30 protein-coding genes and 1 tRNA gene are annotated in these 42,436 nt (G+C 39.9%); 6 read left to right on the top strand and 25 right to left on the bottom strand.

Going from position 1 to position 42,436, the window contains the following annotated elements; all coding sequences use genetic code 11:
* Positions 1-306: 306 nt before the first annotated feature.
* Genes ACYQ2C_RS16290 through rfbB form a run of 7 tightly spaced genes read right to left on the bottom strand, consistent with a single transcriptional unit; the run spans position 307 to position 7,984 of the window.
* Entirely contained in the window at positions 307-1,452 is a 1,146-nt protein-coding gene (locus ACYQ2C_RS16290) for a glycosyltransferase family 4 protein (protein WP_460104171.1), read from the bottom strand.
* A gap of 28 nt (positions 1,453-1,480) precedes the next feature.
* A complete protein-coding gene (locus tag ACYQ2C_RS16285; protein WP_460104169.1) occupies positions 1,481-2,464 on the bottom strand; it encodes a glycosyltransferase family 2 protein in 984 nt (327 codons plus the stop codon).
* Positions 2,433-3,251, bottom strand: a complete 819-nt coding sequence (locus ACYQ2C_RS16280; RefSeq protein WP_460104167.1) for a polysaccharide pyruvyl transferase family protein — start codon at positions 3,249-3,251, stop codon at positions 2,433-2,435. The genes ACYQ2C_RS16285 and ACYQ2C_RS16280 overlap by 32 nt, the downstream gene beginning before the upstream one ends.
* A gap of 33 nt (positions 3,252-3,284) precedes the next feature.
* Positions 3,285-5,075, bottom strand: a complete 1,791-nt coding sequence (locus ACYQ2C_RS16275; RefSeq protein WP_460104165.1) for a polysaccharide pyruvyl transferase family protein — start codon at positions 5,073-5,075, stop codon at positions 3,285-3,287.
* A gap of 44 nt (positions 5,076-5,119) precedes the next feature.
* Complete coding sequence (locus ACYQ2C_RS16270) at positions 5,120-5,959, bottom strand: hypothetical protein (protein ID WP_460104163.1); 840 nt, start codon at positions 5,957-5,959, stop codon at positions 5,120-5,122.
* Between the two features lie 56 nt (positions 5,960-6,015).
* The gene (gene rfbA, locus ACYQ2C_RS16265; protein ID WP_460104161.1) at positions 6,016-6,897 is read right to left on the bottom strand and encodes a glucose-1-phosphate thymidylyltransferase RfbA; all 882 of its coding nucleotides are present in this window, start codon (positions 6,895-6,897) and stop codon (positions 6,016-6,018) included.
* Between the two features lie 34 nt (positions 6,898-6,931).
* Positions 6,932-7,984 carry a dTDP-glucose 4,6-dehydratase gene (gene rfbB / locus ACYQ2C_RS16260; RefSeq protein WP_460104159.1) on the bottom strand — a complete coding sequence of 351 codons (1,053 nt, stop codon included), beginning with the start codon at positions 7,982-7,984 and terminating at the stop codon, positions 6,932-6,934.
* Between the two features lie 256 nt (positions 7,985-8,240).
* Here rfbB and ACYQ2C_RS16255 point away from each other — a divergent pair, with 256 nt between their 5' ends.
* A complete protein-coding gene (locus tag ACYQ2C_RS16255) occupies positions 8,241-10,241 on the top strand; it encodes a polysaccharide biosynthesis protein (RefSeq protein WP_460104156.1) in 2,001 nt (666 codons plus the stop codon).
* A 27-nt stretch (positions 10,242-10,268) separates the two neighbouring features.
* On the opposite strand, the gene ihfB is transcribed toward ACYQ2C_RS16255, so the two are convergent.
* The 8 genes from ihfB to ACYQ2C_RS16215 all read right to left on the bottom strand — a co-directional run bounded on the left by ihfB (position 10,269) and on the right by ACYQ2C_RS16215 (position 17,989).
* Complete coding sequence (gene ihfB / locus ACYQ2C_RS16250; RefSeq protein ID WP_460052387.1) at positions 10,269-10,553, bottom strand: integration host factor subunit beta; 285 nt, start codon at positions 10,551-10,553, stop codon at positions 10,269-10,271.
* A 194-nt stretch (positions 10,554-10,747) separates the two neighbouring features.
* Positions 10,748-12,427 carry a 30S ribosomal protein S1 gene (gene rpsA / locus ACYQ2C_RS16245; RefSeq protein ID WP_460052385.1) on the bottom strand — a complete coding sequence of 560 codons (1,680 nt, stop codon included), beginning with the start codon at positions 12,425-12,427 and terminating at the stop codon, positions 10,748-10,750.
* A gap of 471 nt (positions 12,428-12,898) precedes the next feature.
* Positions 12,899-12,973: transfer RNA gene (locus tag ACYQ2C_RS16240), tRNA-Asn, on the bottom strand.
* Positions 12,974-13,119: 146 nt separating this feature from the next.
* Complete coding sequence (gene lapB, locus ACYQ2C_RS16235; RefSeq protein ID WP_460104154.1) at positions 13,120-14,331, bottom strand: lipopolysaccharide assembly protein LapB; 1,212 nt, start codon at positions 14,329-14,331, stop codon at positions 13,120-13,122.
* Positions 14,332-14,445: 114 nt separating this feature from the next.
* Positions 14,446-15,120, bottom strand: a complete 675-nt coding sequence (gene cmk, locus ACYQ2C_RS16230; protein ID WP_460052382.1) for a (d)CMP kinase — start codon at positions 15,118-15,120, stop codon at positions 14,446-14,448.
* A 48-nt stretch (positions 15,121-15,168) separates the two neighbouring features.
* Entirely contained in the window at positions 15,169-15,903 is a 735-nt protein-coding gene (gene pyrF, locus ACYQ2C_RS16225; RefSeq protein WP_460104152.1) for an orotidine-5'-phosphate decarboxylase, read from the bottom strand.
* A 647-nt stretch (positions 15,904-16,550) separates the two neighbouring features.
* Positions 16,551-16,874 carry a ComEA family DNA-binding protein gene (locus ACYQ2C_RS16220; protein WP_460104150.1) on the bottom strand — a complete coding sequence of 108 codons (324 nt, stop codon included), beginning with the start codon at positions 16,872-16,874 and terminating at the stop codon, positions 16,551-16,553.
* A 449-nt stretch (positions 16,875-17,323) separates the two neighbouring features.
* Positions 17,324-17,989 carry an OmpA family protein gene (locus ACYQ2C_RS16215; RefSeq protein ID WP_460052378.1) on the bottom strand — a complete coding sequence of 222 codons (666 nt, stop codon included), beginning with the start codon at positions 17,987-17,989 and terminating at the stop codon, positions 17,324-17,326.
* A 482-nt stretch (positions 17,990-18,471) separates the two neighbouring features.
* Here ACYQ2C_RS16215 and ACYQ2C_RS16210 point away from each other — a divergent pair, with 482 nt between their 5' ends.
* The 3 genes from ACYQ2C_RS16210 to ACYQ2C_RS16200 all read left to right on the top strand — a co-directional run bounded on the left by ACYQ2C_RS16210 (position 18,472) and on the right by ACYQ2C_RS16200 (position 25,146).
* Positions 18,472-20,028 carry a cryptochrome/photolyase family protein gene (locus ACYQ2C_RS16210; protein ID WP_460104147.1) on the top strand — a complete coding sequence of 519 codons (1,557 nt, stop codon included), beginning with the start codon at positions 18,472-18,474 and terminating at the stop codon, positions 20,026-20,028.
* A 531-nt stretch (positions 20,029-20,559) separates the two neighbouring features.
* Entirely contained in the window at positions 20,560-21,063 is a 504-nt protein-coding gene (locus ACYQ2C_RS16205) for a DUF302 domain-containing protein (RefSeq protein WP_460104145.1), read from the top strand.
* 873 nt (positions 21,064-21,936) lie between these two features.
* Positions 21,937-25,146: an extracellular metalloproteinase gene (locus ACYQ2C_RS16200; protein WP_460052374.1), complete on the top strand. Its 3,210-nt coding sequence runs from the start codon at positions 21,937-21,939 to the stop codon at positions 25,144-25,146.
* Positions 25,147-25,603: 457 nt separating this feature from the next.
* Here the strand turns inward: ACYQ2C_RS16200 and ACYQ2C_RS16195 are convergent, their stop codons facing one another.
* Positions 25,604-26,056, bottom strand: coding sequence for a response regulator (locus tag ACYQ2C_RS16195; RefSeq protein ID WP_460052372.1), 453 nt, complete (start codon positions 26,054-26,056; stop codon positions 25,604-25,606).
* Between the two features lie 800 nt (positions 26,057-26,856).
* Here ACYQ2C_RS16195 and ACYQ2C_RS16190 point away from each other — a divergent pair.
* Positions 26,857-28,554 carry a PAS domain-containing sensor histidine kinase gene (locus ACYQ2C_RS16190; protein WP_460104142.1) on the top strand — a complete coding sequence of 566 codons (1,698 nt, stop codon included), beginning with the start codon at positions 26,857-26,859 and terminating at the stop codon, positions 28,552-28,554.
* Here the strand turns inward: ACYQ2C_RS16190 and ACYQ2C_RS16185 are convergent.
* Positions 28,551-31,601, bottom strand: a complete 3,051-nt coding sequence (locus tag ACYQ2C_RS16185; RefSeq protein WP_460104140.1) for a CheR family methyltransferase — start codon at positions 31,599-31,601, stop codon at positions 28,551-28,553. The genes ACYQ2C_RS16190 and ACYQ2C_RS16185 overlap by 4 nt on opposite strands.
* A gap of 277 nt (positions 31,602-31,878) precedes the next feature.
* Positions 31,879-34,491 carry a sensor domain-containing protein gene (locus ACYQ2C_RS16180; RefSeq protein WP_460104137.1) on the bottom strand — a complete coding sequence of 871 codons (2,613 nt, stop codon included), beginning with the start codon at positions 34,489-34,491 and terminating at the stop codon, positions 31,879-31,881.
* A 631-nt stretch (positions 34,492-35,122) separates the two neighbouring features.
* Between ACYQ2C_RS16180 and ACYQ2C_RS16175 the strand changes: the two genes are divergently transcribed.
* Positions 35,123-35,632: a serine acetyltransferase gene (locus ACYQ2C_RS16175; protein ID WP_460104136.1), complete on the top strand. Its 510-nt coding sequence runs from the start codon at positions 35,123-35,125 to the stop codon at positions 35,630-35,632.
* Positions 35,633-36,303: 671 nt separating this feature from the next.
* On the opposite strand, the gene ACYQ2C_RS16170 is transcribed toward ACYQ2C_RS16175, so the two are convergent.
* From ACYQ2C_RS16170 to ccmA, 7 genes are all read right to left on the bottom strand, one after another.
* Entirely contained in the window at positions 36,304-36,837 is a 534-nt protein-coding gene (locus tag ACYQ2C_RS16170; RefSeq protein WP_460104135.1) for a DsbE family thiol:disulfide interchange protein, read from the bottom strand.
* Between the two features lie 62 nt (positions 36,838-36,899).
* A complete protein-coding gene (locus ACYQ2C_RS16165; RefSeq protein WP_460104133.1) occupies positions 36,900-38,915 on the bottom strand; it encodes a heme lyase CcmF/NrfE family subunit in 2,016 nt (671 codons plus the stop codon).
* The gene (gene ccmE / locus ACYQ2C_RS16160) at positions 38,905-39,369 is read right to left on the bottom strand and encodes a cytochrome c maturation protein CcmE (RefSeq protein ID WP_460104132.1); all 465 of its coding nucleotides are present in this window, start codon (positions 39,367-39,369) and stop codon (positions 38,905-38,907) included. Before ccmE ends, ACYQ2C_RS16165 begins: the two co-directional genes overlap by 11 nt.
* Positions 39,370-39,396: 27 nt before the next feature.
* A complete protein-coding gene (gene ccmD / locus ACYQ2C_RS16155; RefSeq protein ID WP_460104131.1) occupies positions 39,397-39,624 on the bottom strand; it encodes a heme exporter protein CcmD in 228 nt (75 codons plus the stop codon).
* A 76-nt stretch (positions 39,625-39,700) separates the two neighbouring features.
* Positions 39,701-40,441, bottom strand: coding sequence for a heme ABC transporter permease (locus tag ACYQ2C_RS16150; protein WP_460052359.1), 741 nt, complete (start codon positions 40,439-40,441; stop codon positions 39,701-39,703).
* Positions 40,442-40,689: 248 nt separating this feature from the next.
* Positions 40,690-41,412 carry a heme exporter protein CcmB gene (gene ccmB / locus ACYQ2C_RS16145; protein WP_460104130.1) on the bottom strand — a complete coding sequence of 241 codons (723 nt, stop codon included), beginning with the start codon at positions 41,410-41,412 and terminating at the stop codon, positions 40,690-40,692.
* Positions 41,409-42,065 carry a cytochrome c biogenesis heme-transporting ATPase CcmA gene (gene ccmA, locus ACYQ2C_RS16140; RefSeq protein WP_460104128.1) on the bottom strand — a complete coding sequence of 219 codons (657 nt, stop codon included), beginning with the start codon at positions 42,063-42,065 and terminating at the stop codon, positions 41,409-41,411. Before ccmA ends, ccmB begins: the two co-directional genes overlap by 4 nt.
* Between the last annotated feature and the right edge of the window lie 371 nt (positions 42,066-42,436).

Genomic DNA, 42,436 nt, shown 5'->3' with positions numbered 1-42,436 from the left:
ACCGAATGAATTATTTTTAGGGCAGCGAGTAGATTTACTTGCTGCATAATTGATTGCAGTTATTACTTGAAACCAAGGTTTAAAAACAGAATGGATTTCTAAAAAAGGCTATAAAACTTTCGAAAAGAAGAAGATAAGCAACATATTATTCGTTATCTAACGGGTAATTATACTCAACACAGACCACATTCAAAAAACGGTAGTATGACGCTCGACAAAGCAGAACAGGCTTACTAGAATTCTTATTAACGTGCGGTCAAAATTATTGACTACCACAGAGGGAGCTTATATGAAGAAAGGTAAATACTACCTAACAAAAGCTATTGAGTCATAAATATCAAGTAAGGCACCTATCACAATATCATTCCTATATTCTGACTCAACAATTTCTCTACCCCGCAGTCCCATATTGTTAACTAATTTGCGATTATTACATAATATCACCAAAGAATTATACAAGGCTTGCACATCACCTTTTTTTATCAAAAACCCATTTTCATTGTTTCTCACGAAGTCTTTACAGCCAGAAACGTCATATGTAACAACTGCTCGACCACAAGAAGCACCTTCTATTAACGCCCGAGGAATACCTTCTCCATAGTAAGTAGGTAAACACACAACATCTGAATCCCAAATTATTTCTTCTATATTCTTAGCATTTAAAAATAATTTCTGTATGCTTCCTTGTTCGCACAAACTTAACAACCTATCATTTGATATCGAGCCTTCACCTTCTATATCCACAACTCCTGCAACCCATAATTCAACAGGAAAGTCATTAGCGCGCATTAGATCAACAACTCTAACTAAGTCGTAAAGCCCTTTAGCTTTCAACAATCTACCAGAAAAAAGTACTATAAGGTTTTTACTAAAAATTTTTTCCAAATAGCAAAAGCGCTCAGTGTTTACACCCGCCCCAGGTAACACTTTAGCTCGATTAAGTAAATGACCACATTTACCCAAAAGTAAAGCTCTATCATCATTATTTTCAAACGTCGTAGAGCTACGAAAGAACCGGAAAACTATACGAAAAAAAAGCTTAACTAAATTTCGAAATACACCTAGAAGAACTCCTCCTTTCGTAGAAAAAAGTCTGCCCAGACCAGGGAATGAATAAACTACTAGCTTAGTCCGTAATAAAAATGAAAGTAAAGCAACACTAAAACATGCCTTTATGGTAATAGCATGACAAATATCCAACTGGGAAGAATCAATAACACGAGCCAATGATTTTAATAATAGCAATTCTCGAAACCATCCAAACTTCCTAGAGAATGGAACATCATATACTCTCAACCCCATTTTCTTGAACTTTTCTTCGAGGTCAGTATTTGTGATTTTTACGGCTACCGACACCTTATAACCCTTCTTGATAGACGCCCTTACTCTATCCATCCAATGCAGATCAAAATACCAATCGACATTAACTACATATAAAATACTTTTATGCATAATATTATTTGGGAACCATAAACTTAGTCTATATTTTTCTTAAACACCTAATGCATCTTAAAATGAAATTCGCAAACCTGACCCTAAGAAAATTCGGTAAAATACTTAAACTCCAGTACAACCAAAATAAGATAGTAGTAGGACTCAAACAGAAATCAATTCGCAACTCCATAAGTTTATCAAACTCCCGACGCTTAGAAGAAAGAGCAGCCCCCAAACAGGCTCTCACATATGTTTTTACTAGGAAAGAATTGTATGAACTTAATTCTTTATCTGTGCGTAGAGAACTCACATCAAAAGAGCATCTAAAGTAATCAAGAAAAGAAACAATATCAGCATAGGAGCTACGTCTCACCTGAGAGGAGTTGGCATCCAATGAATAACACACCAGAGGTTCTTTTATCAAAAATATACCGCCAAATTGCCACGCTGACGACCACAGTATAATATCCTCTCCCAAAGATATTTCTTTTTTAAACCCACCCAAAAATTTAAATAAATCTTGCCTCATACAAACTGAAGATGTCACAAAAGGTAGTCTGATTGATGAAAAACTAGCAAAAAAATCATCGATAAAACCATTTTCAGTAACATCAGTTTTCGACAAAAACCTCTCATCCCCATAACAGTAGAAATAACTCGTCGCACAAAAACTAGCATTTTCATGCTTAAGATTTAAAACTACTTCCTCTAAAAAATTTGGCAACCAATAATCATCAGCGTCTAAAAAAGCAATATATTCAGCGCTAACACTATTGACACCTATATTTCTGGCTATCGACGGACCTACATTCTCCGAGTTTTCTATAAACAACACAGGAATGTCAATCTTTAACGATTTCGCTATTTTAAGACCATTGTCTGTCGACTTATCATCTACTATAACTAATATATCCGGTTTAAGCGATTGAATAGCAACACTATAAATACACCGAGAAATCTCAAGCTCTTTATTATACAACGTTACTATAACAGCTATTTTATAGGTATGATCTGCACTGCTCAAAATCATCAAGGATTGCTTCCAAAAAAGCGGTCTTTATATTAGATGAACGTATATGAGAATAGAAAAATTCAGGGTCATAATATATTCCATTATTTAGAATCAAAGGAGCTCTATCTGTTAATCCGAGTGACAAGTAATAATCTTGATATTTGAACTGCTCGTTAAAATTGTTTTCGAAGGCTATCCAAACATTAGGAATAGAATATGCGTCAGAAATAATCAGACCATGAAGAGAAGACGAGATTACATATTCACACTCTTGAAGCTGATCAATAAAATGCTCAACATTCTTCGTGCTGACATTTATAATTTTAAATTTGGAATCCTCAAACAGATATTTTTTATCTTGATGGTGATAATGAAGTACAACACCAATCACTCCACGCTGAGCAATGAGTTCACTCTGAAAAAATAATGGCATTACCAATGCTGGATCACCAAATCGACTAGGGCAATTAATCCCCTGTTTGGATAACAATGTTCTAGTTAGTGGGCCCCTTACAGAAGATATAAATTTAGGTTTTGACAGCACTTTGCTTCCTGGAAACTTAAACCCACTTCCCCATATGATCGAATTATAGTTAGCTTCCGAAACTATACTCCCGACCGAGACAAGATGATTGGTTAACCCCATAAAACTTTTAACAACAGGTCGACCTGTTAACTTATTAACTAGATATGGACCAATTTCATCACCAACATTAGGAATTAGTGAAAAATAAAATATAGGAATCGGATCGAGCTTACTCAATCTTAATGTAATTTCTCTAATTTTCTCATAAGGAAAACTCAATAAATCTCTTGGGAAAAATCTAATCAAAAAAAACTACTCACAGCTAAAGGCGCTTTCCAGCTCATGCTTAACTCGAGCAACTATTGTCTGTGAAATTGCTTCTTGTGTTAATAAAGAGTGTAGATTTACAGTTGTTAAATTTCTTGATAAAACTACAGGATTCACAGGGTTCAGCCCGACACCTAAAAAATAGTCTTTATATTTCATTCCGTCACCATGCACAGCATCTTCCATTCCCTCAAAAGTAACCAATGCGCAGGGAAGTTGATACGCCTGACTTACAATAAATCCGTGCATAGCACTGCTTACTATACCATCATACTGATGTAAAGTAGTTATAAGCTCTTCAATTTCTTCAGGGGAGGATTTCAGTATACATAGTTCATCAACATAGTCAGGTAAAGCAAGTGGTATATTTGCATGAGTAAAATGCCTGATTAATGCTATTCTACCACTCTTAGACTGGCGAGCTGGTGGCGTATACAAAAGCGGTAAAACGATAGCAGGATCACCATAAACTTCGGGACACACACCCCCAGCATCAAGAATATGTTGACGAGATAGAGGACCTCTCACGAATCTATAATCAGCCTCGATATTCACCTCATTTAGTTTGCTACTGTAACCACTACCTAACACAATTGCTTTTTTATTAGCGAATTTAGCTATAGATCCAACTGACAAATATTTTGATTCTGTCGTATTATGCGGGCTAATATATTTAACTGGCCTCCCAGTAATTTTTGTTATTATATAAGGGCTTAGCCAGTCTCCAAAATTTCCTGGTGCAGGATTTATCCACCAACATAACGGAATAAAACCTTTATCGTTAGAGCTTTCTACTGTTACATATGAAAGCAAAGATCTTGATTGAGCCATCAAATCAATTCGAGCTTTACCAATTCTCGTATTTTTTGCCTGATGCTCGAACTCTTTAATTGTGGAGAAATTTCCCGCATTTGCTGCACTAAGTAACTTTATACGCAAAGCTTTTAAAGGTAAGGCCTTTACAGCTAGAGATGAATTGACATGAGATTTATTTTTTTTTTGAATTTGTATTGAGTTAAACTTTGATAAAAATCTGGATACGATAGAATAACAACCGGATTTTATCTTCTGAAAAAAGACTCCTTGATTACTATTAAGGGGCTTATCCACCTTATCTTTAATATCAACTGTCGAACTTACTCCAGAAGTAACATGCTGCACGACTTTACCTTTGAACTTTGCAACATTTCCACTAGCTCCAAAACCAAAAAACGCATCATATGGCTTATTTTCAATATTTGTAAATTTATATTTAGACGGAATTATCTGATAGCTGAGATCAGAGCAGTTTTGCCTCCAAGACTCTTCAAAAAAATAATCGTCTGTTGCCTTAAGAGAGCTATTTTGTTCGATTATAAATGCGTCTTCAAGAAAGCGTTTCGCACTTGGCGTACTGTTGATTCCTAACAAACAAGGCTCCCAAAACCTAGCTTTATTGTGATAACCGATTTTCAACGGAGATCCAAACCCTCTCTGAAAACCAATAATATCGGAACTGAAATTTCCAACAAAATCTGGAAAGTCAGTAAGCATGCAGTCGACATCAATCCAAAAAACTTTTTTTCCAGGATTTTGAATATAAAAATTATACAACATCCCTATTTTCTTGCGACATAAGTCCGGCCATGTCAGGCCCGGAGGAATTTTGAAACTATCTATCTGAAAATCAAGATTTAAATCCGATAAGTTTTTCTTTAGCAGCTCTGATTTAGCAGTGTAATAATCATCTTCTGTATGAAACGAGTAAATTATTACCGAATCAATTTTTTTTTTCATCAAAATACCATACTTCTATATTTAACTATTTTTATATGTGATTTTTAGCCGACGAGTTTTAACAACTGCCTTATTTGGCTCTCAGAGTATACATATCCACGAACAAGCCTCATGACGCTACTAGCTTGAGATGTAAAAGTAATACCTGTGTACCTAATCAACAATATCATCATAAGCCCGTCTATTCCGTGCATCTCATCTAAATGGCCAAGAAAAAACACAAGAATAATCCAAATCATTACAATACAATTAACAAAAAGAGCGACTGTCTCGGAGGCCCTAACTCTTGATTTAATTTGTATATCACCTTTTTTGTTCTTTCTAAGAATTTTATTATATCTTAGTTTTTTCTGTATCAAATACTCTTTAGCTGAAACTACTCCCACGAAAGCCAGCCCGACCAAAACCATTAATAGTGCTAAAAAACCAAAATTCTTATTCAAATAAAACGAGAAAACCAGCACGGCAAAAATCTGTATCAATGTAATGACAACGAATACCAACTCTAAAAATACAGCCCTCAACCACCCAGTAATTAATGTTTTATTTTCCGAATCGACCAGCTCTTGCGCAATTTGATATATTTTGTTAACAAGCTCGATACGCCCAATTTTGGAGAAATATCTAATAGAATAAAGTAAAATACTTACTAAAATTAAATAAAGTATCTCCACATAATCAACAACTATCGTTTCCGGCTCAATTAGTAGCAACTCAACAACGAATCTATATAAAGTAGCCTCCAATAAAGGATAAGCAGTAAACGCTACTATACCGAGAACTACTAAAAGTTTATTTCTTACGGACAGATATAACATCAATGATATCAAAACTGCTAAAGGCTCTGATATAACCTTACCCCTCCCCTTAAATAAATAAAGCATCTACAAACAAAACCCAAGAACAACTATCAAAAAAATATAAAACGCCACGGGATAAATCATAAACTGAGCATTAAGTTGTTTAAATATTTACCATAACCAGTCTTCATATATTTCGCTGTAATCGCCAAAAGTTGCTGGGTATTAATCCATTTATTTTTATAAGCAATCTCTTCCGGGCAGCAAACTGCAAGACCTTGTCTTTTCACTAATGTTTCTATGTAGTTTCCAGCTTCTAGTAAGGAGTCATGTGTACCTGTATCCAGCCACGCACTACCTCGACCTAAGTTTTCCATTTTGAGAGTTTCTTTTTCTAAATAGATTTTATTAAGGTCGGTGATTTCTAGTTCGCCTCGGTGCGATGGTTTTAGGGATTTTGCGTATTCCACGACTTTGTTGTCGTAGAAATACAATCCCGTTACCGCATAATTAGATTTTGGTTTTTCTGGTTTTTCTTCGATGGAAATAACTTTTCCGTTTTCATCAAATTCAGCTACACCATAACGTTCTGGATCACTAACCCAATAACCAAAGACTGTAGCGCCATCACTCTGAGCGTTTGCTGATTTTAGTTTGTCGACTAAACCATGACCATGAAATATATTGTCACCAAGGATTAAACATGCAGGTGATCCCGCCAAAAATTCTTCACCCAAAATAAATGCTTGCGCCAAGCCATCTGGCGAAGGTTGTATGATATAGGTGAACTCAACTCCCCATTGTGAGCCATCGCCCAAAAGCTTTTGGAACTGTGGTTGGTCGTCGGGAGTGGTAATAATTAATATTTCTTTAATTCCAGCCATCATAAGCACTGATATTGGATAGTAAATCATCGGTTTGTCATAAACCGGCATCAGTTGCTTACTAACTGCTAATGTTAGCGGATGTAAACGAGTACCGGACCCGCCAGCAAGTACAATCCCTTTTCTCGAATTTTCCATGATATGAACCTGTAATGTAGAAAGTTGGAATGAGTTACACTTTTAACCCAATACGCTCTCGGTCGTATTTATTTTTAGTAACCGCCCCGCACCATTGATGATTTTCAAGATACCATTGTACCGTTTTACGCAGTCCTGTTTCGAAGGTCTCTTCTGGAGTCCAACCTAGTTCATCACTAATTTTTGATGCATCAATTGCATATCGAAGATCATGGCCAGGTCGGTCAGACACAAAGACGATTTGCTCTTCATAATTTCCAGTAGATTTTGGGCTCAATTCATCAAGAATGGCACAAATCGATTTCACCACATCAATGTTTTTCTGTTCATTGTGGCCGCCGATATTATAGGTCGAGCCAATTTCACCTTCGAAAACAACTTTCAATAATGCTCGTGCATGGTCTTCTACGTATAACCAATCTCGTATTTGCAAACCATTGCCGTAAATAGGTAAAGGCTTGCCTTCTAACGCATTTAAAATTACTAGCGGTATTAATTTTTCCGGAAAGTGATAAGGTCCATAATTATTCGAGCAATTAGTTTGCAGCGTAGGTAAGCCGTAGGTTTCATACCACGCTCGAACAAGATGATCAGAAGATGCCTTGGATGCGCTGTATGGCGAGTTTGGAGCATAAGGTGTAGTTTCGGTAAAAAAGCCGGTTTCACCTAGGGTACCAAAGACCTCGTCTGTGGAGATGTGATGGAATCGAAATCTTGATTTTTGGTCGGAATCCAATCCGTTAAAATACTCTCTGGCCACTTCTAGCATGGTGAATGTGCCCATGATATTGGTCTGCATAAATTCAGCCGGGCCATCAATTGATCGGTCTACATGAGATTCAGCCGCTAAGTTCATCACGATGTCAGGTGCAAATTCGGAAAACGCCTGCTGAACCGCAGCTCGATCGGCAATATCACCCTTGAAAAAGGTATATCGATCAGAATCAGAAACGGAAACTAAAGATTCTAAGTTACCCGCATAAGTAAGTTTGTCAAAGTTACATACACTATGCTCGGTATGATTAATAATCTCCCGCACCACGGCAGACCCAATAAAACCTGCACCACCAGTAACCAGTATTTTCACACACCCTCCCCGAGCAGATTCTATTCAAACAAGTCTAAATTAGGACCAAACCAGAACTTTATCATTAGCGCATTCACAAGAACAGAATGATTGCACACCCTGATCAAAACCGGGCGTATGATAATGTAAAAATGATGTAGAATCATCGATCATCGTTGGTAATGCGATCTAATCAATTGAAAACGCAAGAAAAATCGACAAACTACAGCTTAAAGTCAACTCTGAGCGCGTTCGCCTAATTATCGAGATCTAGACAGTGTTAATAAGATTACTTTCATCATCAAGAGCGATAAAAAGAGCCCTATCGGTTTTGTACGACGCTTTGATGATTCCTTTCGCCATTTATGTCTCGGTATATTTTAGAGTCGGGCAATTGTTTGATATTTGGCAAAAACAATTGCTTGTTGTAATTGCGGTTACAATTGCAATCACAATATTTGCTTTTATTAAACTGGGATTATACCGCGCCATTCTAAGATTTATGGCACATCAAGCCGTGTTAACTGTGGTTGCTTGTACCGTAATTTCTGCTTGCACTCTCGTTGTGAGTGCCTATTTTGTTCAGCTACAAATCAAGCTTCCAGATCAAAAAATAATCGAATTGCCTCGATCAACACCATTCATATACAGCTGTATACTACTTGTAGCCCTAGGTGTACCGCGCATGTTCTTTCGAAGCTTGGTACATCTGTTTTTAGCCAATAGAAATCTGAGCCGAAAACACAATCGTCAGCCAATCATTATTTATGGCGCCGGGCATTCGGGTTATCAAATCGCAGGCAGCCTTCAAGAAGTTGGAGACTATAACGTTGTTGCGTTCATAGATGACAACCCAAAACTCATTAACAACACTGTCCGCGGCATTACAGTTCATCCCGCCAGCGCCATCGAACATATTATTAACATGTACGATGCAAAAGTTGTCTTATTGGCTTTGGGAGCAGCGAGCAAGTCTTCTACCTCTAAAATTGTTGAACAACTTAGCCAGTACCCTCTGCGAATTCAAACGGTTCCGACCCTTGAAGACTTATTGTTCAACCATCCTAAGCATCAAAGGATTCGTGATATACAAATTGAGGATTTACTCGGTAGAGATCCAATTCCGCCGCGGAAAGATTTATTAGATAAATGCACTTGTCAAAAATCAGTAATGGTCACCGGTGCTGGTGGATCCATTGGTTCGGAATTATGCCGACAAATCATTTATCAAAATCCATCGTATCTAATCCTTGTCGAGCAAAACGAATTCGCCTTATATTCGATACAACAAGAACTCTTAAAGCTAACCTCGCAAGCCGGCAGTCCAATATCCGGTTCAAAAATAATCCCGGTCCTAATTAATTGTTTAAATCAAAAAGAAATAACGGCAACCTTAAAAAAATATTCTGTAGACACCATATTTCATGCAGCAGCCCACAAACACGTCCCATTAGTTGAAGCGAATATAATAGAGGGTGTTCGTAACAATGTACTCGGTACGTGGAGTTGCGCTCAATCTGCCATTGAAGCCAGAGTTACAAATTTTGTGCTTATATCAACGGACAAAGCCGTGAGACCTACCAACGTCATGGGTGCCTCTAAACGCGTTGCCGAATTAGCCCTCCAGGGACTTTCTCAAAAAACTGCAAATACTATTTTCTCAATGGTCCGTTTTGGAAATGTCTTAGGCTCATCAGGCTCCGTAGTGCCGTTGTTTAAGCAACAAATAAAAGATGGTGGCCCGATCACGGTTACCCACAAAAATATTACCCGTTATTTTATGACCATACCGGAAGCGGCTCAGCTGGTTATTCAAGCGTCAGCCATGGCGCAAAAAGGCGATGTCTTTGTTCTGGATATGGGCGAGCCAGTACTTATTTGGGAACTTGCAGAAAGGATGATTAGAATGTCGGGCCTGTCAGTTAAAACTCCAACATCTCCAAATGGAGACATCGAAATTGCTCAAGTTGGACTAAGACCTGGAGAAAAACTGTACGAAGAACTACTCATTGGAGAAAACGTAAGTGGTACTGATCACCCTTTAATCATGAGAGCCGGTGAACATCATCTTAATTACGAAGACACTTTGAAACTGATTCAAAAAATCGACGGTTTTTGCCAAGACGGCAACGAAGAACAACTACTTAAAATAATTGCCGAAGCGCCAACACATTACGAAGCAAGTTTTCGAGTTGAGCGTAAACAGAATCAAACACAGAAAAACAATATCGTTAAACTGCCATCAGCTCGCGACGGGAAAAAAGAAGAAAAAAGTTAACGAAGCATCATCAATAAAAGTAATTATCTAGATACTTTCATTCACTCTGTCTCTCATTTCTTTGCCGGGCTTAAAATGCGGGACGTATTTACCTTCAAGCTCAACAGGATCACCAGTTTTAGGATTTCGTCCAACTCTTGGTTCTCTATAGTGAAGAGAGAAGCTGCCAAAACCACGCACTTCGATACGATCACCGGACGCAAGCATCTTGGACATATATTCCAAAATCAGCTTCACTGCTAATTCAACATCTTTTGACGACAGCTGATCCTGTCTTTCAGATATTCTTTCTATTAACTCAGATTTGGTCATTCTCACACTCCATTAGCGCTGGGTGAAACGGGTAATTTGCAATAAGCCAAACTGAATAAGCAGACAATCTGCTAAGTTGCTGATTTATATACTATTAAAATCCTAGCTTCAAGCACACTTTAGCAATAGAGGGTAAAAACTGAACTTACAGGCATAAAAAAAGCGGCTTGCGCCGCTTTTTCAACGAAAAACCATTAATCTTGGCTTTCCATTTGAGCTTTGATGAGGTCACCCAATGTTGCTGGCTGAGCTGTATCAGAAGTTTTTGAAGAATGCTCTTTAATAGCAGCTTTCTCTTCATCTTGATCTTTGGCTTTAATTGAAAGATTGATAACGCGATTTTTACGGTCAACACTCACAATCTTAGCTTCTACAGAATCACCTTCTGATAGAACATTGCGTGCATCTTCAACTTTTTCGCGACTGATTTCAGAGGCTTTCAATGTAGCTTCAACATCATCGGCTAGAACAATGATAGCACCTTTGGCATCAACTTCCTTAACGGTACCGGTAACAATTGCACCTTTATCGTTCTCGGTAACAAAACCTGTGAACGGATCAGTTTCAAGTTGCTTAATACCTAAAGAAATACGCTCACGCTCTGGATCGATTGCCAAAATAACGGTTTCGATTTCATCGCCTTTCTTGTATGCACGAACAGCTTCTTCGCCGGTTTCGTTCCAAGAAATGTCAGACAAGTGAACCAAACCATCAATACCACCTTCAAGACCGATGAAGATACCGAAGTCAGTGATTGATTTGATCTTGCCGGAAATCTTGTCGCCTTTAGCAAATTGACGACCGAAAGCATCCCATGGGTTTTCTTGACAATGTTTGATACCAAGAGAAATACGACGACGCTCTTCGTCGATATCCAATACCATCACTTCAACTTCATCACCAAGTTGAACTACTTTTGATGGGTGGATGTTCTTGTTAGTCCAATCCATTTCAGAAACGTGAACAAGGCCTTCTACACCCTCTTCCAACTCAGCGAAACAGCCGTAGTCGGTCAAGTTAGTAACCTTAGCCTTAACACGTGCACCTTCTGGGTAACGTTGAGTGATTGAAATCCATGGATCTTCACCCAATTGCTTAAGACCAAGAGAAACACGGTTGCGATCGCGGTCGAACTTAAGAACTTTAACTTCAATCTCGTCACCAACACCAACGATTTCACTTGGGTGTTTGATACGTTTCCACGCCATATCGGTGATATGAAGAAGACCATCAACACCACCCAAATCAACGAATGCACCATAGTCGGTAAGGTTCTTAACAGCACCTTTAACAACCGCACCTTCTTGAAGGTTAGCTAATAACTCATCACGCTCTGCAGAGTTTGCTTGCTCTAGAACAGCACGACGAGAAACAACTACGTTGTTACGCTTTTGATCAAGTTTAATAACTTTGAATTCTAAATCTTTGCCTTCCAAGTGCGCAGTTTCGCGAACAGGACGAACATCAACTAAAGAGCCTGGTAGGAACGCACGGATACCAGAAACGTCAACAGTGAAGCCACCTTTAACTTTACCGTTGATAACACCCTTAACAACTTCTTCAGCAGCGTGAGCGGCTTCAAGCACTTTCCAAGACTCAGCACGTTTAGCTTTTTCACGTGATAAACGAGTTTCACCGAAACCATCTTCAACGGTTTCTAGTGCAACTTGAACTTCATCGCCTACATTTAGAGTAAGTTCCCCGTTCTCATTTAAGAATTGAGACGCTGGAATCACACCCTCAGATTTAAGGCCTGCGTGAACAGTAACCCAATCTTTGTCAACGTCGATCACAACACCAGTTACGATCGATCCTGGAACCATATCGACGTTCTTTAAACTTTCTTCAAACAGCTCTGCAAAGCTTTCGCTCATTACGTTACCTATAAATTAAGTGGTCATCCAACCATACAGTTTCTGTGGAGGTCAGAATACACACATCCATGTCGCCAGAAACATGGGGTAGTTAGAAAATCGAGCGCTAAATTCCTTGCCTGGCGGAATAGTAGGCTCTAGTTTGCTGCTTGCAATATACACAACAGCTGAAAAATAGCGCCGAAGACTAGCAGAGCAGCCAGCTTTTAGCAATCGAAATTTAAGCGAAGGGTCGCCTGTTCAAAACGGTTACATATCGGGAATTTCGACGCATAGAAAAACAATTCGACCAAAGCGATTGTTTACGCCGAGAACACTCTAAATACAGAAACAAAGAGAAGAAAAAGGGGAATTTTTTAGAACAAGTAAAAGGATTTTTATCTTTGAGAAATGACAAAATTAAACTTAGGAAACGAAAAACCTTAGTGCTGTAAACAAAAAAGCCATGACCTAGATCATGGCTTTGAAATTTGGCTCCGGCACCTGGGATCGAACCAGGGACCAATAGATTAACAGTCTACTGCTCTACCGCTGAGCTATGCCGGATTTATTCTCTCAGAGCAGCTGACTGCTCGTTGATGGCGCGTATATTATAGAGCACCCCTAGGGCTGTCAACACATGTGCGAAAAAAAATTAAGTATTTGTTTTTTAACAGTATTTTTGTTTAAAAGACAGTCAAGTTAAGCTTTTTTTACTCACCCTCTATGCCCTTCACCGCTTTGGTTGTGCCCCAGGATTTACAACTTGGGCATAACCAATGCAGATGATTTCCAGAAAATCCACATGAGCCGCACAAATAATAGGATCGATGAATAACCAACAACTCCAATAGTTCTCTTACTAATTGTTGTGCTCGCTGGTTTTCATCATTTTTTTCTTTTCTTGAAAATTGGAAATCCAAGAATTTACCAATCACTCGTAATGAAGGCCTAGTTTTCAATTTTTGATCCAGCAACTCCACAGCCGCGGTTTCGCCACTAAAACGCTTCACCTGCTCAGCCAGGGAAATCAGGAGCGAGCTACTCGGATAACGATCTTGCAGAAACCTTAAATAATCAATCAACTCATACGGGTTACCTAAAGCTCGAAAACACTCCAACAGCTCAGGAAGAATCTCCGGAATAAAATCCGGGTCTTGATTTGGCACTTTTTGAAACTGCTTAATAGCCTCTGCGTAGTCGCCCAACTCCATTTTAAGTTTGGCCCATTCAAGACTGACTCGCGGGCATTGCGGATCGCTCGCTCGTGCCCGATTAAGGATTTGCTCAACACGCTCTGTAGACTCAAAGTTTTTCGCCTCAAGAGCTAGCTCGCAATAAAAATGAGCTTGTCTATGCAACCACTTAGATCTATTGGCGTCATCCTGAGCCAATTTGATCAGCTCATCCGATGTGGCAATAGCTTTTGGCCAATCGCGCTCATCTCGAAAAATATCGGCAAGATACTCAAGGCTTTTCGTTTTAATGGAAGGAATTTCACATTGACGTAAACCTTCAAAAATTCTTTCAGCTTGATCAAAAACACCGGCTTTTTGGAAATCGAGACCTAACTCCAAACGGACCAGGTACTTCTGGTGCTCGGATAGACTGTGATTTTCAAGAAGATTTTGATGAAACTTTATAGCGTGCCCAATTTCACCGCGACTACGCAGTAAAATGCCTAGAGACAAGTACGTTTCAAAGGACTCTTGATTGACCTCCAAAACCTGTGCAAATGTATCTACGGCGGCTTCAGGATTGTCGTTTAAGATGAAGTTCAAACCGCGCAGGTACTGAGAGGCTGCCCTCCCAGTAATCTTACGAATGGTTCTTCCAGATGAGAAAAGATCATAACGACCAAGTACATAGCCAATTGCCAGTGCCGCCATAACCAGAAGAAAAAGACCCAAATCTCCCAATTGCATGATGAATCCTAAATAGAGATCAGATCTATACAGAACAAAGAATTAGCACACGCATCTGAGCTTATATTCAATTTACGCAATGCCTGTCAGACAATCCGCGCAATACATGCCTAACTAAACCAAGGAAAGTGATTTTAGATAATCGTTTACCTGCTGGCACACTCCGTCAATGGTCATCTGACTGGAGTCAATGACTAAAGCATCATCCGCTGGCTGTAAGGGAGATATGGTGCGAGCACAATCATTGTAATCACGAGCCTTAATATCCGCCAGGATCTGCTCGAAGCTCGCAGGACAACCAATACTCAGTAGCTGATCAACTCTGCGACGAGCACGATCTTCAGCACTGGCTGTTAAAAATATCTTGGCATTTGCCGCTGGAAAAATGGTCGTCCCCATATCGCGTCCATCGGCTACCAAACCTGGTGATTTAGCAAAATTACGCTGACAATTAACCAATGCTTCACGAACCTTTGGATAAGCAGCAATTTTTGAAGCCGCCATACCTACATTTTCGGTGCGCAGCAATTGGCTAACATCCTGACCATTCAGCATAACGGAAACACCGTTTTCGGTAGGTACGAAGTCTACTTCTAATCGCTCACAGAGAGATGCAACAGCCTCTTCATCATCCAAATCAATACCGATTGTTTGTGAGGCAAGCGCCCCAATACGGTAGATCGCACCACTATCGAGTAGGTGAAAGCCATAGCGTCTGGCCAATGCATGGCACAAAGTGCCCTTACCGGCACCACTAGGTCCGTCCACGGTGATGATAGGAAAGCTCACATTCACTCCTGCAATCATTCCAAGCCCTCTGTAGAGTAAAAAATATTATTATTTTTGCAAAGACAAATTGATCATTTCACAAACAGCTTTCGGATTTTCAGACTGTGTAATTGGGCGACCAACAACAATGTACGAACTACCAAGCTTCATTGCCTCTTCAGGTGTAACAACGCGTCGTTGATCATCACTTACGCTTCCCGAAGGCCTAATGCCTGGAGTAACTCTATGAAATCCGTCACCGAACCGGCTTTTAAGCATTGCACACTCCTTAGCAGAACATACAACGCCATCCAAACCAGATTCGAATACTAGCTGCGCATAATTCGCGACCAACTCTTCTGGAGACTTATCAATGCCCAGTTGAGCCAAATCGGATTCGTCCATACTTGTCAAAACGGTTACGCCAATCAATAAAGGTCTACGACCACCTTGGTACGAATCAAGCGCCTCTTTAGCCGCTCTCATCATACGTACGCCACCGCCAGCATGAACATTCACCATCCACACACCTAAATTTGCTGCACTTAAAACAGCTTTTGCACAGGTGTTCGGTATGTCGTGAAATTTCAAGTCTAAGAAAACATCAAATCCGCGATGAACCAACTCTTTTACCAAGCCGGGTCCCGCGCTGGTAAATAACTCTTTACCAACCTTTAACTTACATAGCTCAGGATGTAGCTGATCCACCAGTGCCAAAGCCTTATCTGCATTATCGAAATCTAATGCAACGATTAGTCTCGATTCATTATTTGCAGGCATTAAAGGGCTAATTGGATCAACCATACAAGTCTCATTTTTTATCAGTCAACAACAATGACTTCAATTCTTACCTAATAGGTCAAGTAGCTTACGGTGCACAAATTCAACATCGTAAATATTAGAGAAGTCATTACAACGGCGAGCACAATTTACTGAAAAAAAAATGATTGTAAAGCCCCGCGGTTAATTATTGATCAAAAATAAACCACAAAAGTAATTCTATCGTAATATTGATAACGATAACTTATAACAATTCAGACCGTGTTTGCGAACTTGAAGAGCAGTGGAAATAATCCCAGGAAGCTTACGCTTTGAATAAAGCATACAAATGAAAAAAGCAAGAATTAATTCAGGTGTATTTGTTTTTATGAAGTTTAAATAACACCACAAAAATAGAGCCATTGACGAAATTAAAATGAGCTAGAAACACTTCTAATAAACCTACGCCTAAAATTAATCGACACCTAGGATTTAAAAAACTCAAGCCAACTCTTCTATGATGCCATCAAAAAACTCTTGTAATGAAAAGAGTTTGAAAACACATCCCTGTGTTACGATAATCCATAACTAATTAGGATATTCTATAAAATGCATACAGAATATATCAGCAATTAATTTTAACGAATAAGATTTTATTGAAAAAGCTTAACGGTTAGCCCGACCGACAAAAGTTATTCGGTAGGCGTAATAATAATTCTATCTATATTTTTCTCATAAATTTTCTGACCAATACCTTTGACCTCTACAAGCTCTTCCGGATGTTTAAATGGACCGTTTTCTTCTCGCCAAGCAACAATGGCTTTCGCTTTTGACGGACCAACACCTACCAAAATTTTTGCCAAAAGATCTGCGTCAGCAGAATTAATATCAACACGCTCAACAACACTTGGCGCGCTAATATCATCAGTTTTCACGTCTGTATTTTGAGCGTAAACAAACGACGACAATAGTGCTGCAAAAATTAAATGAGCTATTAATAACAGTGGTTTTTTCATCATAATCTCCATAGAAAAAGAGCAAAAACTTTAATTCCAAGAACCAATGAAAACTAGACGAAATAATCGAAAAATAATGACCGACAATACAGACAAGCAGATGACGAGCGCCAAAGACTAAAGAATGAAACCAATAAACCTTTATTTATTACACTAAATTAATACGCGTAAAATTCTAAAAATACAATTTACGAACAGAAATATTCCCGTCGAAAATTTTCAGGTTAAGGTAGAAGTTATGAAGTGAAATTTTAGTAATATGATATAGAAAACTCTAATGAATTTAGAGTCCTTGGCAAGCCAACAAAGGATCGCCAATTTCAAGAACGATAAGTGATTGAAATGGTCAGGAAATTAGCAGCTTTTACAGCAATAATAAGCTCCATTAGAAAGAAAATCACAAACCGCAAAAAATTAAGGCTTGCAAACGCAAGCCTTAAGAATATCAATTAGGTAGTCGCTGGAAGCAAAGTGATTTCGACACGTCTATTAAGCTGCTTACCTTCTTGAGTATTGTTGTCAGCGATTGGTTGACGCTCGCCAAAACCAACCGATTCTAAACGAACAGGGTTGATACCTTTGGTTTGCAAGTACGCCGAAACCGAGCGAGCGCGCTGCTCAGAAAGGCCCTGATTGAATGAGTCAGAACCATCGCTATCTGTGTGTCCACCAACCACAACCAAGGTCTTATCGTACTCTTTTAACACCAAACCGACAGAGTCTAAAACTGGGTAAAATTGCGATGCAATCTCAGATCGAGCAGTTGCGAAGGTTATGTTACCTGGCATGATAAGGTTGATGTTATCGCCCACACGCTCAACACTAACACCGGTTCCGCGAAGTTGCTTACGCAGCTTAGCTTCTTGAGCATCCATGTAATAACCAATACCACCGCCAATTGCACCGCCGCCAGCAGCTGCCGCTAGAATGCGTTGGTTACGGGTACGTGAATCATCATCACGGTTCTCAATGTAGGCAATTACGGCACCCACACTGGCACCAATACCCGCACCAATTGCGGTATTTGATGTTTTTTGCTCACCGGTGTACGCATCATAAGTTGTACAGCCGCCTAACATTGCAGCAATCGACACTGCACATAGAATTTTTTTCATTGAAGCTCCCCTTTTTTAAATCTATATAATCGTATAACGTTTCGCCCAATACCCAAAAGTTCAATTACACAAGTAATCAAGTTAAGACACATTGGTGAAATTCAACAAGTTCGATTACTTATCATCTCAATTGACTTTGAGTTGATCTACAAACTCGGTCTTGCAAACCTTAAACTGTTTAGAAATATAACATTTCAGATAAATAGAAACACAGCCGTATATCTCATCGTTAGTAAGTGGTCTTAAATCAACCCAAGTGCTGGTCAATTCTTATAACAGCCCGTTTGGAAAGTAATCCTTATCGCGCGTAGTAACACAGCAATAAGTATTCTAACAACTCATATCAAAACTCGTTAATAAATTACTAACAAAAAATGAACCAACTAAAATAAACCACTTTTAATGCTACTGCGTAGAACTCCTCTCTAATGATTGCCAACATTTGTTGATCAAAAAATCCCAGCTTTGTTTAAGTCTCCATGATGAAAAAACGCTATAAACACTTACGCCTAGTACTCGGTGATCAATTAAACATCAAGCATTCTTGGTTCAAACACAAGGATGACGAAGTTCTGTATGTACTAGCGGAGCTTAAACAAGAACAAACGTATGTTAAGCACCACGGGCAAAAAATTATTGCAATCTTTACAGCCATGGAAAAGTTTGCAAACGCGCTCAATAAATCCGGGTATCACTGTCTTCACCTAAATTTAGATGAAACCGTTGAGTTTGAAAGCCTCCCCCAAATGCTTACCAACCTGTTTACTCAATTTTCAATTACGACATTTGAGTATCAAAGACCCGATGAGTTTCGCCTACTCATGCAATTGCGAGATTTTTGCACAATCTGCGACATTGCAACAAAAGAGTTCGACACAGAGCATTTTTTATACACCACCAATGAAATACAAAAAAACTTCGAACAAAATAAACACTACACAATGGAATTTTTCTATCGAAAAATGAGAAAGAAATTCCATATTTTAATGGATGAAAACAATAAGCCATTGGGTGGCAAATGGAACTTCGATAAATCCAATCAAAATTCATTTAAGTCACAAGATCTGCAAAATATTCCTGCACCTCTTATATTTTCAAATGAAACGGCAGAAATCGTTAAAAGGTTACAAAGAAATAACATCCAGTATTTTGGTCAAACCGATCATTGCCACTGGCCAACCGACCGAAAAGAATCTTTAAAATTATTATATTTTTTTTGCAACAATCAACTACAACACTTCGGAACGTTTCAAGATGCTATGACAAATCAGACTGCTTACTCCTGGAGTCTGTATCATTCCAGACTGTCGTTTTCTCTCAATATGAAAATGATTCACCCACTCGAAGTTATTCAAAAAGTTGAAGATACTTATTTGCAAAACCCAAATAAAATATCAATAGAGCAAGCCGAAGGATTTATTCGACAAATTCTAGGATGGCGAGAATTTATTAGAGCCATTTACTGGTCAAACATTGAAAACAGAAATAATCACAATTTTTTAAATGCACTTAACGCGCTGCCCGACTTTTTCTGGACAGCGAAAACAAAGATGAACTGTTTGTCTGAAAGCATTAAACAATCTCTTGAATACGCCTACGCACATCACATTCAACGCTTAATGATCACCGGAAATTTTTGCCTACTAGCCGGCATAGATCCTCGCCAAGTAGACGAATGGTACTTAGGGATCTACGCAGACGCATTTGAATGGGTGCAATACCCTAACACACGTGGAATGAGCCAATTTGCCGACGGCGGGCTCGTCGCAACAAAACCTTACGCATGCGGTGCAAATTACGTCAACAAAATGAGTGACTACTGCAAAAACTGCATCTACGATCCAAAAGAGAAATTAGGTGAGAACGCTTGTCCTTTAAACAGTTTGTATTGGAATTTTTTTCTGCAACATAAAAACCGATTCGAACACAATCCGCGGTTAAAATTTGTATACTCACACATTAATAAATTATCCACCGAAGAAACTAATGCTATAACCAAACACGCACATCAATTGATAACAGAATTAAATAACCTGTAAGAAATTTCGATTACACTTTAATAGTAAAGATTTTGATTAACCTAGACTTCTGCCAATACATGCTAGAATTGTTAATTTTTATAGAAAACTCTGATTAAACTAGAGTTCCCAGTGGTACAGGGATGTGTCGCCAATTTCAAGAACGGCAAGTGATTAAAATTGTGAAGAAGGAGAAAATCACATTTTCAATTTCGGTCTTCTGATTAAATCAGGAATAGTTAATCACAGGTTCCTATAATGATACCTATAGAAATTGCAAAAGTACGAGAAATAGACATTTCAATATCTAATCTCTAATTTTTAAAATTCGACTACCTCTTTAAGACCAATCGCAAAACTACTCGAACGTTACTTGCAGAGCGTCATGATATCGGCACATGTAGCACAAAATTTTACAGCTCGTTAAAGCCTCAACGTTAAAAACTTGACCAAACTAACGTTAAGTCTTTTAGGAATTTGATAGATTCGTGGCATTAAATTGCATTAGAACACCATATCGAGTCGGAACATTATATTTAAGGAATACCGAGCATGAAGATTCAAACATTAAAAAAAGTCCTGCAAACACTAACCTCAGCAGCACTTATTCTAATAGCACCAACACTTGCAACGGCAGGTGAAAAAAATCAAGATTCTGATCTTAAAGGCATGATTACCATACCGAGCTCACTTTCTTTTTCTGAAACCAGTGCAAAATTACAAAAGGTATTGGAAGAAAAAGGCATGACCCTGTTTACGGTTGTTGATCATGCCAAAGGCGCTGCATCGGTAGGTATTGACCTAACCCCAACTAGCCTCTTTATATTTGGCAATCCCAAAGCAGGTTCTCCGTTGATGCAATGCTCAATATCGGTGGCTCTGGACTTACCTCAAAAAATCTTAATTACCGAATCAAAACAAGGTATTGTTTCGATTACCTACAACGATCCGCACTACCTGGCCGAACGCCATACTTTAACTGGTTGTGAAAATAATATCGAAAAAATCAGTGCCGCCCTAAATGGAATTGCTAACGCAGTGGCAACAAATCAATAACTGTGAGTTTAAAAATTTAACATCCACTTAAGGAAATTTTCATAAACTTAGAGCCTCGCATAAACGTTGAGTTAATTGAAATTCAAGTAATTAAGACTCTAGCAATAGTGACACAAGGATGTGTCGCCAACCACATGAAGGGTAAATCTTTGAATTCCTGTCCTCCGGTTCAATTATGAATGAGTTAATAAGATGTTCTCATAGACTGTAACCATCAATTGACTTCATTTATTAAAAGCAATGCTTTTTTAATTATCGGAACCTCTGATTAACTCATCCTTGATTTAATCAGAGGGCAGAAATTGAAAATGTGATTTCCAATTTCTTCACAATTTCAATTACTTACAGTTCTTGAAATTGGCGACACATCCTTGTGTCGCGAGAAACTCTAGGTTAATCAGAGTTTCCTATCTTATAGGTTTTCTAATAAATTTCTCATAATCATCAGAAAACTCTCTCTACAGCGTAATCCTAGTCAACTTTTTTAGAAATTCGAAAATCGCTAAAAAAAGTTTCTGTAATTTAAATTCATCATAACCAACGCAATAAAAAAACATTCTGCCCTGTAAGTTCTTCCAGCAAGCCTGTTTAAACTGTGTATTTTTCCTAACTTTTTAAAACTTATACGTGTTTGATAGTGAGGAGAGACTTTGTTAATGCGTTGTTAACTTTGTTCTCGCACTAAGTAAACTTTTATCAACTTTCTAGAGAACAAACCGAGCTTAAAATAATTCATAACTCAGTAATTGTGGGTGCTATGAATAGGAATATCCTGACCCAGCTTTATGTTGCTTTTAAAGCGTTTCGATATTTATCGAATAAGTAAAAAAAGTCAGGTTTCATCCTCACACTGCCACTGCCTTGGAGGTGTTTGTGACTTACAAAAAATCGAGCGGGAAAAATAATTCTTCTATGTTTAAGAAAAAATATCTTCCTTTGCTAACTGCACCGCTTTTAGCATTAGGTTTGTCGACTACGGTTGATGCTCAAATTGGGCAAACTCAATTCAGTCGTGATATCGACAATAGACCCACTAACGTACCTTTGGCAGCATTGCGTGCACCAAACACTGCACAAATGCAGGCCATTAACGCAATGCGTCAGGTCAATCCAGATATTTCTGCGACCTTTTCTGCTTTTGGGGCAACGCGTACATTAGCAAACGCAACAGGAAATTTAACCTTACCAAGCAAGGGCGCGCAAAACCCTCAAGCAGTAGCGCGAGCATTTATTAACGGTAATATTGATGTATTAGGTTTAACCGCAAACGATTTGCGCGGTATGAAAATTACCGATGTTGTCGAATCTATAAGCGGTGTTACGCACTTTTATTTCGAGCAAAACTTGCAAGGTGTTCCGGTTTATAACGGACAAATGCAAGTACACGTTACAAAAGCTGGCGAAATCAGTATGGTGAATAATGATTTTATTCCCAACCTAGCCTCTTCTGTAAAAACCATGACACCTGCTATTAATGCTCAAGCCGCGGTTAGCGCTGCTGCTCGTGAATTAAACGTACCTTTATCAGCTGATCCGGCTGTTATGGAATCTCTAGCAGATGCTCAATCTTCGGTAATGATTGCCCAAGCGCAATTGTCACCAGATCCCATTAAAGCCAGTTTGGTATTGGTTCCTGTAACACCGGGCAACGTAACCCTTGCGTGGAATTTCCAATTTAAAATGGATCACGCATGGCCAGACGTTACCATTGATGCAGAAACCGGTGCGCTATTAACCAGCTTTGATTTAACAAAAGACGCTACATTCCGTGTCTATCCAGAACCTGTAGAAAGTCCAATTCACACCACACCATTACCACCAAATGACGCTCGCGTACTTGTGGTTAACCCAGAAGATCCTAACGCATCTCCAAACGGCTGGTTTAATGCAGGCACAAATATCATGGTCGGTAATAACGCCCATGCCTGTGCCGATCGAAACGGAAACAATGCGTGTGATACGCCAGAAGTAGCTTGCGCAGCGGGTCAAGTATGTGATTTCCCATTAAATCTCACCACAGATCCGGTAAACTCACTGAACGCAGCAATCACTAACTTGTTCTATTGGAACAATATTATTCACGATATCCAATATCAATACGGTTTCGATGAGCAAGGTGGTAACTTCCAAGAGAATAACTTTGGTCTCGGTGGCGCCGGTTCTGACTCTGTTAACGCAGAAGCTCAAGACAACGCAGCAGGCGGTTCTAACTGTAATGCCAACTTCTCTACCCCAGCTGATGGTAGCAACCCTCGTATGCAAATGTTTTTGTGTAACGAAGGTAGTCCTTCTCGCGACGGTGATCTTGATAACGGTGTAATTACCCACGAATACGGTCACGGCATTTCAACTCGCCAAGTGGGCGGCCCAAGCAATTCCAGTTGTTTGAACAACTCTCAGCAAGGTGGCGAAGGCTGGAGTGACTGGTTTGGTCTTGTCTACACCGCAAGAGCAACCGACCAAGCCACAGATGCTCGTGGTATAGGCGCCTATCTATTCGCTCTACCGCAAGACGGCACCATTCGTCCGCAGCAATACAGTACCGATCCTTCTGTGAACAACTACACCTACGAATCCGTTCGTGGTGCCATTATTCCTCACGGCGTGGGTTCTGTTTGGGCACAAGCGCTTTGGGAAGTTTACTGGGCATTGGTTGATGCACACGGTTATGAGTCAGACTTGATCAACTTCGATATCAACGATCCAAACGAAGCGGGTAATAAACGTGCGTTGTTTTATGTGAACGAAGGCTTGAAAAACACCGCTTGTTCGCCAACCTTTGTTAATGCTCGTGACGGTATCATTTCTGCCGTAACCAATAGCTTTAGCGGCGAAGACGTGTGTACCGTTTGGGGTGCGTTCGCAGCTTACGGTTTAGGTGTAGATGCAGTCTCAGGTGGCTCAAACAGCACCAACCCAACCAACGGCTTTGCACTTCCAGCACAATGTAACAATACTCCACCACCTGTTGTGCAGTGTTCTGATGGCTCACAACCGGTATACATTGCCGACTTTGAAACCGGTGCAGACGGCTGGTTTACGGGTTCAAACACCTGTACCACAGGTGCATTTGCGTTGGGCACTCCAAACCTTGTTACTGATGGAGGTGTAACCACTCAAGTTGGTGGCGCGTTTAGTGGCTCAAATGCTTGGTTCACCCAACCAAACAGTGCAGCGGGTACAGTCGATGTTGATGGCGGCGTGTGTGAAACCTTCTCGCCATCGGTTAACTTAAGTGGCTTAAGCGCAGTCGAAATTGACCTATCTTACTTCCACGGTCAACGCGACGGCGGCGATGACGCAGCTGATGGATTCACCATTGAAGTTCTTAATAACGGTGCTGTAGTTGACACCATGGTTAGCATCGGTGACGTTGTTAGCAATGCTGCATGGACCCCTGCCAGCTCGGTAATTAATAACCCAGGTAACATCCAATTACGAGTTCGTGCTACCGATGGTGCCGCTGGCGGTGACCTAATTGAAGCGGGCGTAGATCGAGTGCTCTTCTGTGCTACTGGTGCAACTACTCCGCCACCACCTCCACCACCCACTGCAAACTGTGTTGTTGATGATGACTTTGAAAGCGGCGCAGGCGGTTGGAGCAACTCAGCACAATCAACTTGTGCGACCGGAACCTACGTATTGGGCACGCCAACCGAAATCATCAACGGCGGCGTAATTACCCAAGTAGGCGGCGCTAACAGCGGTGTCAACGCAATCTTTACTGCAACCAACACGTCTGCTGGTGTGAACGATGTTGATGGCGGTAACTGTATTGCTGAATCACCAAACTACTCAGTGCCAAGTTCGTCAACCTTGTCGGTATCTTACTTCCACGGTCAGCGTGATACCGGTGGTGATGCAGGCGACTTCTTCCGTTTAGAAGTATCTACAGACGGCGGTGTTACCTTCCAAACCTTAGCAAGCAATGGTGACACAGCCTCCAACGCTGCTTGGCAAACTGCCACAAGAACCATCCCTGCAGGCTCAAACGTTGTGATTCGCTCGCAATGTTCTGATGGCACCGCGGCGGGTGACTTGATTGAGTGTGGTATCGATGACGTAAGTATCTGTCCAAACTAAGATAACTACGTTATAAATTCGAAAAAGGCGAGCATCTGCTCGCCTTTTTTTATCCCTGCTTTATAAAACTGATTACCTATGATCGATAGAGTTAAACAAATCAGCAAAAATATAATCAGCAAAGAGTAAAAGTAATTCTAAGATACACTGAGGATTTCAATTTATTCAAATCTTCAATCATGGATTATGAACAAAATCAGTAACCATCGTTGATGTTAAGGAAACTCTGATTAACCTAGAGTTTCTCGCGACACAAGGATGTGTCGCCAATTTCAAGAACTGTAAGTGATTGAAATTGTGAAAAAATTGGAAATCACATTTTCAATTTCTGCCCTCTAATTAAATCAAGGGTGAGTTAATCAGAGGTTCCTTAAGATAAACTTTCTACCATCTAGAATTTAATTAAGACTGTCGATTACTGCTCTAAAATATCGTCAGAGAAAGCTCTCTTCAAACTCTAGGTTTTAGGCGCCTTTAAAACGATCGCTTTTTGACCTTCCTCTAAATCGATAATATCGAAATAGCACAGCAATGAACTAAACACATTGGAAAACTGCTCACCCATTTCAGATTTCACCAAAAAACCGGCAATATCATAGGCCGAAACTGCTTTTTTATCGGAACTCGCAGCCGAGGTTGTCATCACAAACACGACGCTGTCAGCATAGTGATTATCCAGTCGCAATTCGTGTAAGAACTCCAACCCAGTCATTCTGGGCATGTTTAAATCCAAAATAATTAACAGAGGTTTATCTAACAAACGAGTCGATAGAATCTCCACAGCCTCTTCACCGTTGCTAGCAATAATTAAAGGATTAGTAATCGTATTTTTCTTTAGAGTTCGAAGAAACATCTCTTTATCAACAATGTCGTCTTCGACCAACAAAATATTGATGGGTGCGCCCCGCATGCATACCGCCGTAAGACATTTAAATAATATGAATAAAAATTTAGTTACTAACTCTCGGAACCTCTGATTAACTCATCCATGACCTAATCAGGACAGACATTGAAAATGCGATTTTCAATGTCTTCACAATTTCAATCACTTACTGTTCATGAAATCGGCGACACATCCTTGTGTCGCTGAAAACTCTAGATTAATCAGAGTTTTCCATAGGAACAGTGGATTTTATCGATAAATCAATTAACATTAAAAGTCTTAAAAAAGCAAAGTACATTATTAAAACCTACTGATTGACACTTTAACGGTTACAGCAGAAAATCGTACTTTTAACGCAAATAAAAACCATGTTACATCAATAGCTTACCAACAGTAGAACTCAGTTTACATAATGGCATAACCATAAATCATACGGTAAAAATAAGTCTGGATACTCAATAATACTAGACATGTAAAAATTGAATTTGAAATACCGAGCTAGATCCAAAAACATTCTGTGTTAATAACTTTAAATTTTTTGTATCGCGTCACTGAAAATTGCTCAAAACGACTATATTTAACAGAATAACATCCGATCTTCTTGCAGCCTATAAGCGTTATTATCTTTTACTACTATAAGAACCTCTGATTAACTCATCGATAATTTAATCAGAGCGCAGAAATTGAAAATGTGATTTCCAATTTCTTCACAATTTCAATCACTTACCGTTCTTGAAATTGGCGACACATCCTTGTGTCACCGGAAACTCTGGGTTAATCAGAGTTTCCTATAAATTTTGAATTATCAGGTCTATTTGAGCATAACCATGAGTGATGAAGATCAAAGCGAATACTTAAAAAAAGAGCTGTACGAATTATTTGGTGGAAAAAAAGAGTTAATTCAACTGCTTGAACAAGGCTCAATGGACGGTATGTGGTATTGGGATATAGAAAAACCTGATAACGAATGGCTAAGCCCAAAATTTAAAGAAACATTTGGTTATAACGATTCAGAAATAAAAAATTCCCCCGAATGGTGGCAAGCTAATATTTTCCAAGAAGACCTAGACAAGGTTTTAGACAACTATCACAAGCACATCGCTGATCCAAACCACCCTTACGATCAAATCGTACGTTATAAACACAAAAATGGCGGAACCGTTTGGATTCGCTGCCGAGGATTTGCCAGCTTCAATGATAAAGGCGAGCCTATTCGTATGTTTGGCTCCCACTCAGATGTCACACCGTTAATGGAAGCAAGGCAAGAACTGGAAATATTGCACGAGAAGTTAAAACGCTCGGTTGAAGTCAATGAACTTGCTATACAAAATGCGCAAATCGGCATCTGGACTTGGGAATTAAATAAGAACAATTTAATTTGGAGCCCAGAAATGACGCTGATCCATGGTTTGGATCAGCAAGCTCCACCGGCAAAACTCGAAACTTGGAAAGAAATTATCCACAAAGACGATAGAGAAAAATTTCAAGAATTCTTTGATCGATTGATCGAAACCGATCACTTAAAAACCTCAACATTCAGAATTACCAATAGCGATAATAATAAAATAAAATTTATTAACCTTTCTGCGCGATTATTCAAAGATACTAGTGATGTCGCTTACCGAGTTTTAGGTACAGCCTTAGATGTCACCGATGAAAAAACTAAAGAGTCGCAACTACAAACTTCAAATCAAGAATTAGAAACCTTTGCTTATGTCGCATCGCACGATCTTAAATCACCATTGAGAGGTGTTAAACAGCTGACAAGTTGGATTGCGGAAGATATTAAAACCGAATTTGAAACACTCCCAGACTCCGTGGAAAAAAATATTGAGTTAATGAATGCGCGAATAAACCGCATGGAACAGCTACTCGACGACCTACTTGATTACTCAAGAGTCAATAAAAATCTAGAAGAAGAAATCACACAAATTAACTTAACAGACATCATTAAAAATATATTTGACTTAGTTAAAGGCAACAATTCGAAAGTCACACTAACCATTAATGGCCAATTGCCGATTGTCTATTCCATAAAAACGCCACTTGAGCAAGTGCTAAGAAATTTAATCGAAAACGCTATAAAGCATAATACGGTTAACACACCCACCGTATACATTGAATACAATAGTTCGAAATGGTTTCACGAATTCAAAATTATCGATAATGGTCCGGGAATACCAGAGCGTCACAAAGAACGTATTTTTAAAATGTTTCAAAAACTACAATCTAAAGACAAGGTTGAAGGCAGTGGAATGGGATTGACCTTGGCCAAAAAACTGGTTGAATCCGCAGGAGGAAAACTTAGTTTTGAGAATATCGGAGTATTAGAGACAAAACGAAAACCCGCACATGAACTGATAGTCAATGTCAATGCGTTAAACAGTGATAATAATTTATCTGTAAAACCAATCCCGCCCGAACAAAATTCAGACGAGACACCAGAAAAGACCGGGTGTATTTTTAAATTCACATGGCCTAAGAATCACTTGAGCCATTTTGATAGAAAATACGACAACAATTAGATTCCTATATCTTCCAATACATCCTGAAGTTTTTGGCGTTCTAATACGTAATCCATGCTGCGTTGTAATAATTGCCCCGAAAGATCATCTTTACTCAAAAAGTCGTATACCGCCGAATTTAAAAACTCTGAATCTAATCCTTGCTCGGCATAACTAGAAAGCACTATGACAGGGGTTTTTAAACCTTTAGACACCAGCGCATCAACAAACTCCTTCGCCGTGTGATTACTCAACAAATAATCAACAATACATACGTCGATATTATTAGATTCTATGGCCAATAAACCTTCTTCTATGTCTGATGCAACTGCAACCTGATGCCGACGACTGGGAATTTTTCGAAGTAATTTAACCACGGCCATTTGATCGACTTCGTCATCATCAATGACCAATATTTTTAAATCATTGTCGCCGCCAATGCGTTTATTTGGACGAGACGAACCTTTAAAATATTCACGTATTTTATGCTGGGTTTCGAGCAGAGATTTCTCCATAAATTTTTGTCGAGAAATATCGGTTAAGGTAATTAATACCCCGGATTTTTGGCGCTCAGATTCGGAATGATAAGACAAAATACGAATTAGAATATCTTTACCCAACTTACTGACAACGGTTTTTTCAATTTCTTGCCCGCCAGCGATAACATTTGCGACGTCAGCAAAAAAATTGTCGTAATTTAAGTCGTACGATAAATGATGGAACGGACGACCTAGATCGGTAACACGCAAATTAATGTATTGCGCAGAAAATGGCGTAAATCGACGAATAGCAAGCTGTTCGTCCAAAAAGATAATACCAACCTTGGTAGCATTTACTACACTATCCAAATCTTCATTGGCTTTAACCAGCTCAATAATTTTCTGCTGATATTCACTGTTAACAGTGTAAAGTTCTTCGTTTACCGACTGAAGCTCTTCATTGGTACTTTGAAGCTCCTCATTGGCAGACATCAACTCCTCATTAGCAGATTGCAGCTCTTCGTTGGTAGTTTCTAATTCTTCTACCGTTACCTGAAGATTTTCTTGCTTTTTGATAAGTTCGTTTTCAAGATCAAGAATACGTTGACGAGATTGCTCAAAAGCATCAAAGGAAATTTTTTTTGACTTAGGGGTTGGCTCTAATTCACCGCTAATAAACTGAACAATATAATAGCGAGGCGATGAACTGTACTCGCCCTCTTTCACCGTAAAAACGGATAAATCGACCGATATAGAGTTATCGCTGTCGGCATGCATCATGACATCTTTATAATATACATCGCCGTCGTTTCTTTCACACCGATACAGTGCGGTAGAAACCGCCACACTTAAATCATCAACAATAATATCTTTAATATTATTACTGATTTTACCCGGACGAATGCCCTTGGTGTATTCACTAACATCACCGTAAACGTGTATCGCTTCAAAACTGCTGTTTAAAACGATGCAATCAGGAGCATACTCCTCTACCAATCTTTCTAGGACAGAATTAAGTCCATTTTTTGCCCCAACTCGAACGGTTTTTAATATATTTGAAATCGGTGGCATTACTCGTGTTTCGGTACTGGGGTGATTAACGCCCAAATTCGGAGGAGTATTACCAATGGGGACGCGCATGTTACTGATTTTCATAAATGTACGTGCACGTTCATTGATAGGTTCGAAATGTGATTGCAAATCACCCAACGATTCTGACGAACCAAGAAACAAATAACCGTTTGGCTTTAACGCAAAATATAACGAGGCCAGCACTTTCTTTTGGGTAGAATGTTGAAAATAAATCAACACATTACGACAGCTCACCAAATCGATATTCGAAAACGGTGGGTCTTCAATCATGTTATGTACAGCAAAAATAACCATTTGCCGAAGCTTGGGGGAAACTACATAAGATGTATCTTCATGTTCAAAATATTTTTCTAATCGCTCAAGACTAATATCCTGAGTGATGTCGGCGGAATAAACACCAGAGCTTGCCTCTGCAATTGCCTCTTCATCAACATCGGTGGCAAAAATTTTTACTGTACAATTTAGGTTTTTGCGATTAATTTCTTCATCAATTAAAATAGCCAGTGAATAGGCTTCTTCACCGGTGGAACAACCAGCCACCCACAGTCGAATACCTTCCCGTTTGTTTTTATGACTTTCAACAACCTTTGGAATCACCTGTTGTATTAAATTTTTATAAGCATCGTCGTCGCGAAAGAACCGAGTCACGCCAATTAGTAATTCACGACTTAAAATTTGTAATTCTCTTGGCGAATCGATTAATAACCGAAGATAAGCGTCTAATGAAGTTAACTGATTAATACCCAGTCGCCTTTCTATTCGACGCGCAACCGTAGAAGCTTTATATTGAGAAAAATTAATAGAAGACTGACGACGTAACAACTTAAATATTTCATCAAGAGTGTCATCATTTGAGGATATGGGTAAACGCACGGCTGTGCCTTCACCGGAAATAGATGGATGACGAATAAATTTTAAGATGCTCTGCCCCATTTGCTGAGGTGGCAACGACATATCCGCAAGACCCGTATTACAAGCACTGATTGGCATACCATCAAACTTTGCAGAACCCGGCTCTTGGACAATAACCAAACCTCCGGACTCTTTGAGTGCTTTAATACCGCGGGTACCATCACTACCTGTACCCGACAAAATAATACCAATGGCTCGATCTTGCTGGTCTTCTGCTAAAGAGCGTAGAAATATATCGATTGGCATGTGCGGGTGTCCACCCGGCATCTGATCTGATAAAAGTAACTTACCTTCGGCGACCAACATATTCTTACGAGGTGGAATTAAGTAGATGCAGTTAGCTTCGACGGTTACGCCATCGGCAACTTGATAAATAGGCATAGAGGTATGCTTAGAGAGAAGCTCAGGCATCATACTTTTAAAATCAGGCGAAAGATGCTGAACAACAATAAACGCCGCATCTGTACCTTCAGGTAAATGACTAAAAAATTCAGCTAGCGCCTCTAAACCGCCGGCGGATGCGCCAATACCCACATAATAAGAAGGCTGCGCAAATGCACAGCTATTTTCAAATTGCTCGCTCATAGGTTATTTCACGGGATAATGTATAATTATGCGTCAAACTAACAGTTATTATTGAAGCATTATTAGCCGCTATACTAACTCAGATACATCATCGTGAATACCGGTCTACAATTTTTTAAAAATAATTATCGAAGCTCAACCACCAGTCAGCCAGTTATAAAAAATATATTTTTTGTTACATTTCTGAATTTTCACACAACATTATTTCTAAAAATTTAATATTTCCTATATTAATCAGCAATAGTTGTTTTTACTCAGAAAGTACTCAAATACATTTTTACAACAACCAATGTTCAATCAACTCTTGACTGGTAATGGGTTCAGAAAAATAGAAACCTTGCTGTAAAAAACATTCGTTATGTTCTAACCAATTTTTAATATTAAGTTGATCAACACCTTCCGCGACCACTCCAATTCCTAAGGCCTTCGCCAAAGATAAAATGGCCTTAACGATCTTGGCATCTTCTTCATCGTGTACAACGTCTTTTATAAAACTCTTATCGATCTTCACATAATCTAAAGGCATTGTACGCAGGTGAGAGAGCGAGGAATATCCGGTACCGAAATCGTCTAACGCAATCGTAAAACCGGCTTGAGACAGATCGAATAGAACTCGGCTTGCCTGTTCAGGATCGTCAATTAAAGCCGTCTCCGTTACTTCCAGTGTAAAAACATTACTGTTAAATTTATATTTATCACATAACGCCATTAACACGGTAACAAGGTCTGAATTTCTTAATTGTTTTGCTGATATGTTTATGGATATTTTAATATTATCAACGGCGAGAGATTTTGAGATCCAAAGAGATAATTCATAAAACACAGCTTCAAACAACCACCGTGAAAACTCATCAATCAGTCCGGAATCTTCGATAATTCGAATGAAGACATCTGGCGAAATAGGCTCTACACCTTTTAATGACCAACGCGCCAGTGCTTCTACGCCTACTATTTTATTTGAGAGCACATCTATTTGAGGTTGATACAAAACTTTAAAGTCTCCCGTAGGATTTTCTTTTAAGCTTTGTTTTAAATACAATAACGTCGCTGCATCCTTATCCAGTTCTGCGGTATAAAATCGAAATTGATTTCTACCAGCATTCTTAGCTTTATACAAAGCAGCATCTGCCTGACGCACCAACGTAACTACGTTTACATTAGCACTGTCACCAACGGCAATACCAATACTACAAGTTACATAGATTGTTCTATCACCCAAAATGAACGGGGATTTAAAGGTAGAAATTAGTTTTTCTGCGGTAGAATTGATGGATTGAGGATTGTGTAGATTGGTAAGAATTACCGTAAACTCATCTCCCCCCAAACGCGATATAGTATCGACTCGTCGTAATGAACTGGTCAAGCGTTTCGCCACTTCTTTTAAAAGCCGATCTCCTGTTTCGTGTCCGAAAGTGTCGTTAATTGATTTAAACTTATCTAAATCAATAAAAAAAAGACCAACCATGCCATAACGGTGTATTCCTTGAATTGCGACCTCAAGTCGATCATGAAAAAAGCTTCGATTAACTAAACCTGTTAACTGATCTCGTTCGGCAATATCTTTTAGTTTTTTCTCTTTGCGCAAATTGTCAGTGATGTCTTGGGCGCTGAGAATTACACCGCTAACCTCTCCGTATTCTGAAATTAAGCATCGGGCATCTATACGTGCCCAAATGATCGTGCCTAGGGGAGACTGCAACCGAAGATTACAGGTATAACTACCACTATTGCTTAACTCACTTCTCAATTTATTAAGAGCTTCTCGAACATCGTCTGGATGAATTGCATTAATCCACCCCAATTGAACGCTTTCTTCGGGTGATAAATGAGACAATTCACACCAAAAATCATTAACATAAGAGCACTCCCAGCGACTGTTCAATTGAATTAATCCCACCGGAGCAAGATTGGTCAGTGCCTTTTGATGCAAGTAGCGTACTTCATATTCGGAATTTGCGAGGGCTAATGCGTTGACCTTTCTCATGGCCAGGCCTCTTACAATGTGGAGCCCTGTGCAAAATTGAAAACTTCTTACCTCGACCTCCACTTTAGAACCGTCATAAGCGACAATATTGGCGCGCTGAAATCCATGGAAACTCGAACTCAACTGACTCAACAACTGAAGATCCTTTTCATTACGAAGAAAAGATTCCTCTCTCTGTTCAAAAAAAGACCCAATAAATGTATCAATGTTTTTATTAACTAGCGTTGATTTGCTAGCACCTAAAAGGTCTACTGCTGGAGTGTTAACAAATAATATTTTGTCATTTCGGTCATACGCTACAATACAATCGAACAATAAATCACAAAACGTCTCCAGTTGCGGCAGGACCGCTCCCCAAGAATTTTGTTCTAAAAAACGATTCCCAACATCTGTACTTAAAGCGTTAAGGAAAGCCCTCAGGGCAAGAAAAAGCCGAGTCAATGCTTGATTATTATTAAGCTCCACCATTTTTTTAGGCGCAGACATAACAAAAATCAATCGTATGGTGCCTTTATTTAACAGAGGTAAAAACGTGTAACTATCGTAGAGGATTTTATTTTCTGGAAAATTTAGACCTTCACATTCATTTGATAATAACGAAATGCATTTAGAGCGACGCATTCGGTCTAAAAAAATTGTATTTATTGTAAAGTCATTTTTTTTATTAAAAACTTTTTTAAAAATACCATTCTCTATTACAGAGGAACCCACCAGGGACATTTTATTGATGTCTGCATTGCTTTGAATATCTGTGCAATCCCATACAAACGCATATTCAGATTCAAAAATAAAACTAATCTGTAAAAGCACATTTAATATTACTGAATCAGATTCAGTTCTCGCAAATGAATCTTTTGAGCCCCAAATACCGGCAATCCCGGACAACACTTTATTAGCCTTAGTCATATCCGGCGCAGCCCTAAATCGTTGCATAAATTAAAACATCGACACTTAGAAGGTATAGTCAAAATAGCAGACGACGTCAAAAAAAATACCCGTTTAACTGCCGGTCATTCAAGCCGGGAGTTTAAGAATGATTTTAGAAGTATCAAAAAATAATAATTTATAATTGTCTAAAGCTCTGAAAATTCACGCATCGTAACGAGTCTGCTCAGGTCTTTAGGTAAACATGCTCACCGGATGTTTTTTAATATTCAATCTAATTATTTGAACAAAACCATACCTGCAACACTTTTACCCTGAGAACGTAAGCACAAAAGTGCTTTAAAAATCTAAAATGAAATGAACAACATTGTCTTTTATAGGTCTTTCGGTGAACCAAAGGATTTGATACAGCCCGATTAATAGTATTTTAACCGGTGCTGTTTGGTTAGATTTGGAGTGAAATATTAGACGACTTGTTATTTTAATATTCAAGACCGCGCAGGTTAATCGTTTTTCTTACTTGAATACCAGTTTAAATTAGCGTGAGCTACTCGTTATTATTAACAAGGTATTTTTGTTAGCTTTCGATTATGAAACTCACTATGTTAGACTCTATCCATGCTGTGGAGCTGTAGGACAAATGGATTCAAAAGTGAAGAATGATGTAGATTGGCAGACGCCAATATGGGATCGAGAAAAACCCAGACGTTTTTGGGATCCCAGTCGCAAATTGCTTTTATCAATAAGGGATTATCAAAAGCTCAAAATGAAAGGCGATGCTCTGTCGACTCTTTTCATGAAGCTTTGCGTACTTCGTCACCGATTTTGGACCGTGGTTACTGGTGCAGAAATAGATCTTAATTGCCAAATTGGTGGTGGTCTATTAATGCCGCACCCGAACGGCATTGTGATTCATCCACATGCGGTTATTGGTGCGAATTGTTTGATTTTTCAACAAGTCACCTTGGCAGGAAAGGTAGAGCTTGGATATCACGTAGATGTAGGCGCGGGCGCAAAAATTCTTGGGCCGCTAAAGATTGGTGATAATGTCAGAGTAGGTGCAAATTCTGTTGTCACAAAACCAGTTGCATCAAATCAAACTGTCGTTGGCATACCTGCAATGCCAGTGGTACGGTGTAAAAAAAACGCCGTGAACCTCTAAATCATAAAGCCTAAACTCCCCCTTAATTCTTCAAATACGTGACTATCACCAAGTAGCTCACGTAATAACAAAACCGAGTAGACGATTCCTCGCTATTTCTATTAAGTCAAACCCAAAGGCTTCCCGGAATGTTATCGCAAACATACCTTAGGAACCTTTAATTCAATTATCGCTCTCCAAGTCTAGTGCAGAAAATGGCAATGAGCCTTCCAATATCATTGGAGTTTCTGGGGTTTATTATCATTCAAATTGACGACGGGTATTTTGGGGTTGCAGGCAAAACCTGGATTTCAAATAATCAAAAATTCTTAGGTATTTAACGGGACTACTCACGCAAAGGTCACACGCAAAGGTCACACGCAAAGGTCACACGCAAAGGTCACACGCAAAGGTCTCGTATAAAGGTATTGGATGTCGAATTATGCTTATTCTCTACCTTGAATAATTTTTATTAGAATTATTCACCTACATCAATTACCCAACACTGGATATGCGTTCTAACATTTTATTTTGTACGGGATAAAATTATAGAAACTGGTTAATTTAAGTATTTCTAATAAAAAAAGAATTAAATTGGTAGGAATAAAAAGATAATGAAATAGTACATAAAACAAGAGCCACAGATGTGTGGCTCTTGTTTTGTGCTTCTCAAAATAAGTCGCTAAAAGAAATTATAAAGAGGAATAAATAGGCGCGATTTTACTTTGCCAAATGTCCTTGGTAACAACACCAATGTGCTTATAACGGATGAACCCTTCTGAATCAACGACATAGGTCTCCGGAGCACCGAATACTCCCAAATCCAAACCCAGCCTACCCTCATCATCAACAATGTTCATAGAATAAGGATTGCCAAGCCTAGCAAGCCATCGCTTGGCTTCTTCGGTGTCGTCTTTGTAGTTCATGCCGTAAATATTCACACCCTGTTCCGCAAGCTCTACCAAGTAGGGGTGCTCTTGACGGCAGGCAACACACCAAGTAGCCCAAACATTCAACAAATAAGGTTTACCCTTCAAGTCATTTTGAGTGATGTTACTTTCAGGGTTTTCTAGATTTGCCAATGAAAAATTAGGAACCGGTTTATCGATCAGAGCGCTTGGCATCTCTGTGGGATCAAGAGATAAGCCGCGATAAAAAAATACCGCCAGTACCAAAAATACCGCCAAAGGTATAAAGAGTTTTAATCTGCCCAAAATATTACCCATCCACCACTGCCGCGTGTAAGAAATCGACAGTGGACTGATTGAACCATTACGTTTAATTTGCCTTAGACTTTTGCTCCGGCGAGATCAGTATCGACTTGATCCGCACTTGAGCTTTGTACCGTCTCGACCGCTGGATTTTTGCGTTTTACATGAGCACGGTAGCGCTTATCGGCAATTGCCATAAAACCACCTAGGGCCATGAAAACCGAACCAAGCCATATCCAGGCGACAAAAGGTTTAAAGTAAACTCGCATTGCCCAAGAACCACCAGTTAGAGGCTCGCCCAGCGCAATATAAATATCTCGGAATAAATTCGAGTTTATTGAAGCTTCGGTCATGCTAGGGCCGCCCGAAAAATAGTTACGCTTTTCAGGCATAAGTATCTCAAGCACCTTACCATCTGAGCTCACTTCAATTTTGCCGCGCTGGGCCGTATAGTTTGGCCCAGGTACCTGTTCAACACCGTAGAACAGGAACTCGTAACCACCAGCCTCAACCGTAGCGCCGGGGTCCATTCGCACATCTTTTTGTTCGCTGTAAATGGTATTAAGAGTGACGCCAAGAACCGTTACCGCAACGCCTAAATGCGCAAATACCATTCCGTAAAAGCTCAGAGTCAGACGTCGCAAACCCGCGACAAAACTGCTCGCATTGCGTGTTTTATGAATCACTTCAGCCACAGTGGTTGCGATAATCCAAATACCTAAAATCGCCGCAATAGCAGCCGATATTGAGTAAGAATCGCCATACACGGCCGGAAAGATTAAGCCCAAAATAACGCTAATGGTTAAAGGCTTGAACAGAAGATTTTGAATGTATTTGAGCGGAGATTTTTTCCAGCTCGCCAAAGGACCAATACCCAGCAACACGCAAACAATGGCCATTAGAGGCACAAATAACGCATTAAAATATGGAGGCCCAACCGATACTCGCCCCCACCCCAACGCATCGGCAATCAAAGGATACAAAGTACCCAGCAGCACGGTAGCCGACATCACCACAAACAAAACGTTGTTGCCAAGTAAAAGCGTTTCTCGTGACAACACGTCAAAACGACTGATACTTTTCACTTGCGGAGCTCTAAAAGCGTACAGCAATAAAGATCCACCAACGGCGAAAAGTAAGAAAATTAATATAAAGGTTCCCCGTGCCGGATCTGTAGCGAATGCATGAACGGAGGTAATTACTCCAGAGCGAACCAAGAAGGTACCCAGCAAGCTTAAAGAAAAGGCAAATATCGCTAATAAAATCGTCCAGCTTTTAAACACGCCACGCTTTTCGGTTACGGCTAGAGAATGGATTAAGGCAGTTCCAACCAGCCACGGCATCAGTGATGCGTTTTCGACGGGGTCCCAGAACCACCAACCACCCCAGCCAAGTTCGTAATAAGCCCACCAGCTCCCTAGGGCGATACCTAAGGTTAAAAAAGACCAAGCCACCGTTGTCCAAGGACGAGACCAGCGTGCCCACGCGCTATCTAATCGGCCGCCAATTAGTGCGGCAATTGCGAAGGCAAAGGCTACAGAGAATCCTACGTATCCCATGTAAAGCATGGGCGGATGGAAGATGAAACCAGGATCTTGTAAAAGCGGGTTCAAATCCGACCCTTCTGCGGGTTGATCAGGCAACAGACGATCAAACGGATTTGACGTTAATAGAGTAAAAAGTAAAAAACCAACCGCAATCATGCCCATTACCGATAAAACGCGGGAGAGCATTTCTAACGGCAGATTACGACTAAAGAGAGTGATCGCAAACGTCCAAGCTGACAACATCCAAGCCCATAGCAGTAATGATCCTTCATGACCACCCCATACTGCGCAAAGCTTGTAATAGATCGGCAGCAAGCTGTTGGAGTTTTGGCTAACGTACGCAACCGAAAAGTCATCTTGACCGAAGGCTATTGCCAAACAAATAAAGGCTATCGTGCAGAACACAAAGAAACCTGTCGCAAGCGAACGCGAAGACTGCATTAATAAGGTTTGGCCGGTAAAACTACCAACGAGCGGCGCTATAGAAAGAAAAATACACAAAAATAACGCCAAAATAAGGCTAAAGTGACCGATCTCAGGAATCATAAGGAATTACCTCACAAGTCTTTTGATGATCTACACCGTCACCGGCCATATCCGCAACTTCTGGTGGCGTATAATTTTCATCATGTTTGGCCAACACTTGAGAAGCTTTAAAAATACCATCTTTTGTGACTTCGCCACTCACTACAGCCGCTTCACCTTCGGCAAACAAGTCAGGCAAGATTCCGCTGTACAAAACCTTAACCTGTGAGTTTCCGTCGGTAATGGCGAATTCGACTTCTAAGCCAGCATCAGACCGAACCACCGAACCTGGAAGCACACATCCGCCAGCACGAATATGTTTATTGACGGGAGCTTCCCCCGATACAATTTTAGAAGGTGGATAGAACAGGTTAATGTTTTCGCGCAAAGCAAAAACAATTAAGCCAATTGCAATCGAAGCAAAAGCGACGATGAATAACACCAAGTACAGACGTTGTTTTCTTACAGCATGCATGATTGAATCACTTTAGAACGGATAGATTTACCAACTTTGCTTAGCTTCCGTCACTGATGCAGGAGCATCAGAATTCTCGGATTGAGCAACTTGTTCCTGACGTTTATAGCTTTTCAAAAGCTTTTTCTGTGTTCGAATGGGCGCGATTAACAAATAACCAATAGCGATAAAGGTTACTAGATAACACACCCAAACGTAGGGTCCATGCCCCGCCATATTAAAAAATTCTGATAGATTGTCGAATTGAAATTGCATTAACTAACCTATTAATTGTTATTTTCCCTAACATCTACGGTAATAACCGCAGATTTACCGCTTCTCAAATCTAAACTTAAGAAGCTAGGGCAAGATCCTTTACCCACTTCGCTTTACGTTCTTTTTGTAGGATTTCAGTGCGTGTTTTTAGAATCAACGCAGTTGCATACAATACGTAAAAACCAATAACCATGATCAACAAAGGATATTTCATTGAAGGATCAATGGTGCTTGCTTCGGTAAACTTAATCGTTGCTGGTTGATGCAGGGTGTACCACCAATCAACCGACTTGTAGATGATCGGAATGTTTACGGTGCCGACCAACGCCAAAATAGCGCTGGCCTTGTTCGCTGCATCTTCACTTTCAAAAGCATTTTGTAGAGCCATTACTCCCAAATACAAAAAAAACAGAATCAACATTGATGTGATTCGAGCGTCCCAAACCCACCAGGTTCCCCAAGTTGGCTTTCCCCAAACTGCTCCTGTGAACAAAGACACAAAGGTCAGGATTGCGCCTATAGGTGCAGCAGCACGCAGTACCACAAACGACACTTTCATGCGCCAAATCATACCTATGGCACCACTGATTGCCATGATGTAATAACCGGCTAGAGCCAAGAAAGCCGCAGGTACATGAATATAAATAATACGATAACTATTACCTTGCTTGGCATCGGCAGGAGCAAAACCTAAACCCCAAATCGAGCCCACAGCCAATAGAATTAAGGCGATTGAAATTAGCCAAGGCAGCCATGCCGTACTTTTTTCGTAGAACCATCTGGGAGATCCCAATTGATGAAACCATGTCCAAGCCATTTTTCTATCCTCAAGCGCGCCGAAAGCACGTTAACCACACATTTCCTAAGATTTTACACAGGGACTCTATAATCGAGTAGATTCAAGGTACACATACCTTATGACTTTAAGCGCTGTCGATATAGGTATTTCACCGATTTACACTCTGAATAAAAATGAAACACGGCAATTTTTACCGAACTTTACGCCCCTTTACGGTAAGAATCAGCAATAGAGATTCATTGTAAGGCTATTTGCTCGACATTCCTCTAACCGTTAACACCAACCCGCAATGCACCCGCCGTTGCAAAAGGCGCTAACATTAAACCAAACGCTAAGAAAGCACCCAAAACCGCAACTTGGCTGGAAATACCAATACCCTCAATAGCACTGCTCACAGAGCTAGCACCAAAGATAAGAACCGGCGCATACAGAGGCATAACAATTAGAGACAACAGTAAACCGCCTTTACGAAGTCCCACCGTCAAAGCTGCGCCAATTGAGCCAATCAAACTCAATGTTGCCGTTCCTAAAAACAACGATAACAACAATGCTCCATAACCTTCCGCAGGTAGTGAAAGCATGACACCGAGTACAGGTGCGAGCAGTGTCAGAGGCAAACCTGTAACCAACCAATGCACAACAACTTTGGCAAGCACCGTCAAATAGAGAGGATTGGGTGACAGCATAATTTGCTCAAGCGTGCCGTCTTCAAAATCTGACCGAAACAACCCATCAAGCGATAAAAGTGTCGCCAACAAAGCCACAACCCAAATCATCCCAGGAGCCAAAACCGCCAGCATTTTGGGGTCTGGTGTAATGCCTAGAGGCACCATGGTGATCACAATCAGAAAGAAGATAAGAGGGTTAAACAACTCGCCCTGATTGCGATAAGCAAGTGTAATGTCTCTTTGGAACGTCGCCAAAAAACCGGCCCAAAACGACACGTCTTGAACAACTCCTTTAGACTGCTGAGTATTCACCGTGGTCATTGAGCCGCCTCGCAGGCCATAGTCGTTTGCGTACGATAATCGCGTAAGTCAATTTTTCTTAACCCTTCAAACGCCATATCTTGATGAGTTGTTAAAATCACGATTCCGCCGGCCAGTGCGCGCTTTTCGATAAGCGCCTCCAACGCGGTCACGCCTTTCTTGTCAATCGCTGTGAAAGGCTCATCTAAAATCCATAAAGGTGAAGGATCAAAATAAAGTCGCGCCAACGCTACTCGACGTTGCTGACCAGCTGACAGCTGAAAACAAGCAACATCTTCATAACCGGCTAAGCCAACAGCTGCCAGAGCGTTCATTAAGTTTTCTTTAGAAACAACACCAGCGGCTCTTTGATACCAAAGCAGATTTTCGAGAGGTGTAAGAGACTTTTTAACACCTGGAGCATGGCCCAGAAACAGTAAATTAGAAAGGAACTCGAACTTGGCTTGAGAAAAAGGCTGTTCGTTAAAAAGGATATCGCCCGAGTAATCGCTGGATAGAGTCGTCAAAACACGTAACAGTGTGGTTTTGCCAGAACCATTTGGTCCTTCGATCTGAATTACCTCCCCGGCCGAAAAAACGGCATTTAATCCGGAAAAAAGTATCCGATCGTCCCTCTCACATTGGATGTTATGTAGCTCCAACTTTAGCCCCATGACTTCCTCGTCTCACAAATCCCAAATATCATTTTTGTTATATAAGTGCAGGTATTAAGCAAATACTAAATTATGGCGCCGATTATACGCATAAAACAAAAATTTTTAAGCATCAAATAGCCACCAAACTAAAGATTATAATACTCGTTCCAAAATTCGTTAAACTAAATGAGAATAATTAGCCTATTTTTAAAGATCAATCCCATTGAAATTTTAGCGTACCGCGACTTTACTGGGTAATAAACAGCTACTAAACAACTGCTAAATTAGACAAGAAATTAGTCATCAATAAAGTAGAGGAAACTCTGATTAACCTAGAGTTTCTCGCGACACAAGGATGTGTCGCCAATTTCAAGAACGGTAAGTGATTG

Source organism: Sessilibacter sp. MAH3 (genome assembly GCF_054658275.1).
This window is presented reverse-complemented; position numbering and strand designations above follow the sequence as displayed.

Bases quoted from the DNA above. Each gene is read 5' to 3' on its own strand.
- ACYQ2C_RS16290 (WP_460104171.1), bottom strand. From the start codon at position 1,452: ATGCATAAAAGTATTTTATATGTAGTTAATGTCGATTGGTATTTTGAT.
- ACYQ2C_RS16285 (WP_460104169.1), bottom strand. From the start codon at position 2,464: ATGATTTTGAGCAGTGCAGATCATACCTATAAAATAGCTGTTATAGTA.
- ACYQ2C_RS16275 (WP_460104165.1), bottom strand. From the start codon at position 5,075: ATGAAAAAAAAAATTGATTCGGTAATAATTTACTCGTTTCATACAGAA.
- ACYQ2C_RS16270 (WP_460104163.1), bottom strand. From the start codon at position 5,959: ATGCTTTATTTATTTAAGGGGAGGGGTAAGGTTATATCAGAGCCTTTA.
- rfbA (WP_460104161.1), bottom strand. From the start codon at position 6,897: ATGGAAAATTCGAGAAAAGGGATTGTACTTGCTGGCGGGTCCGGTACT.
- ihfB (WP_460052387.1), bottom strand. From the start codon at position 10,553: ATGACCAAATCTGAGTTAATAGAAAGAATATCTGAAAGACAGGATCAG.
- rpsA (WP_460052385.1), bottom strand. From the start codon at position 12,427: ATGAGCGAAAGCTTTGCAGAGCTGTTTGAAGAAAGTTTAAAGAACGTC.
- lapB (WP_460104154.1), bottom strand. From the start codon at position 14,331: ATGCAATTGGGAGATTTGGGTCTTTTTCTTCTGGTTATGGCGGCACTG.
- pyrF (WP_460104152.1), bottom strand. From the start codon at position 15,903: ATGGTTGATCCAATTAGCCCTTTAATGCCTGCAAATAATGAATCGAGA.
- ACYQ2C_RS16220 (WP_460104150.1), bottom strand. From the start codon at position 16,874: ATGAAAAAACCACTGTTATTAATAGCTCATTTAATTTTTGCAGCACTA.
- ACYQ2C_RS16215 (WP_460052378.1), bottom strand. From the start codon at position 17,989: ATGAAAAAAATTCTATGTGCAGTGTCGATTGCTGCAATGTTAGGCGGC.
- ACYQ2C_RS16210 (WP_460104147.1), top strand. From the start codon at position 18,472: ATGAAAAAACGCTATAAACACTTACGCCTAGTACTCGGTGATCAATTA.
- ACYQ2C_RS16205 (WP_460104145.1), top strand. From the start codon at position 20,560: ATGAAGATTCAAACATTAAAAAAAGTCCTGCAAACACTAACCTCAGCA.
- ACYQ2C_RS16195 (WP_460052372.1), bottom strand. From the start codon at position 26,056: ATGCGGGGCGCACCCATCAATATTTTGTTGGTCGAAGACGACATTGTT.
- ACYQ2C_RS16190 (WP_460104142.1), top strand. From the start codon at position 26,857: ATGAGTGATGAAGATCAAAGCGAATACTTAAAAAAAGAGCTGTACGAA.
- ACYQ2C_RS16185 (WP_460104140.1), bottom strand. From the start codon at position 31,601: ATGAGCGAGCAATTTGAAAATAGCTGTGCATTTGCGCAGCCTTCTTAT.
- ACYQ2C_RS16180 (WP_460104137.1), bottom strand. From the start codon at position 34,491: ATGACTAAGGCTAATAAAGTGTTGTCCGGGATTGCCGGTATTTGGGGC.
- ACYQ2C_RS16170 (WP_460104135.1), bottom strand. From the start codon at position 36,837: ATGGGTAATATTTTGGGCAGATTAAAACTCTTTATACCTTTGGCGGTA.
- ACYQ2C_RS16165 (WP_460104133.1), bottom strand. From the start codon at position 38,915: ATGATTCCTGAGATCGGTCACTTTAGCCTTATTTTGGCGTTATTTTTG.
- ccmE (WP_460104132.1), bottom strand. From the start codon at position 39,369: ATGCATGCTGTAAGAAAACAACGTCTGTACTTGGTGTTATTCATCGTC.
- ccmD (WP_460104131.1), bottom strand. From the start codon at position 39,624: ATGCAATTTCAATTCGACAATCTATCAGAATTTTTTAATATGGCGGGG.
- ACYQ2C_RS16150 (WP_460052359.1), bottom strand. From the start codon at position 40,441: ATGGCTTGGACATGGTTTCATCAATTGGGATCTCCCAGATGGTTCTAC.
- ccmB (WP_460104130.1), bottom strand. From the start codon at position 41,412: ATGACCACGGTGAATACTCAGCAGTCTAAAGGAGTTGTTCAAGACGTG.
- ccmA (WP_460104128.1), bottom strand. From the start codon at position 42,065: ATGGGGCTAAAGTTGGAGCTACATAACATCCAATGTGAGAGGGACGAT.